Annotated in this window: 64 protein-coding genes, 1 pseudogene and 1 riboswitch (1 of these 66 only partly in view); of the genes and pseudogenes, 22 read left to right on the top strand and 43 right to left on the bottom strand. The window is 37.2% G+C overall.

Going from position 1 to position 57,024, the window contains the following annotated elements; genetic code table 11:
- From AAHB15_RS25330 to AAHB15_RS25320, 3 genes are all read right to left on the bottom strand, one after another.
- Positions 1-525 carry the beginning of an MFS transporter gene (locus AAHB15_RS25330; protein WP_342043591.1) on the bottom strand. Its footprint begins 684 nt before the window's first position, so only the first 525 of its 1,209 coding nucleotides appear in the window; its start codon is at positions 523-525; the stop codon falls past the left edge of the window.
- Between the two features lie 448 nt (positions 526-973).
- Entirely contained in the window at positions 974-1,462 is a 489-nt protein-coding gene (locus tag AAHB15_RS25325) for a GNAT family N-acetyltransferase (RefSeq protein ID WP_144566862.1), read from the bottom strand.
- 208 nt (positions 1,463-1,670) lie between these two features.
- Positions 1,671-2,102, bottom strand: a complete 432-nt coding sequence (locus AAHB15_RS25320; RefSeq protein ID WP_144566863.1) for an RrF2 family transcriptional regulator — start codon at positions 2,100-2,102, stop codon at positions 1,671-1,673.
- A gap of 197 nt (positions 2,103-2,299) precedes the next feature.
- Here AAHB15_RS25320 and AAHB15_RS25315 point away from each other — a divergent pair, with 197 nt between their 5' ends.
- Positions 2,300-3,184, top strand: coding sequence for a sulfite exporter TauE/SafE family protein (locus AAHB15_RS25315; RefSeq protein ID WP_144566864.1), 885 nt, complete (start codon positions 2,300-2,302; stop codon positions 3,182-3,184).
- Between the two features lie 63 nt (positions 3,185-3,247).
- Here the strand turns inward: AAHB15_RS25315 and AAHB15_RS25310 are convergent, their stop codons facing one another.
- Positions 3,248-4,279 (bottom strand): DUF3231 family protein, encoded by a 1,032-nt coding sequence (locus AAHB15_RS25310; protein ID WP_335572280.1) that lies wholly within the window; start codon positions 4,277-4,279, stop codon positions 3,248-3,250.
- 111 nt (positions 4,280-4,390) lie between these two features.
- Entirely contained in the window at positions 4,391-5,545 is a 1,155-nt protein-coding gene (locus AAHB15_RS25305; protein ID WP_335572281.1) for a serine hydrolase domain-containing protein, read from the bottom strand.
- A gap of 137 nt (positions 5,546-5,682) precedes the next feature.
- On the opposite strand from AAHB15_RS25305, the gene AAHB15_RS25300 reads away from it, so the two are divergent.
- A complete protein-coding gene (locus AAHB15_RS25300) occupies positions 5,683-6,111 on the top strand; it encodes a DUF2383 domain-containing protein (RefSeq protein ID WP_342043590.1) in 429 nt (142 codons plus the stop codon).
- A 106-nt stretch (positions 6,112-6,217) separates the two neighbouring features.
- Here AAHB15_RS25300 and AAHB15_RS25295 read toward each other — a convergent pair whose 3' ends face one another.
- From AAHB15_RS25295 to nirB, 5 genes are all read right to left on the bottom strand, one after another.
- Entirely contained in the window at positions 6,218-6,586 is a 369-nt protein-coding gene (locus tag AAHB15_RS25295; RefSeq protein WP_335572283.1) for a Gp49 family protein, read from the bottom strand.
- A gap of 304 nt (positions 6,587-6,890) precedes the next feature.
- Positions 6,891-7,679: a uroporphyrinogen-III C-methyltransferase gene (gene cobA / locus AAHB15_RS25290; protein ID WP_342043589.1), complete on the bottom strand. Its 789-nt coding sequence runs from the start codon at positions 7,677-7,679 to the stop codon at positions 6,891-6,893.
- Between the two features lie 18 nt (positions 7,680-7,697).
- Positions 7,698-8,540: a formate/nitrite transporter family protein gene (locus AAHB15_RS25285; RefSeq protein WP_342043588.1), complete on the bottom strand. Its 843-nt coding sequence runs from the start codon at positions 8,538-8,540 to the stop codon at positions 7,698-7,700.
- Positions 8,541-8,610: 70 nt separating this feature from the next.
- Positions 8,611-8,940, bottom strand: a complete 330-nt coding sequence (nirD, locus tag AAHB15_RS25280; protein ID WP_144566871.1) for a nitrite reductase small subunit NirD — start codon at positions 8,938-8,940, stop codon at positions 8,611-8,613.
- Between the two features lie 17 nt (positions 8,941-8,957).
- On the bottom strand, positions 8,958-11,366 hold the full coding sequence (nirB, locus tag AAHB15_RS25275) for a nitrite reductase large subunit NirB (protein ID WP_342043587.1): 2,409 nt from the start codon (positions 11,364-11,366) through the stop codon (positions 8,958-8,960).
- A gap of 274 nt (positions 11,367-11,640) precedes the next feature.
- On the opposite strand from nirB, the gene AAHB15_RS25270 reads away from it, so the two are divergent.
- Entirely contained in the window at positions 11,641-12,522 is an 882-nt protein-coding gene (locus AAHB15_RS25270; RefSeq protein WP_342043586.1) for an aminoglycoside 6-adenylyltransferase, read from the top strand.
- Positions 12,523-12,714: 192 nt separating this feature from the next.
- Positions 12,715-13,419: a polysaccharide deacetylase family protein gene (locus AAHB15_RS25265; protein WP_335572288.1), complete on the top strand. Its 705-nt coding sequence runs from the start codon at positions 12,715-12,717 to the stop codon at positions 13,417-13,419.
- Between the two features lie 14 nt (positions 13,420-13,433).
- On the opposite strand, the gene pdxR is transcribed toward AAHB15_RS25265, so the two are convergent.
- Complete coding sequence (pdxR, locus tag AAHB15_RS25260) at positions 13,434-14,843, bottom strand: MocR-like pyridoxine biosynthesis transcription factor PdxR (protein WP_335572289.1); 1,410 nt, start codon at positions 14,841-14,843, stop codon at positions 13,434-13,436.
- 114 nt (positions 14,844-14,957) lie between these two features.
- Here pdxR and AAHB15_RS25255 point away from each other — a divergent pair, with 114 nt between their 5' ends.
- A complete protein-coding gene (locus AAHB15_RS25255) occupies positions 14,958-15,359 on the top strand; it encodes a GNAT family N-acetyltransferase (RefSeq protein ID WP_335572290.1) in 402 nt (133 codons plus the stop codon).
- Positions 15,360-15,422: 63 nt separating this feature from the next.
- Here AAHB15_RS25255 and AAHB15_RS25250 read toward each other — a convergent pair whose 3' ends face one another.
- The 4 genes from AAHB15_RS25250 to AAHB15_RS25235 form a co-directional block, all read right to left on the bottom strand.
- Positions 15,423-16,127, bottom strand: a complete 705-nt coding sequence (locus tag AAHB15_RS25250) for an SAM-dependent methyltransferase (protein ID WP_342043585.1) — start codon at positions 16,125-16,127, stop codon at positions 15,423-15,425.
- An 87-nt stretch (positions 16,128-16,214) separates the two neighbouring features.
- Positions 16,215-16,508, bottom strand: a complete 294-nt coding sequence (locus tag AAHB15_RS25245; protein WP_335572292.1) for an antibiotic biosynthesis monooxygenase family protein — start codon at positions 16,506-16,508, stop codon at positions 16,215-16,217.
- Positions 16,509-16,620: 112 nt separating this feature from the next.
- The gene (locus AAHB15_RS25240) at positions 16,621-16,827 is read right to left on the bottom strand and encodes a capping complex subunit for YIEGIA (RefSeq protein ID WP_335572293.1); all 207 of its coding nucleotides are present in this window, start codon (positions 16,825-16,827) and stop codon (positions 16,621-16,623) included.
- Between the two features lie 2 nt (positions 16,828-16,829).
- On the bottom strand, positions 16,830-17,738 hold the full coding sequence (locus AAHB15_RS25235; protein WP_342043584.1) for a YIEGIA family protein: 909 nt from the start codon (positions 17,736-17,738) through the stop codon (positions 16,830-16,832).
- 381 nt (positions 17,739-18,119) lie between these two features.
- On the opposite strand from AAHB15_RS25235, the gene AAHB15_RS25230 reads away from it, so the two are divergent.
- Positions 18,120-18,638, top strand: coding sequence for a DoxX family protein (locus AAHB15_RS25230; RefSeq protein WP_342043583.1), 519 nt, complete (start codon positions 18,120-18,122; stop codon positions 18,636-18,638).
- Positions 18,639-18,697: 59 nt separating this feature from the next.
- Here AAHB15_RS25230 and AAHB15_RS25225 read toward each other — a convergent pair whose 3' ends face one another.
- Positions 18,698-19,198 carry a hypothetical protein gene (locus AAHB15_RS25225; RefSeq protein ID WP_098527173.1) on the bottom strand — a complete coding sequence of 167 codons (501 nt, stop codon included), beginning with the start codon at positions 19,196-19,198 and terminating at the stop codon, positions 18,698-18,700.
- A complete protein-coding gene (locus tag AAHB15_RS25220) occupies positions 19,195-19,728 on the bottom strand; it encodes a hypothetical protein (protein WP_342043582.1) in 534 nt (177 codons plus the stop codon). Before AAHB15_RS25220 ends, AAHB15_RS25225 begins: the two co-directional genes overlap by 4 nt.
- A 90-nt stretch (positions 19,729-19,818) precedes the next feature.
- Between AAHB15_RS25220 and AAHB15_RS25215 the strand changes: the two genes are divergently transcribed.
- Positions 19,819-20,697, top strand: coding sequence for a processed acidic surface protein (locus AAHB15_RS25215; RefSeq protein WP_342043581.1), 879 nt, complete (start codon positions 19,819-19,821; stop codon positions 20,695-20,697).
- A gap of 155 nt (positions 20,698-20,852) precedes the next feature.
- Here the strand turns inward: AAHB15_RS25215 and AAHB15_RS25210 are convergent, their stop codons facing one another.
- Entirely contained in the window at positions 20,853-20,984 is a 132-nt protein-coding gene (locus AAHB15_RS25210; protein WP_255295239.1) for a hypothetical protein, read from the bottom strand.
- A gap of 230 nt (positions 20,985-21,214) precedes the next feature.
- On the opposite strand from AAHB15_RS25210, the gene AAHB15_RS25205 reads away from it, so the two are divergent.
- Together AAHB15_RS25205 and AAHB15_RS25200 are read left to right on the top strand one after the other, a co-directional pair.
- A complete protein-coding gene (locus tag AAHB15_RS25205) occupies positions 21,215-22,606 on the top strand; it encodes an amino acid permease (RefSeq protein WP_342043580.1) in 1,392 nt (463 codons plus the stop codon).
- On the top strand, positions 22,599-22,886 hold the full coding sequence (locus AAHB15_RS25200; RefSeq protein ID WP_342043579.1) for a hypothetical protein: 288 nt from the start codon (positions 22,599-22,601) through the stop codon (positions 22,884-22,886). Before AAHB15_RS25205 ends, AAHB15_RS25200 begins: the two co-directional genes overlap by 8 nt.
- 138 nt (positions 22,887-23,024) lie before the next feature.
- Here the strand turns inward: AAHB15_RS25200 and AAHB15_RS25195 are convergent, their stop codons facing one another.
- From AAHB15_RS25195 to AAHB15_RS25150, 10 genes and pseudogenes are all read right to left on the bottom strand, one after another.
- On the bottom strand, positions 23,025-24,044 hold the full coding sequence (locus AAHB15_RS25195) for a tripartite tricarboxylate transporter substrate binding protein (RefSeq protein ID WP_342043578.1): 1,020 nt from the start codon (positions 24,042-24,044) through the stop codon (positions 23,025-23,027).
- 26 nt (positions 24,045-24,070) lie between these two features.
- The gene (locus AAHB15_RS25190; RefSeq protein ID WP_342043577.1) at positions 24,071-25,585 is read right to left on the bottom strand and encodes a tripartite tricarboxylate transporter permease; all 1,515 of its coding nucleotides are present in this window, start codon (positions 25,583-25,585) and stop codon (positions 24,071-24,073) included.
- Positions 25,586-25,602: 17 nt separating this feature from the next.
- The gene (locus AAHB15_RS25185; RefSeq protein ID WP_342043576.1) at positions 25,603-26,067 is read right to left on the bottom strand and encodes a tripartite tricarboxylate transporter TctB family protein; all 465 of its coding nucleotides are present in this window, start codon (positions 26,065-26,067) and stop codon (positions 25,603-25,605) included.
- Entirely contained in the window at positions 26,058-26,783 is a 726-nt protein-coding gene (locus AAHB15_RS25180) for a FadR/GntR family transcriptional regulator (protein WP_342043575.1), read from the bottom strand. The genes AAHB15_RS25185 and AAHB15_RS25180 overlap by 10 nt, the downstream gene beginning before the upstream one ends.
- A 151-nt stretch (positions 26,784-26,934) precedes the next feature.
- On the bottom strand, positions 26,935-27,882 hold the full coding sequence (locus AAHB15_RS25175) for a hydroxyacid dehydrogenase (protein WP_342043574.1): 948 nt from the start codon (positions 27,880-27,882) through the stop codon (positions 26,935-26,937).
- 13 nt (positions 27,883-27,895) lie between these two features.
- Complete coding sequence (locus tag AAHB15_RS25170; protein ID WP_342043573.1) at positions 27,896-29,050, bottom strand: UxaA family hydrolase; 1,155 nt, start codon at positions 29,048-29,050, stop codon at positions 27,896-27,898.
- 2 nt (positions 29,051-29,052) lie between these two features.
- Positions 29,053-29,334: a UxaA family hydrolase gene (locus AAHB15_RS25165; protein ID WP_342043572.1), complete on the bottom strand. Its 282-nt coding sequence runs from the start codon at positions 29,332-29,334 to the stop codon at positions 29,053-29,055.
- Between the two features lie 300 nt (positions 29,335-29,634).
- Positions 29,635-30,414, bottom strand: a pseudogene (proB, locus tag AAHB15_RS25160) (glutamate 5-kinase); the annotation flags it as partial.
- Positions 30,415-30,424: 10 nt separating this feature from the next.
- The gene (gene proC, locus AAHB15_RS25155) at positions 30,425-31,267 is read right to left on the bottom strand and encodes a pyrroline-5-carboxylate reductase (protein WP_342043571.1); all 843 of its coding nucleotides are present in this window, start codon (positions 31,265-31,267) and stop codon (positions 30,425-30,427) included.
- A gap of 15 nt (positions 31,268-31,282) precedes the next feature.
- The gene (locus AAHB15_RS25150) at positions 31,283-31,492 is read right to left on the bottom strand and encodes a Fur-regulated basic protein FbpA (protein WP_446715898.1); all 210 of its coding nucleotides are present in this window, start codon (positions 31,490-31,492) and stop codon (positions 31,283-31,285) included.
- A gap of 338 nt (positions 31,493-31,830) precedes the next feature.
- Between AAHB15_RS25150 and AAHB15_RS25145 the strand changes: the two genes are divergently transcribed.
- On the top strand, positions 31,831-32,391 hold the full coding sequence (locus AAHB15_RS25145) for a DUF421 domain-containing protein (RefSeq protein ID WP_335572305.1): 561 nt from the start codon (positions 31,831-31,833) through the stop codon (positions 32,389-32,391).
- Between the two features lie 116 nt (positions 32,392-32,507).
- Here AAHB15_RS25145 and AAHB15_RS25140 read toward each other — a convergent pair whose 3' ends face one another.
- On the bottom strand, positions 32,508-33,605 hold the full coding sequence (locus tag AAHB15_RS25140) for a GerAB/ArcD/ProY family transporter (RefSeq protein ID WP_342043570.1): 1,098 nt from the start codon (positions 33,603-33,605) through the stop codon (positions 32,508-32,510).
- Between the two features lie 188 nt (positions 33,606-33,793).
- Here AAHB15_RS25140 and AAHB15_RS25135 point away from each other — a divergent pair, with 188 nt between their 5' ends.
- Positions 33,794-33,940: a hypothetical protein gene (locus tag AAHB15_RS25135; RefSeq protein WP_176541015.1), complete on the top strand. Its 147-nt coding sequence runs from the start codon at positions 33,794-33,796 to the stop codon at positions 33,938-33,940.
- Between the two features lie 203 nt (positions 33,941-34,143).
- Here AAHB15_RS25135 and AAHB15_RS25130 read toward each other — a convergent pair whose 3' ends face one another.
- Entirely contained in the window at positions 34,144-34,650 is a 507-nt protein-coding gene (locus tag AAHB15_RS25130) for a CBO0543 family protein (protein WP_335572307.1), read from the bottom strand.
- Between the two features lie 256 nt (positions 34,651-34,906).
- On the opposite strand from AAHB15_RS25130, the gene AAHB15_RS25125 reads away from it, so the two are divergent.
- Positions 34,907-35,911, top strand: a complete 1,005-nt coding sequence (locus AAHB15_RS25125) for a DUF3231 family protein (protein ID WP_342043569.1) — start codon at positions 34,907-34,909, stop codon at positions 35,909-35,911.
- Positions 35,912-36,008: 97 nt separating this feature from the next.
- Here AAHB15_RS25125 and AAHB15_RS25120 read toward each other — a convergent pair whose 3' ends face one another.
- Both AAHB15_RS25120 and AAHB15_RS25115 read right to left on the bottom strand, forming a co-directional pair.
- Positions 36,009-36,569: a Gmad2 immunoglobulin-like domain-containing protein gene (locus AAHB15_RS25120; RefSeq protein WP_335575751.1), complete on the bottom strand. Its 561-nt coding sequence runs from the start codon at positions 36,567-36,569 to the stop codon at positions 36,009-36,011.
- 137 nt (positions 36,570-36,706) lie between these two features.
- Entirely contained in the window at positions 36,707-37,219 is a 513-nt protein-coding gene (locus AAHB15_RS25115) for a DUF3189 family protein (RefSeq protein WP_335575752.1), read from the bottom strand.
- Between the two features lie 345 nt (positions 37,220-37,564).
- On the opposite strand from AAHB15_RS25115, the gene AAHB15_RS25110 reads away from it, so the two are divergent.
- A complete protein-coding gene (locus AAHB15_RS25110) occupies positions 37,565-37,843 on the top strand; it encodes a hypothetical protein (RefSeq protein WP_342043568.1) in 279 nt (92 codons plus the stop codon).
- A gap of 57 nt (positions 37,844-37,900) precedes the next feature.
- Entirely contained in the window at positions 37,901-38,254 is a 354-nt protein-coding gene (locus tag AAHB15_RS25105) for a hypothetical protein (RefSeq protein ID WP_335575754.1), read from the top strand.
- A gap of 73 nt (positions 38,255-38,327) precedes the next feature.
- On the opposite strand, the gene AAHB15_RS25100 is transcribed toward AAHB15_RS25105, so the two are convergent.
- Entirely contained in the window at positions 38,328-38,549 is a 222-nt protein-coding gene (locus tag AAHB15_RS25100; protein ID WP_144566899.1) for a hypothetical protein, read from the bottom strand.
- Between the two features lie 283 nt (positions 38,550-38,832).
- Between AAHB15_RS25100 and AAHB15_RS25095 the strand changes: the two genes are divergently transcribed.
- Positions 38,833-39,702 carry a cation diffusion facilitator family transporter gene (locus AAHB15_RS25095; RefSeq protein ID WP_335575096.1) on the top strand — a complete coding sequence of 290 codons (870 nt, stop codon included), beginning with the start codon at positions 38,833-38,835 and terminating at the stop codon, positions 39,700-39,702.
- 354 nt (positions 39,703-40,056) lie between these two features.
- Here AAHB15_RS25095 and AAHB15_RS25090 read toward each other — a convergent pair whose 3' ends face one another.
- The 3 genes from AAHB15_RS25090 to AAHB15_RS25080 form a co-directional block, all read right to left on the bottom strand.
- Positions 40,057-40,959 (bottom strand): cupin domain-containing protein, encoded by a 903-nt coding sequence (locus AAHB15_RS25090; RefSeq protein WP_335575097.1) that lies wholly within the window; start codon positions 40,957-40,959, stop codon positions 40,057-40,059.
- 327 nt (positions 40,960-41,286) lie between these two features.
- A complete protein-coding gene (locus AAHB15_RS25085) occupies positions 41,287-43,110 on the bottom strand; it encodes an APC family permease (protein ID WP_335575098.1) in 1,824 nt (607 codons plus the stop codon).
- 204 nt (positions 43,111-43,314) lie between these two features.
- A riboswitch (cyclic di-AMP (ydaO/yuaA leader) is annotated at positions 43,315-43,450 on the bottom strand.
- A gap of 197 nt (positions 43,451-43,647) precedes the next feature.
- Positions 43,648-44,121 (bottom strand): hypothetical protein, encoded by a 474-nt coding sequence (locus AAHB15_RS25080; RefSeq protein WP_335575099.1) that lies wholly within the window; start codon positions 44,119-44,121, stop codon positions 43,648-43,650.
- A 397-nt stretch (positions 44,122-44,518) separates the two neighbouring features.
- On the opposite strand from AAHB15_RS25080, the gene AAHB15_RS25075 reads away from it, so the two are divergent.
- The 3 genes from AAHB15_RS25075 (at position 44,519) to AAHB15_RS25065 (ending at position 46,562) form a co-directional block, all read left to right on the top strand.
- Positions 44,519-44,746: a DUF1858 domain-containing protein gene (locus AAHB15_RS25075; RefSeq protein ID WP_342043567.1), complete on the top strand. Its 228-nt coding sequence runs from the start codon at positions 44,519-44,521 to the stop codon at positions 44,744-44,746.
- 13 nt (positions 44,747-44,759) lie between these two features.
- The gene (locus AAHB15_RS25070) at positions 44,760-45,989 is read left to right on the top strand and encodes a DUF438 domain-containing protein (RefSeq protein WP_335575101.1); all 1,230 of its coding nucleotides are present in this window, start codon (positions 44,760-44,762) and stop codon (positions 45,987-45,989) included.
- 261 nt (positions 45,990-46,250) lie between these two features.
- A complete protein-coding gene (locus AAHB15_RS25065; protein ID WP_098527148.1) occupies positions 46,251-46,562 on the top strand; it encodes a hypothetical protein in 312 nt (103 codons plus the stop codon).
- Positions 46,563-46,894: 332 nt separating this feature from the next.
- On the opposite strand, the gene AAHB15_RS25060 is transcribed toward AAHB15_RS25065, so the two are convergent.
- The 5 genes from AAHB15_RS25060 to AAHB15_RS25040 all read right to left on the bottom strand — a co-directional run bounded on the left by AAHB15_RS25060 (position 46,895) and on the right by AAHB15_RS25040 (position 51,084).
- Entirely contained in the window at positions 46,895-47,563 is a 669-nt protein-coding gene (locus AAHB15_RS25060) for a phosphatase PAP2 family protein (RefSeq protein ID WP_098527147.1), read from the bottom strand.
- Positions 47,564-47,719: 156 nt separating this feature from the next.
- The gene (locus AAHB15_RS25055) at positions 47,720-48,409 is read right to left on the bottom strand and encodes a polysaccharide deacetylase family protein (RefSeq protein WP_342043566.1); all 690 of its coding nucleotides are present in this window, start codon (positions 48,407-48,409) and stop codon (positions 47,720-47,722) included.
- Positions 48,410-48,464: 55 nt separating this feature from the next.
- On the bottom strand, positions 48,465-49,142 hold the full coding sequence (locus AAHB15_RS25050; RefSeq protein ID WP_335575103.1) for a TVP38/TMEM64 family protein: 678 nt from the start codon (positions 49,140-49,142) through the stop codon (positions 48,465-48,467).
- A gap of 19 nt (positions 49,143-49,161) precedes the next feature.
- The gene (locus AAHB15_RS25045; RefSeq protein WP_335575104.1) at positions 49,162-50,337 is read right to left on the bottom strand and encodes an MGDG synthase family glycosyltransferase; all 1,176 of its coding nucleotides are present in this window, start codon (positions 50,335-50,337) and stop codon (positions 49,162-49,164) included.
- Positions 50,338-50,421: 84 nt separating this feature from the next.
- A complete protein-coding gene (locus AAHB15_RS25040) occupies positions 50,422-51,084 on the bottom strand; it encodes a phosphatase PAP2 family protein (RefSeq protein ID WP_342043565.1) in 663 nt (220 codons plus the stop codon).
- A gap of 177 nt (positions 51,085-51,261) precedes the next feature.
- Between AAHB15_RS25040 and AAHB15_RS25035 the strand changes: the two genes are divergently transcribed.
- Both AAHB15_RS25035 and AAHB15_RS25030 read left to right on the top strand, forming a co-directional pair.
- Positions 51,262-51,978, top strand: a complete 717-nt coding sequence (locus tag AAHB15_RS25035) for a response regulator transcription factor (protein WP_098527142.1) — start codon at positions 51,262-51,264, stop codon at positions 51,976-51,978.
- On the top strand, positions 51,968-53,581 hold the full coding sequence (locus AAHB15_RS25030; protein ID WP_335575106.1) for a HAMP domain-containing sensor histidine kinase: 1,614 nt from the start codon (positions 51,968-51,970) through the stop codon (positions 53,579-53,581). The genes AAHB15_RS25035 and AAHB15_RS25030 overlap by 11 nt, the downstream gene beginning before the upstream one ends.
- Before the next feature lie 45 nt (positions 53,582-53,626).
- Here AAHB15_RS25030 and AAHB15_RS25025 read toward each other — a convergent pair whose 3' ends face one another.
- A complete protein-coding gene (locus tag AAHB15_RS25025; protein WP_342043564.1) occupies positions 53,627-54,508 on the bottom strand; it encodes an alkaline phosphatase family protein in 882 nt (293 codons plus the stop codon).
- Positions 54,509-54,624: 116 nt separating this feature from the next.
- Here AAHB15_RS25025 and AAHB15_RS25020 point away from each other — a divergent pair, with 116 nt between their 5' ends.
- Positions 54,625-55,539, top strand: a complete 915-nt coding sequence (locus AAHB15_RS25020; RefSeq protein WP_098527139.1) for a VanW family protein — start codon at positions 54,625-54,627, stop codon at positions 55,537-55,539.
- A 28-nt stretch (positions 55,540-55,567) separates the two neighbouring features.
- On the opposite strand, the gene AAHB15_RS25015 is transcribed toward AAHB15_RS25020, so the two are convergent.
- Positions 55,568-55,864, bottom strand: coding sequence for a ribosomal protein L7/L12 (locus tag AAHB15_RS25015; RefSeq protein WP_342043563.1), 297 nt, complete (start codon positions 55,862-55,864; stop codon positions 55,568-55,570).
- Between the two features lie 269 nt (positions 55,865-56,133).
- Here AAHB15_RS25015 and AAHB15_RS25010 point away from each other — a divergent pair, with 269 nt between their 5' ends.
- Positions 56,134-56,949: a hypothetical protein gene (locus AAHB15_RS25010; protein WP_342043562.1), complete on the top strand. Its 816-nt coding sequence runs from the start codon at positions 56,134-56,136 to the stop codon at positions 56,947-56,949.
- Positions 56,950-57,024 lie beyond the last annotated feature (75 nt).

Raw genomic sequence — 57,024 nt, 5'->3', positions numbered from 1 at the left:
CGATAAACAAACAATGATTCCTGCACTCGCAAATGCCCAGCGATTACCCACTAGGTCCGCAATCCCTCCACCTAGAAGAGGACCAATGATTCCTCCTGATGCTGAAGCAGTGGAGATCATCGATAAGGCATACCCCACTTTGTTTCCAGGTGTATTAGTGCCAATTAAGGCAATGGCCCCTGGAATGAAACCACTTAATAATCCCTGAAGGATCCGCAGTGCTAAAATCTGATAAGGATTTGTCACGAAAGCCATTAAAGTATAAATGACAAACAGGACAAAACCAGCGCGGACAATCATTGGTTTTCTACCGTATTTATCGGCCATCCTTCCCCAAAACGGCGAGGCGAGCGCACCTGCAAAAAATGCGGAACTAAATAATAGCCCTGCCCACATTTCAGTATGTTCGTGGACACCAATTTGCAAAAGAAAAATCGGCAAAAAAGGGATGACCATGGAAAAACTTGCCGCTGTAAAAAAGACCCCAACCCAAAGTACCCATAAATTCCTTTTCCACAATAGCATGCTTATCCATCTCCCAGCGAAGCCAAAAAATTATTTTCATTTTTAATAGTGCCATCTTAACATAAAAATAAATTATTTTCACTCCCGAAATATTCGAACTAAAAAAGAATGAAGATTCAACAAAACTCGATTGTCCGAGACTCTACAAATAATAAAAAAGGGTCATCCGAGTTAACGGACCCCTCTCGATTTATATATTAGCTTTCTGATAACTTTTTTCTATCTGTTGCTTTTGGCGACTGTTCCAGCCACTGATTCTTGACCATAAAGTATGTCCAATCCTTGGCAAACTACTTTTATAAAAGGAAAAAAAATCCCCCCAGCCATTACGAGACCTGATTAATGCAAGGTCTCGTAAATGGACTGAGGGGATACTTCCTTTCTGTCTATCTATTAATTATTCGCACGAGTTTATGAAAAAGTTTCACCGTCTAACAACACTAAAAGCCTATTTTAATGGTTTAACCATGTTATACCATGTAACACCACCGTGTTCAGAGCTTGATACCCCTTGATTAACGTATCCATGTGTCTCATAAAAGCCAACTAAATCCTTTTTGCATGTTAGAGTGACCGTCTCACGATGTTTCTCTTTTGCATCTTTTTCTAAATTAGCCAGTAATGCTCCAGCAATACCTTGATTTTGATATTCAGGAGACACCGCTAACCCTAATACACTTTGATGTCCGCCAGTACGAGGGTTCACTTTGATCTCACTGAATAAATCATCTGTTATGTAAGGTGTCTCAATCACTGGTCCATTGATAAGACCCATAATTACACCTTCTACTTCCGCAACAAAGAAACTATCGGATATAGTCTCAATCCTCTTCTTAAAAGCTTCTTCTGTTGCTGCCTCTTCTTTTAAAAAGCAACGATTTTCTAAAACTACTAAATCAGCTAAATCTTCTTTTTTTACCATTCGTATTTGTGCCATACTGTTTTCCTCCAAAAATTGAACATGAAAACTAGATTAATCCATTTTACCGCTAGTTTTTAATCCAAGACAAGTGGATACTTCCCTTTTTTTACCGTCTGCACGTATTTCTTGGTATTATTAACACCTGCAAAAAGAAATACATAAAAATGGTTCCAAAAAAATATCCCTTCCGTTTAACGTACTGAAAGGGATATCTTTCATGCTTTTAAACTAGTTTATCGAGGGCATATCCGTTTCCATCCAATAAATCCTTTAAAGTCGTACGGTCTAATAGCTTCGCCACTGTATCCCGAACAAGAGCCCATAAAGGTTTTAATTGACAGCCCTCTTCCAATGGACAACTTTCGTAAGAGGTAATACTTACACATCCCATTGGAGCCAGCGGTCCTTCTAAATTCCGAATGACCTCTCCAATAATAATCTCACTGGGGTGTTTACTTAGCTTATAGCCGCCGTTCACTCCTCTTTTGCTTTGTACGTATCCATTTCTTTTCAACTGCAGCAGGAGTTGCTCTAGATAATTAATTGGAACTAACGTTTGATCAGAAATATCACCTATCGAAGTAAGGTTATGTTCATTTTTCCCCAAACAAATCAGTGCCCGTAAGGCATATTCTCCCCGGCTTGAAATTTTCATGCTAACTCTCTCCTTCTATATCTAGGCAATTAACCATTTTTACTCTAAAAAAGAACCCAAAATTTTGTCCTTTCATATCGTAGGTTAGAAACTTGATTGGATTAGTCGACAATTACAAAGAGTCTTATTCATTTAATGTCTCTTTTATTCCTTTTAACTAGTCTATTCAGGAAATATATAAAAAGGAGAGGTTTTTTATGAGGAGGTTAGTCGTACTTGCCCTAATTGGTTTGGCCGCACAGTTGGTTGATGGTTCCTTAGGGATGGCCTATGGAGTTACTTCCACTTCATTACTGCTTATGTTTGGAATCGCCCCAGCTGTTGCCTCAGCCTCAGTTCACATGGCAGAGGTTGTCACCACTGCCGCATCAGGAGTTTCTCACATTCGGTTTGGAAACGTAGATAAAAGCGTTGTCTATAAATTAATTATCCCAGGATCAATTGGTGCCTTTATCGGAGCTTGTTTTCTGGGCAGTATCCCTGGTGATATTGTAAAACCATATGTCTCCTTTTTTCTGTTCATGTTAGGAGTCTATGTCATTTATCGTTTTTTGTTTAAATTTAATCCAACCAGTAAATTGTCTGGAAAAGAATTAGGAAAAAAGCAGTTGATTCCTTTAGGGTTTATCGCCGGATTTTTCGATGCAACAGGCGGAGGCGGCTGGGGTCCAATTGCCACACCTGTCTTGTTAACCAGCAGTAAAATGGAGCCAAGAAAAGTGATTGGTTCGGTCGATACAAGTGAATTTGCGATTGCGATTTCCTCGACATTAGGCTTCCTCTTAACCTTAGGGTGGACTCAAATTAATCTTCAATGGGTGATTGCCTTAATGATTGGCGGCATCATCGCAGCTCCTATCGCTGCCTGGTTAGTCAAGATTATCCCTACAAACCTGTTAGGAACACTAGTTGGCGGAATTATTATCATAACCAATATAAGGACGCTTTTAGGGGCATTAGAAGCTTCACACATAATAAGTCTCTTCACGTATATAATTTTGGCCGTCCTTTGGCTAGCTGCAGTGATTAATGTAAGTCTTAAAATTAAAAGAAATAGCTATCAAAAACAATTAGCTGAGTAAACTAAAAAAGACCCATAATGAGTTTAATCGACTCTGATGGGTCTTTTGTCAATTACCATCTATTCATTTTCCCTCTTCGCCCATACCTTCCTTTTTCCCTTGGGAAAGTGCCCTGCGATCAGATGCCTTCGGGGGTTCTTCTAACCACCCGTTATCAATCATCAGGTTCATTCCATCCTCAGCAAATCTGATTAATTCACTTGAAAGACCAATATATTTTTCCGCTAGATCTCTCCTCGCCGTAACACTTAAAGCTGATCCATAGAAAGCAATCGTTACTTGGGTTGACAAGAGGATTTGATACATAATCCATTTATCTGAAAAAGGGGAGATGGTTGAGTTCGTTACTTGTGATTGCCACGATATCGGATAATTTAGTTTCTCTTCACGAAAAACTCTTTCAAATGTAGAGATGTGCTTATTTGCAATCTCCATCCCTCTTTTAATGTATTGACGAACCTTTTTAGATTCAGCCACCTGACTAAAACCAACCTTTAAAGCAACATGTTGGTGCATCTTATACAAATTAAAGGTTATATCACCGATTTCCATCCCAGTTAATGGACGCCTTGTCCCAAACCAGCCTGTTAAAAAGCTTTGTTGTTTAACAAAGTCAATTTGTTCAGGTGGACTTATGACAGGCGGCCGAGTGTAGATCCCTTTTGCCAGCATCGTGTTGATTGTTTTTTCAAAAAGGATCATTGTTTCAGTATTACAATCCATATGATATTTACGAAGATCAGCTCTGATCGAGTTACCTATTGAAAGAGCATATCCAGTTAGCCCTTGTAATGACATAATGTACATATAATAAAGATAGAAAGGATCTTGAAAAAGACGCGGGGCTTTTGTATGAACATCCTTTTCTGTAAAACCTTTGGGAATAGGATAATTTTCACCCTTAAAAAACTCTTTTGCTCTTTGAACATGTCTTTCAGCAAGCTCAAGAGAGAAGCTATAAATCTCTATAATATCTTTGTCTTCTAAATGCTCTAATGCATACTTGATAAAACAAATAGACATAGAATCAAACATATACTGAGTCCAAAGACTAGTTATTTCCGATGCAGTTAGTTGGATACGAGTTGGGTCCATTACATTCTTCCTTTTACCATTTATAAACCTATCTTTTCCATTTTGTTACAAAACTATTCCGGAATAATGTATAATAGGTAAAATGATGAGAATGCTAAAGATGTCACATCTTTACAGTGCTCCATAAATTACATTACGCAGTCTAGGCTGGGTATAGGTTTCAAAATTTGGCAGCAGCTGATGCATATACACAGCGGAAAGCTGCTCTTTTAGATCAATCATGACCCATGTTCCCGCCATTCCCATCCAGCCAAATTCACCAATCGAACTATTACTTCCTGCCAGTCCCGGATTCATCATCGTTCTTACACCAAGACCATAGCCATAACCTTTTAAGTGCTCCCAGTTGAATGAAGGAACTTGCTCGGGCTGGAGATGATTCATGGCCATTAACTCTACCGTTTTTCTCCCAAGAATACGTTCGCCCTCCAGAGTTCCACCGTTTGCAAGCATATGGGCAAAACGGCTGTAGTCCCTCAAAGTGGACAACAAGCCTCCCCCACCACTTTCATTCAGGGTTCCAGATTGATATTCCGTATCCAGTCTACTATTTTTCTGCAAAGTGCCTGGTTCTTTCCAATCATACAAGCTGCTTAAACGGGCCTTCTTATCCTCAGGAATCTTGAAAAAGGTATCTTCCATTGAAAGCGGTTGAAAAATTTCTTCCCGCAAAAATTGTCCAAATGATTTGCCTGACACCACTTCAATCAATGCTCCTAGCACATCATGACTTAGACTGTATCGCCATTGTGTACCTGGATCAAAGGCTAACGGGATAGTAGCTAAGGCTTTAGATAGCTCTCTAACGGTAAAGGTACCCTTTTTTCGTAAATCATTTATTGCTTTATTGACTTGTCGTTCCGTTTCATTAGATTCTCCTTCGTACGTTAACCCGGAAGTCATTGTGAACAGGTCTTTGACTCGAATAGATTTTGCTGCAGGTGTTGCATAAACTTCCCCACTTTTACCTTCACGGTATACTTGAGGATTTTTAAATTCGGGAAGATATTCCTCGAGCGGATCCTCTAATAAAAATAATCCCCGTTCATAGAGCATTAAGGCTGCTACACAGGTAACCACTTTAGTCATCGAATATATGCGGTATATAGTATCTGGTGTAATAGGTTTCTCGGTATCCAAGTCTGCATAACCAACATAGTCTTCGAATACTTGTTCATTTTGATGATAAACAGAACATGCACATCCCACAGGTCCTTTTTCTACAAAACTTTTTAATAATGGTCGTAAATGCTCAATCGGTTTCATTGTACATCTCCTTTTGGTAATCATTTACTATAATAATAACTTATTTATTTGTATATTAATAGATTTATTAATTACCTTCTTTTTTTAGAATACAATGAACTCACCAATACCATAATAGGAAAAAGGAAGTGACTTTTATGACGAGCGAGACTATTATTGAGGAATTGAACACGTTACTAAGAGGGACCTATATGGGTATACGTTCAATTGAACACTACATTCAAAAAGTGGATGATGATTATGTAAAAAAAGTCTTTCAGTCCATGCAGCAGGAAATCAAGATAGATGCCTTGAAGTTAGCCGAACGAATTCAAGACTTGGGTGGTGTCCCCGCCAATGATGAGGGATTCTCAGGTTCGATGCACAGCTTTATGCATAAACTCACGCTTTCATATGAGACTGATCCTATCTTAGAAGACGCGATACATGGTTTCGAAAAATATGGCGTTCAATATTCAGAGGAGTTAGTTAGAGGTGACTTGGATCCAAAGAGCCGACAGTTAGCAGTAGAAGTGATTGATAACAACCGCAAACATGCTGAGATTTTACGAAATCATTTAATCTAACACTGGAAGACCATCCTAAAAGATGGTCTTCCTATTAAAAATTAGTTCTTAATTTCTTCTTTCTTAACATTAGATTATAAAAAAACTACCAAACCTTATCTAGGTACTATACTAAATACGCACCTAGTGCAACCATGGCCTTTTTCAATGCTTGTTCATAGGCTTTATCCTTGCCAATTACCATACGAAAATCAGCTTTGTCTCGCACCGTTGAACGTCCTTCTACTTCATAACCATTTTCAAAGATTAACAGACATATAGTTGACTTATCGCTCATCCGATGGAACTTTTTCTCAACAATCATTTCTTCGAGCTTCCTCCGTTTATCATCTTTGAGCTCTGCCATTCTGGAGTACTGGATTACAACGTGGTCATAAAAATGGTTGTTTTTGCATTTTACGAAAAGGAGTTTTTCACCAGTTTCTTTCACTTGATTAATCTCTCCACATTTTGGACAAATGCTTTCAATTAACATTCTACCCACTCCCTTTAAATTGAACGCACGCCGTCTTCGATATAATTTAATACATTATCACATATAGTATAGTGTCCATGGATACGGTAAATGACATTTTAATGGAAATTTAATCTATAGTAAGACTGAGTTAAGTTATAGGGATGAACCGCTTCAGTATTCCATTTTTATAAAAATTTCACCTTTACAAATTATTTTTTACTTTCGTTGATCTGGGTAGATCACTTTTAAAAATCATGCCAAACTTATATACAAAAATAGAGGAGAAAATCTATTTCGATTCTCTCCTCTACACAACTACCTATTACATTGCAAGTACTTCTTTACTTGTTACAATATCAGATACCGGATCCTTGCACTGTAACGAAAGCAATCTCTCGCGGAACCGGACCACTTCACCTACCACAATCATGGCTGGGTTCTGCACGCCTTCTTTTTCAACAACGGAACCAATTGAACTCAAGGTTCCTGTAACAGTTCGCTGCTCTTCCCTCGTCCCCTGCTCAATTACCGCAACAGGTGTTTCTTCATCTTTCCCATGGCTAATCAGTTGCTGACAAATATAAGAAAGGTTGCCAATCCCCATATAAATCGCAATCGTATCAACCGCTTTTCCCAAGCTTTCCCAATCAATGTCGGTAGGTTTTCCTTTGGAGCAATGGCCTGTTACAACAGCAAATGAATTGCCATATTCCCGGTGTGTAATCGGAATCCCCGCATACGCTGGGGCCGCAATCCCTGCCGTAATACCGGGAACCACTTCAAACGGAAGACCATTTTCCGCTAAGGCTGCGGCCTCTTCACCACCCCGTCCAAATACAAATGGGTCTCCACCTTTCAAGCGAACAACTGTTTTTCCCTGGCTCGTAAATTGAACTAACAAATCATTAATGATTTCCTGTTTCATGGTATGATTTGTCGGTTGTTTTCCACAAAAGATAATTTCACAATCTCGCTTTGCTTCCCTTAGCAAATCACTATTCACCAGACGATCATAAAGAATGACATCTGCCATTCGGATGCATTTTAGTGCTTTTACCGTAATTAATTCCGGGTCACCAGGACCTGCTCCAACGATATAGGCCTTCCCCATATAACCGCCCCCTTACTATTACCGACTTGCTGCTGATTTCTCTGTTTTTGATACTTCCAAAATCATCTTTGACGCTGTTTTTCTATGTGTTAAGTACAAGGCTAAACCTGTAAATAGAAATCCTCCAACAAGATTTCCAACCGTTACTGGAAGTTGATTCCATAACAGCCAATCAGCTAATGTCACGTGTGCACCAAGCATCATTCCGGCTGGTATAACAAACATATTGACAACCGCGTGTTCAAACCCTTGTGCAAAAAAGATTAAGATTGGCAGCCACATGGCTGCAATTTTTCCGCCGACCGACTTAGTGGTCATGGCCATAACTGCCCCCAGAGTAACCATCCAATTACATAACATTGCTTTTACAAAAACAACAATTAATCCGTCTGTGCCGAGGTTCTTGTAACCCAATGTTTTGGTTTCCGCTACAGCAATGATTTTCGCTGCGACTGGGTTGTTATTTACATGCCCCAGTTGAGTAATAGCAATGATATATAAAAGTGCGTAGATAATGCTTCCTAAAATATGTCCAACAATCACCCATAACCAATTCTTTATCATCTGACCGACAGTAGCCTTTTTCCCCAAGACAGCCACTGGAAGGAGCGCAAAACTTCCGGTTACCAATTCTAGCCCGAGTAGAATGATAATCACAAAGGCGGCTGGAAATAGCACTGCCCCAACAATCCCCATTCCTGTCTGCACTTCAGCTGTAAAGGCTAATGTGGTACCGAATCCAAGCAGAGCACCAGAAAGCGCTCCTCGGATTAATAAATCACTAACAGGTAATTTTGCTTTGGCTTCCCCTGACTGAATCATACTCTCAATTACTTGATTAGGACTAACTAATGACAACATCTTCACTCCTTTCGTAATGCAGAGAGTATTCTCTACTTAACCGAGTGTTACCCCATTTATCCGATAGTATTTACTTCTCTTCATCTACTAAAATAAACACTTGATCTTCAATAACCTCTACGGGGAAGGATTTGACACATCCTATATCAGGTGCTTGAACTTTCCCATCGGTTACGCAAATTTTCCAGTCATGCATTGGACAAAATACAAACTCTCCGCTGACGATACCCTCCGCAAGGACGCCCCCTTTATGAGGGCATCGGTTTTCAATGGCGCGAATGTCTCCATTCTCTAATCGAAAAACGGCAATTTCCGTATTGCCAATAACGGTTGTTTTTCCTAATTTTCTCGGCATATCTTCTGTACTTCCTATAAAAACGCGTCTAATTGTCTCTTCCATAAAATGCAACTCCCCTTCTATTTAACACCTGTTGGAATTTTTACCGTCTCATAAAGGTCTCTTAAAAGTGTTTTATTCTCAATGGCTTCCTTCCATGGGTCTTGAACAATCGAAAGTGCCTCTTCAATACGGAAGTTCAACATTTTAACAGTTTCAGCATCCGAAAGGACTTCCCTTATATGATCTAGTCCAAGTCGGTCCACCCAGGCAGAAGTTCTTTCTAAATAATTAGCTGTTTCACGATAATACTGGAGGTATGCCCCGATCATTTCGACAAGCTCATCATCCGTTTTGAACTTGAATAACAAATCACCTGCACGAAGATGGGTACCGCCATTTCCACCTACATACATTTCCCATGCCCCATCCGTACCAACAACGCCAACGTCTTTAATCCCGCTTTCGGCACAGTTCCTTGGACAAGCGGAGACCGCCATTTTAACTTTATGAGGAGTGTTTAAGCCTTCGAATTTCTTTTCCAATCGGATTCCTAAGCCAATCGAATCTTGTGTACCAAAGCGGCAGTAACTTTCACCAACACAAGTTTTTACAGTTCGAAGTCCTTTCGCATATGCCGATCCAGATGGCATATCAAGTTCTGCCCAAATCTTCGGTAAATCCTCTTTTTTCACGCCGAGTAAATCAATTCGCTGACCACCAGTCACCTTGATGGTGCCAACTTGGTATTTATCGGCAACGTCCGCAATTTTTCGTAAGTCATTAGACGTCGTTACTCCGCCATACATTCTCGGTACAACTGAGTAAGTGCCATCCTTTTGGATATTGGCATGCAGCCTCTCATTTACAAAGCGTGCTTCTTTCTCATCCTGATACTCCGTTGGATAAATCATTCCAAGATAGTAATTTAGAGCCGGCTTACACTTGGAACATCCATCTGTTTTCCAACCTAAGACATTCATAACTTCACGGATATGTGTCAATCGCTTCGCACGAATTTCTTCTACAATTTCATCGCGGGATAATGTTGTACAGCTACAAATCGCTTCTTTTTCATTTGCCTTAAATTGGTCACCTAGTGTACAGGCTAACAAATCGGCCACTAATGATTTACAACCGCCGCATGAACGGGAAGCACTGGTGCAGCCCTTTACTTGGTCGACCGAAGTTAAACCTTGAGTTCGAATCGCTTCAACAATGGTACCTTTGCTGACACCATTACAGCCGCAAATGATTTCTTCATCGGCCATCTCAGCAACAAGACTAACCTCTGACGATTGACTTTTTGAGGTCTCTAAATACTCCTCGATACTTGCACCTTTTTTAATGAGACTTAAGAGTTGATTCCCATCCTTTGTATCGCCAAACAGTACAGCGCCAGCGATTTTCCCATTTTCAATTAGAACTTTTTTATAAACCCCGCTCCAATCATCGTACATTTTATATACCTTTGTATCCTCATCCTCATTGATTTTTCCAGATGAGAATACATCAACACCGGATACTTTTAGCTGAGTTGAAAGGACGGAACCCTGATAACCTTCCTCCTCTATTCCGCAAATCCGCTTTGCTAACACTTGGGCCTGCTGATAAAGGGGTGCTACTAAGCCATAGGCAGTACCGCGATGTTCTGCACATTCCCCGACTGCATAAATATCAGGAGTATCCGTTTCTAAATAATCATTCACGACAATTCCGCGGTTAACCGATAGTCCGGCTTTTTGAGCTAATTCAATATTGGGTTTAATTCCAACCGCCATGACAACTAAATCAGCTTTAATCTTACTGCCATCTTTAAATTTAATGCCTGTTACATGTTTCTTACCGAGGATCTCAGCGGTATGTTTTTCTAGTAGAAAATTCATCCCCTGTTTTTCTAGTTCCTTTTGTAAAAGTTTCCCTGCGGTACGGTCTAATTGTCGTTCCATCAAGTAGTCGAAGATGTGAATGACGTCGACTTCCATCCCTAGATTTAATAATCCACGAGCGGCTTCAAGTCCAAGTAGTCCTCCACCAATAACGGCAGCCTTTTTATATTGTTTTGAATATTCAATCATTTGTTCGCAGTCTTTGATATTCCGGAAGGCTGTAACGCCTTCTTTATCTGCCCCTGGTAAAGGCAGCATGAACGGATTCGATCCGGTTGCAATGATCAATTTGTCATACGGTTCGATTCTTCCTTTATCAGTCATAACCACTTGTCTTTCCTTATCAATGGAAACAACCGTTTCCCCGGTAAAAAGAGTGATTCCGTTGTCCTCATACCACTGATCGTCATTTAATGTGATATCCTTAACGGAAGTACCTCCTTGTAAAACCGTTGATAACTGAATTCGGTTATAGTTTGGATATGGTTCACTTCCAAAAATCGTAATTTCAAAATCTTCCCGGTTAAGTTTCAGCACTTCTTCAATGGCACGGACCCCTGCCATTCCATTTCCTACAAGTATTAGTTTTTGTTTAATCAAGTGTAATTCCCTCCCTAAACTGTTGCATGTGTATTTTATATCACGATGGGAGCTTTAATAACATGAGTTTGGAAGGTTTTCTGCCATACTATTTTTATTGCATTAACTCTCTAAAGCAAGGTGAAATTCAGTCACAATAAGGCTGATAACGATTACATTTTTTGTTAAAATTTTTTTGAGAAAATTGAGACTTTGAACACAGTGTAAAAAAATTAAGAGGAATTATCACTTTAAAAATAGAAATAGTGATTAAGTGGATGACGAGGTGAAAAACATGCGAACGGAAAAAGAAATGTATGAGTTAATGATGTGCATCGCACAAAAAGACGAGCGAATACGAGCCATATATATGAATGGCTCACGGGCCAATCCAAATACTCCAAAGGATATTTTTCAGGATTATGATATTGTCTTTGTGGTGACTGAAACATCTTCTTTCATTAACGAGGTTAACTGGATTGATATTTTTGGAAAATTAATCATGATTCAAGAACCCGATAAAATGGACCAGCTTGCAGGCAAGGAAGTGGACTTTGATAAGTCGTATGGCTATTTAATGCTGTTTCAAGACGGAAATCGGGTCGATTTACACATTGAAACAAAGGAAAGAATGTTAGATAACTATAAGAACGATTCCTTAACGAAACCCCTTTTGGATAAAGACAACATCCTTCCCAGTATCCCTGCCCCTTCAGACAAAGATTATTGGACTAAAAAGCCTAGCGAGCCAGGCTTTCTGAATTACTGTAATGACTTTTGGTGGTGCCTGCAAAACGTGGCAAAAGGAATCTGGCGTGATGAATTACCTTACGCAAAACAGATGTTTGAAATGTATATCAGACCTAGATTAGATAAAATGGCTGCGTGGTGGATAGGTACGAAACATGATTTTCAAGTATCGCCAGGTAAGATGGGAAAGTACTTTAAACAATACTTGCCTGAATCTTATTGGGGAATGTATGAACAGACGTATTCCGATCATGACTATGAGCACTTTTGGGATTCCATCTTTGTCACCTGTATTTTATTTAGAGCTTTAGCGAAAGAAGTAGCGGACCAGTTATTATTCACCTATCAAGATCAAGACGATATCAATATGACTCAATACCTTCAACACATTAGACAGCTGCCAGCGGATGCCAAGAGAATTTTCTAGAAGGAAATCAGCATTTCACAAAAAAGGCACAGCTATTTATCTATAAAAGGTGAACCGAATATTATTGTAGTAAAATCTCCAAATGCTATAAGGATACGAATATTTTTGGTATCTCAATGAAACATCAGTATTATCAATGAGATTCAAACCTTTTTCCTCGATTAAATATTCAGTAATAAGAGAGGCTTATCTATGAAAAAGAAAATAATATTAATTGGAACAGGAGTTTTGTTCGTATTCCTACTATTGTTTGGCACTTATAAATTAATGAATTCAAGAACATTCCAGTTGTTTGGTGGACTAACCAATCAAGTAAACACCAATCAAAAGGTAGTCGCTCTAACCTTTGATGATGGGCCCACCAATAATGTTAAGGAAATTCTACGCTTGTTAGAGCAATATCACGCAAAAGGGACCTTTTTTCTAATCGGTAATGAGATTGAAAAAAATCCGGAAGAAGCAAAAAAGATTGTTAATGCGGGTCATCAACTTGGAAATCATACTTATTCCCATCAGCGAATGGTTTTTAAATCCCTATCTTTCATCAGAGAGGAAATAGAAAAAACAGACCAACTTATTAGAAAAGCAGGCTATAAAGGTGAAATTGATTTCCGGCCTCCCAATGGCAAAAAACTTGTAGGATTACCTTATTACTTATCAGAGAATAATAGGGATACAATCACTTGGAATTTAGAGCCTGACACCTACTACTCTTCTACAACGAATAAAGTCAATTATGTAAAAAAGAATGTAAAGCCTGGCTCGATTATCCTGATCCATCCCATGTACGATCATACGGACGAAGAACTGAAAACTGTCCAGGGGATATTACAATCATTAGCTAAACAAGGATACAAATTCATTACAGTAAATGAGCTTCAAAAATTGAAGCAGTAAAAAAAGCTTGGAATTTAACCTAAGTTCCAAGCCTTTTTCAATAATTGGATACCTTCTTCTATTTCACTCTCCGTTAACCCGCCAAAGCCCAATAGAATCATTGGACTTTTATCTGACATAGCCTGCTGAAAATAAACAGAAGTTGGATAAACTTTCACTTTAAACTCCTTAGCACTTTCAATTAATTGTTTTTCCGACATAGCATTTTGAACACGTAATAATATGTGCAAACCTGAATCATCACCAATAATGGTGGTATGGTCACCCAAATATTTCTTAATGGAACTGATCAATGTATGTTGCCTTTTACGGTAGACCGTTCTCATCTTATTTAGATGTCTCTCCCAATGTCCCTCTTTCATAAATTGCCATAGTGTATGCTGATGCAAACGAGAAACTGTCTGCTTATAAAGGGAAAAGTGATCGTTATACTTTTGAAGTAAGGTTTGTGGTAACACCATATAGTTAATCCGAATCGAGGGAATCAACGATTTTGAAAATGTGCCTAAATAAATCACTTTATCGTTAGGGTCTAATCCTTGCAAAGAGGGAATCGGTTTTCCTTTATAGCGGAATTCTCCGTCATAATCGTCTTCAATAATGTATCTGCCGTTTCCCTCCGCCCATTTTAATAATTCCATTCTTCTCGTAATGGGCATGACCATTCCAATTGGAAATTGGTGAGATGGGGTTACATAGGTTATTTGTGCGTGACTATTGGTTAAATGTTTCATGCTAATTCCGTCATCATCCAGAGGGATGGGTATCAAGGAAACACCTTGGTCCTTAAAGGCCTCCCTTGTTCGATGATAGCCTGGTTCTTCCATTGAAAAAATAGCATCTCTCCCAATAATTATTGTTAATAACCCAATTAAATATTGCGTTCCTGCGCCTACAATAATTTGTTCTGGTACACACCTTACTCCTCTTGATTGATATAAATATTTCGCAATTTCTTCCCGAAGCGGGTATTCCCCTAGGCGCTCACCATTTAAGAAAAATGAACTTTGTTCTTCATAAAGACTTTGAATAGTAAGCCTTCTCCAAGTGGTATAGGGAAAATGTTCTAAGGCAATTCGTCCATGGCTAAAATCGACAAGATACGAATCACTTTCCTGTTTATGAACCTTTTTACTGATGGTTGAGACTTTGTTAGGGGTTATAATCAGATCCTGTTGTATTTCTTTTACAAAGATCCCCTTTCTCGGCATACTCTCGACGTACCCTTCAGCCAATAATTGTTGGTACGCAGTTTCCACCGTATTTTGACTCACTCCAAGATGTTGAGCTAGTTTCCGTTTCGATGGAAGCATGACACCATTTTTAATTTTCCCACTTTGTATTTCTCGTTTTAAATATTGATAGAGTTGCAGATATAACGGTTCTCCACTTTTTTTCTCTAAAAATAAGGTGATTTCAATCATCTATGGCCCCCTCTTACACTAACTGGCATGTTTAAATATATTATAACTGACCCTTTTGGGCATATCAGCTTTTAATTATAATCAAAAATATAAAAGTTGAAGGGATGGAGAAATATGTCAGATATAAACTATAAGTTGAATGCAAAAATCAAAGCTACAGAATTATCAAGTGTGTTTAAACTGTCAGGACTTAAAAGACCTTATGAAGATTTACCGCGACTAGAAAGTATGATTGAGAATTCCGATATCCTCATTACAGCTTGGGATGATGATAAACTTGTAGGAATCGCTAGAGCGATTACAGATTTCAGCTACTGCTGTTATTTATCTGATTTAGCGGTTGATCAGGAGTATCAAAATCGGGGTATTGGCAGGGAATTGGTTCGGTTAGTACAAGAACGGATTGGTGAAGAAGTAACTTTATTGCTGCTGGCCTCCCCAATTGCGATGGAATATTATCCACATATTGGATTTGATAAGGTTAACAATGGATATATTATTCCTAGAAAAAAATAAGTAATTAAAGAAGTGGCATATATTCTGCCACTTCTTTTTCCATTAAGTAATTTGTTTATGTTACTAGCTTTTAATAATCCTTAACATCGAGTTAGCATTTTTTTGAAATTTATAGGGTACCTTCACTTCATCAACAACGCAGCCTTGAATAGTAAGATATTCTATTACTTTATCTAAATGTTCATAACGTTTACCTTCTAGATCCACTAACGGGAATATGCGAATCTCCTCTTTAGTAACTCTCAATAACTCATCTAGCGTTTTTAGATGAAATTTATAATCTAACCGGTCTGCATACATAAATAGAAAATGTGCAGATAATAATAAATCAAATTCTTCATCGTTAAACGGTAAAGAGGGTAATGTTACTGGAACGTAGCTTTCACTGGATTTCTTCATATGGTTTGTACAATCTTTTAGTGCGGATAAACGATGTTTCTTAAGGTCTTCCACATCTTTGAAGTAATTCCAAATATAATTTCTCTTCGATTTTTCCATCTGCTCCATTGCATGTTCAATGTCTTGAAGGCCTTTATTTTTCAAGTCATCAACGGAATAATAATAAGCGATGTCACAAGCTGTTACCTTCAAACCGTTTTTGCTCCCAACTGCTGTAAAAGAACAGGCCCCTGCGGGACAATCCAATAGTTTCTTTCCCTTAAGTTCTTCATTTGAAAGAGAAAACATATCTATATACTCTTCAAATGTGCGTCCGATAAAGACAATTCGTTCCAACTCTAATTTCATATTCTGCTCAGCTCGACTCAACCTAACTCACCTCGTTAAAAGAATAAGGTTGATTTTAACACAAAACTTGGAAATATTAACCTATAAAATTATTAATCTGCACTGAGATTAAAGGCGGATTTGTTCAAAATGTTCAACGGTTGGAAATGGATCATAGAAATGATGTAATAATCTTTTCCATTCTTGATATTCTTTTGACTCCCGAAATCCTACTGTATGATCTTCTAACGTTTCCCACTTAACCAAAAGTAAATACTTGCCCTCAACTTCTAAACAACGCTGTAATTCGTGAGATATGTATCCCTTTATAGAAGAAATAATTTCCGATGCTTGCCTGAATACTCCCTCAAATTCCACTTCCATACCTTCCTTTACTTGAAGCATGGCTGCCTCCAAAATCATGTACTCTCCCCCTAAATAAATTTTTAATCTGCCTATAAGTTAACTTGTCTTACTTATGTATTCATAATAAAGCCTTTATCTTAAATTACAAGATAAAGGCTTTAATCATTTCTTATCCTCTTATAACCAAATAATCGCCTGACGTCATCTTCACCACATCCGCCTTCAGTGCCTTAGCAATGTCAGCTGTCATTGTTTTTTGCTCTTCCTCATCACTAGCCAACAGGGTCAGTTGTTTCCCCCCCAGGATTCGATCCTTATTCATCGTCACAAGTGCGAGGACATCATAATTCACTTTGGTACCAGCTTCGCGTCCCACCGTTATTCCCTCCCCACCATATTCGATTTCATGACAGCAGGACTTTTCTTACTGCTTTCAAGAAGCGGGGTTTTCTTTACTACTTCAATTAACCCATCAATATCATTTATAATCGGCACTAAAGCGATGACCACTCGGCCATCATTAAAATCTCGCCGGGTAAAATGATATCGCTTTACACCTAAGGTTTTTGTCGCTTCAAATAGCGCTGCCTGCCTTTGGCCAAAGTTCTCAAGGGTGACACGAAAATGCTCTTGCTTAGGAAAGATGACCACCGCTCTACCTTCCTCTTGAAACAACTTTGAGGCATTTTCAGTACCTAGCAGATTTGTAACGTAAATTCCGTCCACAAACAGTTCATGATTCTTGACTTCGATTTTTCCTTCTTTTACCTCAGAAATATCACCAATTGTTTTTCCTTTTGAAAAACGTTTCAAGACATAAATAAGAATAAAACCAACGATGGCTCCGGAAATAATATTGATTAAGCTTGATTTACTATCGACAAGTTGAATGGTAATTGCGCAGCCTAAAGCAACAAGCAGGGAAAAATAATTTCTGGACTCAAAGGTTTTTGATATACCATCAATATAAGCGTCACCACGATAGGCAAATTCGGTGTTTTCTAAGTCTTTTAAACTTTCCCTTTCAGATTTTCTAACATCTCTAAATTGCTGGATGGCTAAGGTTAAAAATGTCACGGCAATAAAGTTTTTCGTCATTAATGCGGGGATCGCGACAGCTCCTAAAGCTGCTGCAACAAAACCTAATACTAAATGGATTAAGTAACCATTAGGATAACTTGGATACTGTCGGAAATCTTCTTTAATTGTGATTAAACGTGCCACCGTCCCAATAATTAGAGACGTTACAATCAGAATGACCTGATCCCTTTCTAACGGACCACCCAATGCAAATCCCCCCATTTTGCAATTTTTTATTATTGTTAGGAGATTTTCGAAATAATATTAATAAACACAAAGGAAATTTTTGAGAAAACATTATTTCCATAGTTCTAGAAGCAACTTCTCTAACTATTTATAAAATAAATGAAAACATTGAACAAATCCTTGTAAGAATTTATAAAGTTAATAGATTATTAGGAAACAGGCTGCCCCTCTTTTTTTAGTGTTGGTCTGTCATTGTTTGTATTACAAAAGCTTCGTTCAAATTTCCGTCAAATCATTTTAAACAAATTGTGAATTTATTCACTTATCCATGTTTTATACCTTCAAAAGGTATATATTATAACCATAAAGAACAAAAACAAAAAAAGAAGGGCGGAATCATTTATGTTTAACAAATTTTTAAGAGAAAATAAAATAGCAGCAGTTATCCTAACTGTTTTGCGCTTATATCTTGGTTACTCTTGGATCACAGCAGGAATTGGAAAATTAACTAGCGGCGGATTTGATGCTTCTGGATTCTTAAAAGTAGCGATAGCAAATCCAGTAAAAGGCCCAGACGGTGCAGTCGTATTTGGCTGGTATGTTGACTTCTTAAAGCACATTGCTCTGCCAAACGTTGACATCTTCAACGTCATTGTACCTGTTGGAGAAACTTTAATCGGCTTAGGCTTAATCTTAGGATGCTTAACAACTACTGCCATGTTCTTTGGTCTAGTGATGAACTTCTCTTTCTTCCTAGCAGGAACTGTATCCCATAACCCAAGAGACATTTTCTTAGGCTTCATTATCCTAACAGCAGGCTATAACGCTGGTAGAATTGGTTTAGACCGCTGGGTGGTACCTTTCTTCAGAAAAATCGCTAAAAAAGAAACTGGTGACGTCAAACATAAAGTCAACGCATAACTGCTCTAAATTAAAGAGCTGCCATTGGCAGCTCTTTTTTTATCTGTTTCAATTAAAAATTAACTTTTCACCAGAATTTGTTCTCTTTTCTTAACTTGTTCAATAAAAGCACCTGTAGCAGTTTGTACAACTAAAAAAATCGGGAACGAATAGGCTAAATGATAGCCTTTTTGAAGTGTAATAATATCAAGCGAGGTGAACAGCCACTGAGCAGCTACTCCGATTATGGCCCAAGCCACTGTGTAATAAATAAATGTCTTTTTATGTATGTGAAAGGTTTCATAGAAATAAAAAAAGAAAAATCCAAAAGGTCCAAAGTCTAGATAATAAAAAACATCAGCCACTTCATAATGGTTTGAGTCATTGATTCTATAGTAGTCAAGTAATCCTCCACCGATGGTGAAATCAAATAAAATCCCTATCGTAATTCCCCAAAGTAAACCCAGTTTTCTAATTTGTGGGTTAACTCTTCTATGAAATAGAAAATAGGCTATATAGGCTACTATTAAAATGATCAATAGGGAAATTTCATTTTTATCAAAACTCTCCCACATTCTCATCGGCTAATCTCCTCACTTTGGTTAGATTTCCGAAAAAATTTCAAGGAATAAAAGGCAATAAGTTGAAGGAAAGCAAAGTATATAAAGTCATTGATGATATTCCATTTTACCCGATGAGTAATATCTAAAACAGCTCCCAATTTCACCAACATAACTAGTATTACTATTGAACAAACTGCAATTAATAAGGATTTTCCAATTGAATTTACTCCCTTAATCAAATTGAGAGTAACAACGAGAATAAACGGAATTCCGATGCTTCTGTGAATCATAAAAGCTGTATAATCTAACGGATGCATAGAAAGTGTGACTAGTCTTAACTCTGCAGAAATAATCCACGAGAAATTTATACTTATAATCAGTATCAGCAAATAAACAAATGAATTTTCTATAAATGAAAGCCTCTTTTTCATTAACGTAAAAATAACGGTGATCAGCCAAGACACAAAGAAATATAAAGCAAACCCCATGGGAGCACACACTCCAAATTTTTTACTCATAGTATTTTCTTTCGCAGTAGTTTTATTCATATTTCTTCTTCCTATAGGTAATAATTTTCATTCTTAATATCTTAATTACAGGGAAAAATACTATTGCATCGCAGATAAAGGAGGTAACCAATGATCTATATAAAAGCCTTGTTGGTATGCTTGCTTTCATTCCCCTTCCTGTTTAATTTACCAGCAGCAAAAGCTGCTCCTCCTGAAAACGAAATAAATCAATATTTAACCGAACTCGGGTGGACAAAACAGGAATTACTGGATTATTTAGCCTATTATGAAATCCCTTTAGATGATTTCAGCACAGTGGAAGATTTAAAAATGATCATGGGTACCCCCATTAACTCGAAAAATTTACAGGAGTTATTAACGAATTATGATTTAACAGAAAAAGAACTTAACGATTTGTTGGATCATTTCGGAGACTCCTTGACTGAATATAAGTTTATCGAGGATTTGGATGCATCGCTTGACTTCTATGTGGACCATGATAATTATATGGCCGACGTTGAAACAGAGCTTGCAAGGTTGGGCATTACAGAGGAAGAGACAGAGAAGCTCTTTAATTATTTGTCTCTTGTCGAGGAGAACAACAAGAACCAATTAGACCAGATGACCATTCTGGATTCTCAAATGGAAAAATTTTATGATGTGGCAGATACATCAGAACTTTCCGATGCAGAATTGAATGAGTTGGTAGAAATTTTGAACCAAACCATTAATTTATATGAGGTTAATGTTAAATTTAGCATTAATAACAAAAATGTAACCTTAAATGACCTTCTTAAAATGAAGGAAGCTCCCAGCAATTTATTTGCCAGTATTTACAGCAAATCCGGAGAGCTATTAATTGATTTTACTGTCCCAACCGATTTCTTTGATACAGGATATGTTTTAGACGAAGGCGAAGAAATGCTACATGTCGGCGAGCTTTCAGATGAATACGTTGACCACATGCACAATGAAAAGTATGAGAATGCAGATAAAGATATGAAATAATTCTTGGCCAGGCTCGCTTCCAGCAGGAAGAAGCTTGGCTAGGAATTTTTAATTGGTTGATCTGTTGTTATCCCCATACAAAAGAACGGCCAAAATGACCGTTCTCCCTAATTTTTCATACGATGGAATGTTAATAAATTAAATCACCTAAACTATTAAAACCACAGTCTTTTATGATAATCATATTCTGAAGTATCGATACTTTCTTCCCTTTCAGTTTTCGGAGTACACTTTTCACATGGTTCTTCAGATTGGTTATGTTCACATTGTTCGATTAAAAGTTCCATTGGTTGTATCCCCTCTCCTATTACTTACTATTTATTATAATGGAAGCGTTTACAAATGTCTTGTGGTTTTTACTGGAAATAATAGTTTACGATTACATTCTGTTTACAAAATTATTAGTTTTAAGTTATTGTTGTATAAATACTTTTTGGAACACATAGGGTGATTTAAACCCAAAACCTCTTTCTGTAAACTAGGTTGTTACTTTCGAAAGAGAAATAAGGAGGCAACTATGAATCCTTTTTTAAGGAAAAAGTCAATTGATGAACTACAAAATGAAAGTACTGAGAACTCCGGTCTTAAGCGCGTACTGGGACTCTGGCAGCTTACGGCGATTGGTTTAGGCGGTATAATCGGAGTTGGAATTTTCGTGCTTACCGGGGTAGCTGCTGCTGAGCATGCGGGACCTGCTGTTATTTTATCATTTATGATCGCTGGTCTGGCCAGTGCTGCCGCCGCTTTATGTTATGCAGAGTTTGCCGGCTTAATCCCGGTCGCAGGCAGTGCCTATACGTATAGTTATGCGGTATTAGGAGAAGGAGCTGCCTGGCTGATTGGCTGGGATTTGCTTCTCGAGTATACCTTAGTCATTGCCGTTGTGGCGATAGGCTGGTCAGGGTATATGCAAGAAATCCTGACTCAGATTGGCATTCATTTGCCAGTGTGGGCGCAGGGTGCACCAGGAACAGGTGCTGGTCATAGAATTGACTTGATTTCCATGATCATCAGTTTGGCCATTGCCGGACTACTTACGCTTGGGATGGAATGGGGCGCACGATTTAATAATCTAATGGTTATTATTAAATTAAGTATTGTACTTGTTGTAATCGTGGTTGGTGCATTCTATATAGAGCCCGCTAACTGGCATCCCTTTATGCCGTTTGGGTTCCATGGTGTCATGGGTGGTGCTGCCCTAGTCTTCTTTGCTGTATTCGGCTATGATACACTAACGACCGCGGCAGAGGAATCCAAAAATCCGCAGCGTGACTTACCAAGAGCGGTCGTTTTTTCATTAGGTATTGCACTTTGCTTATATATCGGCATGTCCCTTGTGATTACGGGAATGGCTCACTATGATACTCTTAATAATGCTGCACCCATTGCAAAAGCATTTAGTCATGTTGGCTTGCATTGGATTACGTTTATTATCTCTGTAGCTGCAATCGCCGGTATATTATCTGTATTGTTTTCATTTATGCTCGCTGGATCACGGATATGGTTCTCGATGAGCCGTGACGGGTTGCTGCCAAAATGGTTTGCAAAAGTTCATACGAAGTATAAAACACCTTATCGACCAACATTAATTATTGGTGCAATTTCCGCGCTGGTTTCAGGATTGACTCCGATTAGTGAAGTGGCGGAACTTGTGAACATTGGTACGTTGTCCGCTTTTATCCTTATTTGTTCATCGATTATGGTGTTACGGAAAAAACGTCCAGAACTCGAAAGAAAATTTCGGACTCCATTTGTACCGGTTATCCCTCTGATTGGGATTGGATTTTCAATCTATCTGATTATTAGTCTACCTCCGATTACTTGGATACGCTTTGTTATATGGATGGTAATTGGATTGGTGATATACTTTTTCTATGGAAGACGGAAGAGTAAGTTAACGAATGATTAAGATTAGTGGACTGCTTCGGCAGCTCTACTTTTTTGTATTTTCGCGGAATTATCTTGAAAATAGTGGAATTAGTTGGAATTGCGTGGAATTCTTTCGAAAGTTTGCGGAATTCTTCCAAGTTTTTCGCGGAATTAATTCAAAAACCGGTGGAATCGTGATCGTCTTCTCAAATATCTTCCCTTCATTTAAACAGATGGTCGATACTAGAGTAGTATTTTTAATTTCCATACTTATAAGGAAGGGGTTAGCAACCGACTATGATCTTGTACCAACTATTTAAAAAAATACCGACCACTTTTCGGACTTTACAAATTGATTTTAAAATTTATCGACCGTTTTTAATTTTACTGCCCCCCTCTCTATACCACCACTCAAAAAAATGAAAAGTCAGGCAACAAGCCTGACTTTTCACTGCGCTTTATTTCCGAATCCCTGTTTTTTCAGCCAGTTCAGTATATTTATCAGTTTCGTCTTTAACAGCTTTCGTAAAATCATGTGAGTTTAGATAAGAAGGTTCTAATTTAATTTTCTCTAACTCTTTCATAAACTTCTCGTCTTTTTCCATTTTCGCAATTGCTTGATCCCACTTTTTCACAATATCATCTGGTGTCCCAGCTGCAAATGATAATCCTGTCCACCATTTCACTGTTAATCCTTTAAATCCCTCTTCTTCCACTGTCGGAACATCTGGGAAAAGCGGACTGCGCTCAGACGATTGAACCGCAAGGATTTTAATTTTTCCTGACTCAGCAAGGGAATATAGTTCTCCAACCGTGTGTACAGCCAAAACAACGTGACCGCCAGCTACCTTTGCAGCAGAATCACTAGCACCTTCAGAAGAAACCATGCTTGTTTTCTTATAATCTACACCAATGGAATCCAGCCACTCCGCTACTCCAAAGGCTGAGAAACCTGCTGGACCTACGCTCGCCCATGTTAGTTTTCCTGGATTTTTTTTAACCCAATCGGTAAATTCTTTGAAATTATCCCAAGGAGCATCTGCTTTTACAGCATACGCTAACGTTCCTTCCGCTACCCGGGATACAAATTTATTGTCTTTTGCCGTCAAGGTTGGATTAGAATTACCTGCTTCGTACATTGTTGTTGCCGAGTTATTATTTACTAACACCGTATAGCCATCGGCTTTTGCCTCCTTTAGCGCATATTGTGCTCCAACAATTCCACCTCCGCCCGGCTTGTTCGTTACGATAACCGATTGGCCCCACTCCTTACTCAAATATTCAGCGACTGCTCTAGCAGCTAAATCGACACCGCCTCCGGCTGCAAAGGGTACAACCAATTCGATTTGCCTTGAAGGATAAGAATCGGAGTTTTTACCATTATTCGATGTTGTTTTTGCGTTGTTTGAGGAGCAACCTGCCAAAACCACCGTGAACAATAACAGTACTGTAAATATTCCTGTTAAATACTTTTTCATAAATATTCCTCCAGTCTTTCTGTTAGTTAAAATTCCATTTGTTCTCCAGTTTCTTGGAGAATACGTTTTTTGGTTCGTCTCATTAATATTATGGACACGATAAGCAACAGCCCAGCTAATATTAATAGTGTTAAAGAAATTGGCCTTTGGAAAAAGATCAACAAATTACCCGAGGATATTTCTAATGATTGGATAAAGGAACTTTCCATTTTCGGACCAAGCACTAAGCATAATACAAACGGGATGATGGGCCATTGAAACTTATGAAACAAATATCCCAATATTCCAAAAATAATGGAGACAATCACATCGAACATACTGTTCCGAACAGAATAAGCGCCCAAAACACTAACCATCAAGATCACAGGTCCTAATATTCCAAAGGGCACTTCGGTAAGTTTAGCCCATAAACCTATCAATGGTAGATTTAATACTAGGAGAATAACATTCCCAATGAACATACTAGCAATAACTGTCCACACCAGCTGGCTGTTTTGTTCAAAAAGGACCGGCCCTGGTGTTAATCCGTAGATCATTAATGCTGCCAATAATATTGCAAGAGGCGGGGAAGCGGGAATCCCTAGTGCTAATAAAGGAATAAACCCACCAGAGCTTGTGGCATTGTTGGCCGATTCAGGGCCTGCCACTCCTTCAATCGCACCCTTTCCAAATTTCCCAGGATTTTTGGACACCTTTTTCTCCAGGTCATAAGAAAGGAAAGAAGTGATCGTTGCCGAGACACCCGGTAAAATTCCTAGGAAAAAACCGAGCAGGCTTCCTCTTAAAATTGGTAATACACTCTGTTTCATATCCTTTTTATTGGGGTAGACATTATTTATTTTTGTATGTTTAATGCTAATTCGCTTCTCTTCAAGTCCTTTTAACACTTCTGTTATAGCAAATAGACCGATAATGACACTGATCATCTCAAATCCACCTGTCAATGCACTAAATCCGAAATTAAATCTAGGCAAACCGCTCGAAACCCCAATTCCAACAAGTGAGATTAAAAAACCAAACAAGCCCATAATAATAGATTTCGTCAGTGAATAACCAGTTAAATTGAATAAGATAAATAAGGCAATCAGCATTAAAGTAAAGTACTCAGGTGGACCGAATTTTAATGCTTGATCGGCAAGGATAGGAGCAAATAGCACAAGGCCAAATAATCCAATAATACCCGCGATAAATGAACCGATTGCGGCAATACCGAGGGCGGCTCCCCCTTTCCCCATTTTGGCCAATGGATAACCATCTAAAGTCGTTGGTACGGAAGAGGCTTCCCCAGGTATATTCATTAAAATCGCTGTCGTGGATCCCCCGTACATCGACCCATAATATATTCCTGCCATCATCATAATTCCTTGTGCAGGCTCTAGAATCGTGGTCATTGGCAAGAGAATAGCAATAGCCGATGTGGGACCAAGTCCAGGAAGGACACCAACAATGGTTCCAAGAAGCGAACCCAATAATACAATCAATAGATTGAAAGGGGTCAGGACTTCACTAAGTCCGTGTAAAAGATACATGATTGATTCCATTCTTTAGTTCACCCCTTCTAAAAAGGTAAATTGATACTCGGAAACGGTGTTTTTAGCAAAACAATAAATAATAAGTATAAAACTGTCGTCAAAACAGCTGCCATAATGGTCGAGAACACCCACCGATAATTTCCGATTAGTTTAATGAGGAAGATAAATGCGATAAGAGTACTAAAAAAGTAACCGATATATTCTATGAACAAGCAGTAAATCAATAGGATGCCAATGGATGCCGCCATAATAAATGCGGTCCTTCCTCTAGGCAAAATCGATTCATTCGTCTCTGGGCTTTTTTGTTTAGTGATCAAAATTACTCCTGCAATAACAAGAAGAATACCTAATACCCCTGGAAAAGTATGGTCCCCAGTCAGGATTTTATTACTATATGGATAAAGTCTAATCGATTCAGAGATGGATAAGCATCCTAATACGATGGCTGTTATCCCGCCTATACCGTCAGGTGAAATAAGCTTTATTCGCATGTAATGCCACCTTCCTGTGTTCCGGTTTTTAACGTCATTTCTACACTATCTAAATGTATTTCCATGTACTCCCTTGCTTTTTCTGCATTTCTCATTTTCAGCATTTCTGCAATTTTTAAGTGTTCATTCCATGAATGTTGTACACGTTCTGGGATTTTAGAAGTTTCCTCTCTCATTTTTCTGAGCTGACCGGTTAGGATATTCATAATCCGAAGGGCCAGGTCATTATGAGAAAGTTTAGAAATCATGAGATGGAATTCCTGATCCCTGTTTGACAAGGTCGTTTGTTTTATTGCCCCCACGGCCATCTGTCGGATCGTTTCTTTTACATTCAAATAAAGATCTTCAATTTGTTTATCAGATGCTCTTTGGACTGCCCACACGACTGACTGAGTTTCAATAAGCTTTCTAATCTCAAACAAATCTGCATATTGGTCGTTTCTTATGAAAAAGTGATCAGCAAATGAATGTAAATTATCGTTTTCCTGCGCCACAAAAGCTCCCTGGCCGTGTTTGATTTCAATAAATCCCAATGTTGACAAAATCTTATAAGATTCTCTAATCGTGTTTCTACTAACATTCAGTAACTGGGCGAGATCCCTTTCAGGCGGCAGCTTTTCTCCTGGCTTTAATTCACCTCTTTGGATAAATCCTTTCACTTCTTCCACAATCTTACTTGGGACTGTAGAACGATCAAATTTTAATTGTTCAAACATAATATTCACCTAGAAAATCCACTTTCAATTTGTTGGAGGGGAACTGTAAAATTGTATCCCCTCCAAAATGCTCAATGGCCCAACCTCTTAGAGCTGAATTGCCTTCTTCCTTTATGAAGTTCTCCATTGTAATCACTGCCTTTTTATAACATTACTTGACAACCATCAAGGAATTCCTTCCATTAAGTACTTTTAATACTTCCTCACAGATCATATCCGTGGTTCTTTCCTGTGATTCGATTGTTAACCCAGCAATATGTGGGGTAATAAATATTTGTTTATTGTTTAATAAGAAATGGTTTGGCTCTACAGGTTCTTGTTCCAAAACATCTAAATATGCACCAGCAATCTTGCCTGATTCAACGGCATCAAGTAGAGCATATTCATCTACAATTCCACCGCGAGAAGTATTAACAAGAATTCCTTCCTTCTTCATTAAAGCAAATTCCCTATGGCTAAACATAGAACGCGTTTCTTCAGTCAACGGGGTATGAATACTGATGAAATCTGATTCCTCAAGTAATCGATCAAATGCTACTTTTTCAATTCCGGTCTCCATAAACGGGAAACTCAGGTCATTTAAATAAGGTTCATAACCAATTACTTTTATTCCAAAAGCTATGGCACGTTTAGCAATCCTATGACCAATATCTCCGGTTCCTACTAATCCTAACGTCTTTCCGAATACCTCATTCCCAGTAAAACGTTGGCGATCCCAATTCCCAAGATTAACATCTTCAATCGCTCTTGATATGGTTCGAATTGCATTTAAAATAACGGACATCACATATTCAGCAACCGAAATGGAATTAGCATTTTGGGCGGATACAATTTTAATATTTTGTGCGGAGGCTCTTTTTACATCGATATTATCGAGACCGACCCCCAACCTGCCAATCACCTTTAGCCTTTTTCCCGTTGAAAGCACATCCTGGTCGACTATGGTTTGATTACGAACAATTAACGCATCCGCTTCTTTTATTTTATTAATTAACTTTTCTTTATTTGCCCATAAATCTGGAATCACTTCTACTTGATTCATCTTGCCTAGGCGAGATATACCGTAATAGGGCATACCTTCTGAAATAAGAATATTCATGCTTCACCCCGGATTAGGCACTACGGTATAATTTAGTAAGAACAAATTCTCTATGCCCGAGACTCTCCGCTGCAGTTAGACGTCCGTTAATTGTTCTAATTAACTTCTGTAATAATCGATCCCCTGCCTTTGGAAGGTTATATTCCCGCTTTAACAAACCTGTTACGTCAACATCAATATGCTCTGACATTGTTTCAACCGTAATCGGATTCGCTGAGATTTTGATGACCGGTACGATTGGATTCCCAATAATATTACCCTGGCCAGTTGGAAAGAAGTGTACGACTGCCCCGGCTGCAGCCATTAAGGTAATGCACTCAGCCGCTGCAGAGGAAGTATCCATAAAGTTCAAGCCTGTTTTTGTCGGTGCCACTGCCGGTCCTAATGCATCGACAATCTTTTTGGTACCTGTTTTTTCAATATTACCAAGTGCTTTTTCTTCAATGGTGGTAAGGCCGCCCCTGATATTACCTTCGGTTGGCTGACTTCCTAACAGGTCAACTCCCTTTGATTGAATCTCTTCAATATAATCATTGTAAATTGCTAAAAACTTATCTTTTACCTCAGTGGACTCACAGCGATCGACAATAAAGTGCTCTCCCCCGGTTAGTTCGGATGTTTCGCCAAAGAATACCGTTCCACCATTATCAACTAATCGATCTACTACATTTCCCACCGTTGGGCATGAACCTAACCCTGTCGTTGTGTCGGATTCTCCGCATTTGATGCTTACTAGTATTTCAGATAGTTCAACCGGCTCTCTTTGGATTTCTGAAGCCAATTGAAGGAATTTTTGCGCGGTTCTTGACGCTTTCTCAATGGTAGCGAAATCACCATAACGCTCGATCGAATACCCTGCGACAGGTTTGCCTGTTATCCTAATTCCTTCGACAATGCGTTCTGTCCACATTGGCTCAATTCCTATTACGATCACAGCTGCCACATTTGGATTGGAGCCATTGCCGATCATCGTTTGAAAGAATAAATCCAGATCCGGTCCATATTGCAATCTTCCGTATGCATGCGGAATCGCTAATGTCCCAGGTACGATCCTGGCTACTGCCTCTGCTACGGCATTTGATATGTCATCCACTGGCAGTATGACTACGTGATTTCGTATTCCAACTCTTCCATTTTCCCTGCGATAACCCCAAATTTTATTTTCCATGTTTACCACCTCGCCGTTTTTAGGTTATGTGTATGTACATAACTACCTTCTTTAATTTCCTCAATCGCCACTCCAATTGGAACACGATACTCAATGACTCTACTGTTCACCAAAATATCTTTTAGGGCAATTTTATGTCCTAATGGGATATGATGATGTGATTTTAAAAGAATAGTAGAATCATCCCCCAAGAATACCCCTTGTACTTCTTCACCAGGTGCAATTTCTTCAATTGCCACACCAACGGAATCACCGATATGGTGGACTAAAAATTTGTGTAACAAATTCCTTCATCTCCTTACTTAATTTTTATGGTTGAACGTCCAGTGGTCCAACCAATTAGAAAATAGGAAAACCTCTAACCAGCGAAATCGAAATAAAATGCAGATTTTTTTAATAAAAAAGGCCTTGCACGCTTTCGTAGCGTAGCAAGGCCTACAGTTGTCTGTCCGGCATCATCATTATTCCGATTGGTTAACTATGTTTTAAAATTTACCATGTCCTGAAATTAATGTCAATTAGATTATTAGTAATTTTTAAAATATTTTTTATCTTACATGACCATTCTCCGTCATTATATTTTTCTTAGAGGTAAAATAAGTTCCTTTTGCATTCTGCTCCAAGGCATCTCTTAAAATATTCGGGGTACCCGCTTTCCCTAAAAATGCTGGAATTCCCGCTGCCATGGCAATTTTAAAAGCATCCAATTTGGTCTTCATGCCACCTGTTCCAACAGAACTGCCGGCACTACCAGCGGCAGCCTCTATATTGGGGGTAATTTCGTGGACATGCTCCAACCGCTTGGCTTGGAGCTTTTTACGGGGGTCAGCACTATATAGACCATCTATATCAGATAAAATAATAAGCCTATCCGCCTCGATTAGTGCGGCCATTTTGGCGGAAAGAGTATCATTGTCACCAAATTTAAGGCGATGGACGGTCACCGTATCGTTTTCATTAATAATCGGTACAATCCCGTGATCCAATAAAACATTGATTGTATTTCTGGCGTTGTGATAGCGATCTCCATACGAAAAATCATCTCTGGTGATTAAAATTTGTGAGGCCACATAGCCATGGAAAAGGAAATACTTAGAGTAAACTTCCATCAATAGACTCTGCCCAATCGATGCAGCTGCTTGTTTTTCCGGTAAGGTGTCCGGTCTTTCCTTTAAGCCAAGTTTCCGGTAGCCAGCTGCTACGGCACCTGATGACACCAATAAAACCTCATGGCCTTCATCTTTTAACTGAACAATTTCATCGACTAATTTTTCTAGCTTCCTGCGGCTAATTTCCCCATGTCGGCTCGTAAGTGAGCTGCTCCCAATTTTTATGACAACTCGCTTTTTCGAGTCAATTGTCATCGAATCACTCCTATTTTTCACTAATCATTTCTTGGATTTGCCAGCTTAATTCTTTTGAGCGTTTTTCGGCTCCCTTAATGGCTTGAAAAATAGCTTTGCCGCCGCCATGGACTTTTAAGGCTTCAAGGCCGGCTGCTGTTGTCCCGTTTGGTGAGGTTACCTTTTCCCGCAATTCTGCAGGTGTTTCATTTTGCTGCATCATCATTTTGGCAGCCCCTAAAATGGTCTGGACCCCAATTTGTCTTGCCGTCTTAGCATCAAGCCCGCCTTCTTTTCCTGCCCTTTCAATATGTTCCATTAGGTAATAAACATAGGCGGGGCCACTTCCGGCAATTCCAGTAAAAATATCCATTTTCCCTTCATCCAATCGGTAAATAGTTCCCATGCAAGCTAATAATTCCTCGGCCACCATTACAGAAGCTACGCTTGTATGTTTACCTGATACAAAAGCTGTTGCGGATTCTCCAATCATGGAAGATGTATTGGGCATTACTCGGATGACTTGCTGACCCTCCAACAAGTGATCTTCTATGATTGACGTTGCTATCCCCGCCACGACCGAAATCACTAATTGATGTGGGTGTAACTCATTTTTTATCGACCGTAATGCTTCCACTATGTCCTTTGGCTTCATAGCTAGAATGATGATGTCTACTACCTTCAGATTTAAATCTCCTCTTTTATTTCCTCTTACTCCGTATGACTTCTCTAATTCAGCTAATCTTTTTGAATTATTACGGTTGGTAACAAGAATTTGATTAGGTCGAATTCTTTTAGATCTTAGCATTCCAGAAATCATCGCCTCAGCCATGGAACCAGCACCAATTAATGCAATTCTCTGTTTGTTTAGCATCAAATCTCTCCTTTCTTATTTAATTATTAGTTTTTTATTGTCGGATATGCTTGCGTTATACTCCTGCTCTAATTCGGTTAACGTCCATTCATATAAATGTTTATTATTTTTCTTATATACACCGGATTGAATAAGCTTATTAATGAGGAATTGTCTTTTAGTCTGGACTGCTTTACGTAATAAATTTTCCACTTGAAAGGACCTCCTGTGAAATACTTGTTTCATCTTGATTTGATTTTTTGCTGCATGAAGGAAGGTATGTAACTGGAAGAAAAATTAGAAGTATGAGGTTTGTGGAACCCTTGGCTTAATTACGTTGCGTGGTCTATGCACACTTAAATTGCATTGCTCCCTTCCCATAGATGCCATTATAAAGGAATAATTTTAAGAATTTGTCGATATAACGGTTATTAACTGACTCTTAAAGGAAATGTTATCTTCTCTTAACAAAAGAAAAATGACTGTTTATTTTAAAAAAACAATCATTGAAAAAATGGAGGTTGTGCATTATTAAATAATGTCTGATGATACTGGAAATCCTATATACAAAATGAGGTGGATAAATGAATATAACATTTCTAGGAGAAGCGTTAGGTTTACTTTTTATAAGTACCCTATTACTCAGGATTGCCGGAAAAAAATCTATGGCTAAAATGACGAATTCCGAAGTCATTATAATCTTAGCAATCGGAACAACGATGGGACATGCGATAAAAGAACATAAATTCTGGCAAATTATAATTATTTTAACTTTTTTCATCCTTTACTTAATTTTGATTCAATCTGTTCAGATGAGGTTTAAAAAAATCCAACGATATTTAATCGGGAGTGCCACTGTCGTCATCCGCGATGGAGGAATTGTTGAAGATAACTTAAAAAAGTTACGATTGACAACTGAACAGCTGGAGATGAAACTCCGTCAAAAAGGCATCGCTTATATAGCTAATATAAAAACCGCTACCATTGAATCTGATGGTGGATTAGGCTTTGAACTGATGGAACATGCTCAACCGATTACTCGTAAGGAGATTTCTGATATTTTAAATGAAAAACAGGACGGAAATTCTCAAAACAGCGGAGAACAACAAAAAGACAATTTATTTAATAAAGTTCCCGGAATATAATCGCGTCGTTGTTCAGTCCTGCATATGAACTGCCATTTTTCATTAATACATTATCACGATGATGCTGAAAAAATAAGTTTAACAGTAAAAATGGAGGGATATTTTCCCTCCGCAAATTACTTATCTCTTTTACTAAATCGAAAAAAAGCTATAATCAGCAGAGCAATCGGAATAATAATTTGAAATGGTAAATGTAAAATGAATGAAATATACTTCAATCCTTCGTCAATATGTTCGGAAGAATTAGCGGCAATTGTTAAAGATCCAAATAAGATTATAACCCCTAAAGGAAACACCAGCTTACGATAATCTTCAATCTTGAAGATATCTGCAGCCCCATATACAGCAGAATAAAAAAAGATCGTAATTTTAAAAAAACCAGCTATGATTACATAAAGAATATAGAATACATCTAATCTTTCTAAAAAATTTGAAAAATGGATCCTACTAATGGTAGTTAATAACGGGAAAGTAGAACGTGTGAAAGAATCTACTCCAAGAACAGAAATATTGACTACAGAAGTAATCACAATATTAATACCTGCTAATAGCATCCCACCAAGACACACCCATTTTACTTTTTTTTGATTATTAAAAAACGGTAAAAGCATCGTAAAGGTGACTATTTCTCCAAATGGGAAATAAATCGTCGTTTGCATGGAAGCTTTAATGACAGGCACTACTCCATATTCAAGTATCGGTTTAATGTTTTCTAAATGGATTAAATCAGAAAACATAATCACCAAAAACCCCGCTAATGCAAACAAATAGATAAAGATAAAAAACAACTCAGAAACTCTTGCAATGACCTCTAGTCCCTTATGAATTGCGTAAATGATCGTTAATAACATTAGTGAATTGATGATAAACAATGGAGTATTCGTATAAATGGATGTTACTAAGAGCTCCCCAAAATCACGCAATATTCTTGTTGCCTGATACATAAAATAAATCACATATAAAAATCCAATAAACCTTCCAATCCATTTTCCCACTAGTATTTGAAGATAACTAGTCAGTGGGACATCAGGGAAGAATTTATAGAGACGATAATATACCCAAAAAAGTACTAGACCGACTGCTAATCCAAGCAGTATACTAATCCAAGCGTCCTGTTTGGCTTGTGATCCTGGAGCAAATAGTATGGCACTACCCATTTCAAACAGGACTACTAAGACAAACATTTGATAGGAATTAATTTTTATTTTTTCCATTAATAAACTTCCTTTATATAAAAGCTACACGGACTATTTTTCTTTCATAATAACTTCTTTATTTTCTCCAAAATCACAAATTATTAATTACCTTTGATTTTAAATTTCTTGAAAAATGGACGTCTGAATAATTATTTATTTTCAAGTAATAATATGGGGGTGAAAATTGAAATTAGGGGGGGTATTTGATGAAATCAAATAATAGGCAGCACGATAATCAACAAAGCAGTAACGAAGAAGTTCAACAATCTAATCAGGAACAGGTAAAAGAAATAACTGATGCCCAAAGAGACGGGATCCGCTACGATTACACCGATTCCTCTGATTTTAAGTGAATGCAATTTAAATACCATGTTAGATAACCTGACAAGTTGTTTGAATTAGAAAGTACTTAAATACTATAATAAATTTGCCTAATACCTTTCTTGAAGGAAACTCCAGGGCTTTGCATCCTAGTTTCCTTTCTTTTTTATATTGATTTTGTTACAAATCATACTGCTATCATTCAAACACCATTCTAAGTGAATGGCTTTTTTTGTTATTTAGCAAACTTAAAAGGAATATCAAAGTAAATAATTAAGAAAAGGATAATTGGTAATGAGATAATGTAGGCTTTAAAGGGTCTATACTGATGCAGAGCAATGACGGAGAACATGACAATATCAAAATAAAAAGAATACCAAAATTTCCACCCATTCTGATAAGAGATTCTTCCAAACTCCATTAGGACCCACTCAACGAAAATATACATACCAGACCACACCAATATGTAGAAAAACCGCCTAATCCAGGTTTTAGGAAAGTGAGAAAGAAATAGTAAAATACTAACGGGCATCGTAAAAATTGCATAAACCAGTACAACCATTTCATGTCCATATAAGAAATCAGGATGAAACTTCCATAAAGTGTTTTCTTTAACAATATATTCGTACATTAAGCCGCCAGTTGAAATAAAGTACATACTAGCATGATACTCTCTCCAGTTTTTCCAGTCAGCCCACTTGAACGAAGCCAAAATGGTTAGAATCGCTATAGCAACATGCATTACCTACTACCCTCTCCACTGCTTTTAAAATAGTTTTCCTTTTTTATCAGGATACTATTCTCCCCTTCATCACATTGATTTAATAAAACATATATATTTAGTCCATATTTCATATTGAATAAAAAAATGGGAACATTAGTTAATATTACATAACCATATGGGCTGAGCTTAACTAATGACAAATGTTCGAAAAAATCAATCTTTAACAACTTTCATTAAAAAACGGAAAATATATGATGTCTGGAGGTAAAACGGTTTGGAGAAAAAAAACCCTATAAGTGCCTCGGAAGTAGGAACACTATGGCTTACCTATCAAGAAAAAACAATGATCCTTAGAATCTTGGAATATTTTATGGCGAAGAGTGATGACCAAGAAGCAAGAAATATCATGGGCGGGTTGTGGCAGGAATTACATTTCTTTGTTATTGAAATCGAATCTTTATTTGAAAAGGAAGGAATGGTAATTCCCGTTGGTTTTAGAAATGAAGATGTGAACTTGGAAGCTCCAAAACTATACGATAATGGATTTGACATAATGTTTCTTCGTATCCTAAAAGAAGTAAGTATGGGGTTATATACAATAAATATGAATATGGCTTATCGAAAAGATGTGATGGCAATCTATGAAGGACTCACAACAGTCACTGACAAGATTTATAAACTAGCCACCGTTTATTTACTGAATAAAGGAATTTTGACTCTTCCTCCTAACATGACACTGCCAAAAACAACTGAGTTTGTCAAAAGTGATAAATATATGAAAGGATTTAAGCCATTTGGTGACAAAAGATCGTTAAATGCTATTGAGTTAGGGATTATTCATCACGGAATTGAAACAAATAACATCGGTATGCAGCTGATTACTGGGTTTGCCCAATGTGCTGAAAACAAAAAGGTTAGAAAATATTTTGTTAAGGGGTTAGAGCTGGCAAAAAAACAAATCCAAACATATGAAGAAATTTTATTAGAAGCAAATGTACATTTTTCTGCTACTTCCGGAAGTATTGTAACCACTTCAAAAGTTGCCCCATTTTCTGAAAAACTGATGATGTATTGCATATCCCTGTTAAATGGGTTTGGTCTTGTTGGGGGCAGCTTTGGAGCTATGTTTTGTCTCCGAAACGATATCACCATGAAAATGTCATTATTAGCAAAAGATGTTTTTCTTTATGGCCAAGAGGGACTTGAATTAATGATGAATAATGGATGGTTTGAGGAACCGCCTCAATTGGAAGATAGGCCGCGAATTATTAATAGTTAGTTGAATTCTACATTTTTAATGACATTTTTCAAAATACAAAAAGTACCCGTAGCGGTTAGATTGATATGACAGGTACTTTTTGTGTTTTTATTGAAAATTACTTTGGTTTTGGAATGGGAATTTCTAAAGTATTTTCTTTTGAACCATCTTTTGCTGAGAAAACAAATAATTCAAGTTTAACATCATTTGAAGATACTAACTGTTTTTCAAAAGTGAGTTCAAATTCTCCCCATGCAGGCGCCCCGACTGTTTGGTAATGATTTTGGATTAACATCTTTTCTCCATCATATAGTACATATTGAAATACTCCTTCAAATACCTGTGCTTTCCCTGTCACTACGATTTTATCCTCTGACTCTGTTACGACTACATCTTTAAACACATTGTTTTGATAGACTTTTTTCTCGGGTGCAGGTGCAGGTGAAGTTGGTTGTGCTTGGTCTTGGTCAGTTGTTCCCTCTTCAACCGGCGTTGTTGGTTGACCTTGATCGGTTGTTCCACCTTCAACAGGTGAAGTTGGCTGATCTTGGTTCACGCTTCCATCGTGTGCTTGTGAAGTTGGTGAATCTTGATTGGTTGTTTCATCTTGTTGATGATTACACGCTATTAAACCAAAAATAATAATTACTCCTGCTAACAAATAAGCGATTTTTTTCAAATTAGTATCCCCCTTTTCTTAATTTTATTCACAAGTTCATTGAAGGATAATATTTAATTGTTTTCTTTTAATAAGAAAATATAAAAGAAAAATCCAATGAGAAGTTCATTGGACTACTAAAAAATATGTTGGTACTCCTACTTGTACATTTCATTTTCTAAAATAATCACATTTTCATTAAAAGAGGTCCTGCCAATCTGTTTTGTGTTTTCAACCAATCGATAAATATTATCACAGCATTGCTTAGCACCGATTACTAACAATGGTACACCAATAAAGTCAATTTTCAAACCTCTCGAAAAAAATCCTCCAAGTGACATCGGCAATGGAACGGCTGGCGATGTATGGGAGAAAATTATTTTCTCATTAAAATGATATTTTCCTTGTAGTAATAATGTCAGTTCTTTCATTGCTGGTACAGCCAGTTTGTCCCGTTTGCATCCAATGGTAAAAACGGAGTTGCCATCCTCATCATCCCCATGGTAAAGGAGTTTACCAAAATCCTGTCTCGTAAGTTTATTGAAATATTTTACATTCAATATTTCTTCGGAGGTTAATTTTCTTTCTGATTGAGGTAATTGTTTTAAATGATAAGCGGCAGCCAAAGCGGTCGTATGTGTCCCGGCGTAATCATTATAAATATAAATCATAGGAATCATCCTTTAATCCTTATATATATTTATTATGGGCATTTATACCATTTCTCATTCGGCTGCCAGTGTCTCGTTATATAAGCCAAATCATTATGACATTCTTCAAAAAAATTAACCCTTATTTCCTTGTATCATAAATTCTCAATTTTATTTAAATTTTTAACAGCATAATGGGTGTTTGTCCTCGGTAACTTGTCCATACCATAACACAAATATTGGAATAAGATGTTTGTAAATAAAGGGAAAGGAGTTTAATTTTTAAGAGATATTCCAAACGGTAACTCGAAACTCTTTGGAAAATATTAAATAAATTATAAAATGAAAAGGAGAGAAAATATTAATATGGCAAATTCAGGTAGAAACCGCCGTAATAACACAAATGTGAATGTTGATGTAAATAATGATTTTGAAAATGATATTCGCAATCGTTCAGAATCAGAAGCTGAAGCAGATGTACGGAATACGGACAGAAATACAAATGTTGCTAGAGCAACAATCAATAACTCAGGAAATGCTCGTGTAGATATAACACTAAACAGCAGAAGCAATGCTCGTGTAAGATCTGATCAAGACCAAGATAACGAGCAGGATCAAACTACTAATGTGGATGTAGATTTCTAATTTAATAATGGAGGGTGGGATAAAAATATTCCACCCCTTATTAGGTAGGTGGAAAATATGGAAAGATATAAGGGTAAGAGCAAGTATACCCCTAGTTGGCTAAACTCAAGCCATAATACAAACTCTTCCGAAGCCCGTGCTTTTGAAGAAGAAAATATAAATATAAAAAGCGAAAACATAAACACAATTGGCCATAGCGGTAATTCCGACGTGGATGTACAAGTTGATGTATTTGTTGATACGACTCCTATAGCATTTGCCATCCTTACTTCCTTACTAGCAACTAAACAAATGACTGCTGAAGAGTTTGATGAGGCGCTTAGACGTCTTAAAAAGCTTACTCAGGGAAGCGATTTTAATTTTTCTTCATTTACACCAAATAATGTATCAGATGTAAAATTTTTCACTTGAAACAAAAGAAGAGTGGATGAATTTCCACTCTTTTTTTATAAATTTTTAATTTTACAAAATGGTTATTTCAATACTATAAAGTAAAGGTACGTCCAGTTAATAATCTGAAAAGCGCAATAATTAGCGCTATGCGAATCGCTAATCTTACACGACGTCCTCTTACTCTAGTTACTAGGATAAGGTGATCTGAACCGACATATTCCAAAGTCCCTGTAAAAGTTTCATTATTTGTGATAACTTCTACTTCTTCACCTACAAGCTCAGATGCAAACCGCACAAAGCTTTGATTACTCATTTTAACACCTCCTATCATAATGTATATAATGAAAATTTTTATAGGAATGATTGGACATTTGTGGGACAAGCAAGAAAAAATTTAATGGGCATACATTAATACTATTTTTCTTATAGGAACTTACAAAATGGATTTTTGAATATACATTTTAATTCATCAAAAGTTTCCCCTACGAAACTTTTTTTCAGCCCTATTACTTAGTTAGTATAACGACAAAAGGTTTCTCTAGACCCACTTGATATTTTGTTTCATAATGAAAAAGGATAAAAAGTAGGTGAGAAAAATGGATGAACAGGCATATTTGGATTTAAAACGCGGAGAACGGGGAGCAATAATTAGTATTATTGCTTATATTTGTTTGTCTGCCGTAAAATTAGTTGTTGGATTTATGGCAAATTCTGAGGCGTTAAAAGCGGATGGGTTAAACAATACCACTGATATCATTGCCTCAATCGCTGTACTTGTGGGCTTAAAGTTATCCCAGCGTCCCGCTGATGATGACCATCCATATGGGCACTGGAAAGCTGAAACAATTGCCTCGATGGTGGCTTCATTTATTATGTTGGTTGTTGGAATACAGGTGACATATGAAGCGATTACTAGTATTTTTAATGGAAGAAATGAAAATCCAGATTTGATTTCTGCATGGACAGGCCTCTTTTGTGCGGTGGTTATGTATTTTGTTTATCGTTATAACAAAAAATTGGCCAGTGGAGTACATAGTCAATCTGTTATGGCAGCAGCTAAAGATAATCTGTCAGATGCTTGGGTCAGCGTAGGAACATTCATTGGAATTATTAGTACACAGTTTGGGCTGCCTTGGATGGATCCCTTAACTGCTATAATAGTGGGTTTACTTATTTGTAAAACAGGCTGGGAGATTTTTAGAGATGCTTCTCATAATTTGACTGATGGGTTCGATGAAAAATTAATAGAAATATATAAAGAAACAATTATTAATTCCTATGGTGTAAAAGGTTTAAAAGATATAAAAGCGAGAAATTATGGTAACAACGTAGTGGTGGACATTGTCATATTAGTAAATTCTAATTTAGATATTCGAAGAGCTCATGATATTGCAACCGAGGTGGAGCAGAGATTAATGAATGAACACAACGTTTATGATGTCCATGTCCATGTCGAACCAAATTAAAGATTATAATACGAAAGAGGCAGAAAAATTCTGCCTCTTTCGTACTTCTGATGCATTAGTTATCAGCTCATAATATGTTTTCACTTTTTAAAAAGAAGATTATCCTATGTGTGAGCGATTTAAAATCACATCAAAAAAGAGACTTATCAAAAAGTCCCTTTTTCCGAGGTTTACGATCATTTACTTTGTTTTTTCATCCAATTTTTTCAATGCATCCGTAAGTTGGTCGTTCAACTTACCTAATGCTTCTTGATCCAACGTAGCTGCTTCTGAACCTGCAATGGTTGGGTCAAGATACTTCTCAATTTTCTCGTATAAATCTAATATTATTTTTTCAACTTATTATCTGTAATTTTATTCCTCAGCCATGGCTTCGGATTTTGTTACATGTACGGTACCATGCGGATGCTGCGACGGCGCATAGATTGAGTAAAGTTTTAGCGGGATAGTCCCCGTATTGGTAACATTGTGCCATGTTCCAGCCGGTACCATGATGGCATAGTTGTCATATACTTTTTTCACAAAATCTAATTGATCTTTACGTTTCCCCATTTGAACAACCCCTTGACCTTGTTCAATCCGTAAGAACTGATCAAGGGCAGGGTGAATTTCCAAACCGATATCTTCACCCACCTTGATACTCATCAAAGTAACTTGCAAATGTGGTCCTGTCCATAAAGCTGTACGATAATTATTGTTTTTCTTTGCAGCCTTTTCGATATCGACGACAAAAGGTTCAGGTCCATAATCTTTTAAAACCATTTTATCTTGACCCTTAAATGATTGTAACAATCCCACTCGTTTTGCATGCCCCATCTCGTCTGTAGAAGCACGCAAGAATACATCTCGAACGAGTGGATTTTGTGCTAGTAAATAACTATTATTCTGATATTCTTGATACTTCGATAATTCAGCTTCATAAGCCTTTTTTAAACCTTCTTGATAAGAATGAAAAGGTATTTTTTCAATTTGGTACTCAGGCTGCCTTCCAGTAAGCATGAAATATATATTGGTAAATTGCTGTAAGTGTACTTTTTCATCATCTAAAACATGAAGAATGTCATTTTTTTGCGTTAAATCTGGTGCTATATTGATTAATCGACTATAAAAATCAATTACAGAAGCTTTCCCTTTGATTCCAGCAAGAATCGCTTCACATACCTCTTGATGGTTTCCTTGTTGAGTTCTTGGTATAAAGTTTGAGTTATATGTTTGTGTATTAACGTAGTATGGGTATGCTATAGGGCCCTGATACATTTTCCTCATCCCCTTCACAGTCATTCAAACATATTATATGACTCAGTCGTGATGGAGTTCTTTTAGATGCGCCTAACCCAATCCCCCTCCGCATTCGGACAACCATTTGCCGTTTTCTGATGCCCTTGTCCTAATTAGCTAACGAAGCAGCCATGTTTGAAATATTCTTCTTTCTTTTTTAATTGCCGGAACAAAGACAAATGAACGATATGAATGACGAAAAGAAGTGGATAAGCTAGTTCAGAATTTTTCCTTTTTGTCAATGAAATAGACAGACAAATGAAAAATCCAATGAAATCATCATTGGACTTTAATGGACACTCTATATTAATCATTCAAACGAAATGGAACAGTTGCAACAACGACGTCCTTTCGTGCAAAAAGCGTTGCCCTGATACGAAAAGCTGATTGGTTGTGTAATAAACGATGCCACCACTTGCTTGTAAAAAATTCAGGTAATAACACAGTTACTCTCTTTTTTTCTCCCAAATGATATTCAATACGTCCTACAAATTCAATTAAAGGTTTTATGACGGTACGATAACGGGATACAACAACAACTAATCTTACACCTGGATTCCATTGCGCCCATTTATCCTCCATTTCTTTGGCAGCTTCAGGTGAAAAAGCAACATAAAAAGCAACCACATTCGGCGTAAGAGCTTTTGCATATCCGATTGTAGAGACAACTACCTTATGAATACCGGCAACAGGAATAATGATCACAGTATCAGTTGTTAGAATCGGCTCGGCTAAGTCAACATTTAATTGTTTAGCAACATTTTTATAATGTTTATTAATCTTCGTGATCACCCAAAGTAATATAGGGGTGATGAATACGACGATCCAGGCCCCTTCTTCAAACTTAGTAAGACTGAAGATAATGACAACAAAGAATGTCACAAGAGCTCCTATACCATTAATAATTGCTTTCCGTTTCCATCCTTGTGACTTCTCTTTACGCCACTTAATAACCAGACCTACTTGTGCCATTGTAAAGGATAGGAAAACACCAATTGCATAAAGGGGGATTAAGCTTTCAGTTCTGCCGCCAAAAACAATTAATAAAATACTCGCTAATACTCCAAGCGTGATGATTCCGTGGTTGAAGGCTAAACGGTCTCCTCTATTGCTAAACATTCGAGGCATATTATTGTCCTGTGCCATGATAGAAGCCAATATTGGAAAGCCATTAAAACTTGTATTTGCTGCTAAGGTTAAGATCATCATGGTCGAAATTTGGATAATATAATAAATTACTCCTCGTCCGAATGCGTCCTCTGCAACCATAGATAGAACGGTTTTTGTCCCTGTTGAGTCTGGGTGAATGTCATAGGCTTGGGAAAGGATTGTAACCCCGCCAAAAATAACGGCTAATAACACACCAAGTGTAAGCATAGTCCTTTTGGCGCTTCGCTGGGCTGGGTCTCGGAAGTTTGGTACAGCATTAGAAATAGCCTCAACACCAGTAACAGCAGAACAACCTGATGAAAAAGCCTTTAATAGCACAAACCAAGTTAATCCTGATGGTATGGCTGTTGGAATAGAGACCTGGTGTTCCGCTTGGACATTGTTAGTTAACCAGTCGAATAGCCCTTTTCCAACCAATATCAGCATACAAACTATAAATAAATAAGTAGGTAAGGCGAACACGTTACCAGATTCTGATGTCCCTCTTAGGTTCATCCAAACCATAAACCAAATAAAGATGATTCCAATGGGTACGATATATGGCAACCCAGCAGGAAACGCTGACGTAATCGCTAAAACTCCAGCTGAGATGGAAACCGCAACGGTTAAGGTATAGTCAATCAACAGGGAAACGCCAGCTAATCGCCCCCACATCATACCAAGGTTTTCTTTGGCAACCATATACGCTCCCCCACCTTGCGGATAGGCATCAATCACTTGTCTGTAACTCACAATCAGAATACTAATTAAAAGAATAATAGCCATCGCGATCGGCAGTGAAAAGGAAAAGGCAAACGCACCCACTGTGGCAAGTTCAAGCAAAATCATTTCGGTCCCATAAGCAACTGAGGACAGGGCATCCGATGAAAGAATCGGTAATGCCTTCCATATTGGCATTTTTTCTGCATCTACTTCACTGGATTTTAAAGGTCTGCCAAAAAGAAGTCTTTTAAATGTCATGGTTATTTCCTCCTGAAAGTTGCGGTCTATAAACATTTGATCGTTGTGTTTTTGAGATTTTGATAATTTATTCCCTTTTTGTACTTATATACACCCCCAAACTATCAATCTTTTAAATTCTTAGAAAAAATAAAAAGACCACAATATTAAAGAAGCCTTTTTTGAAAAAAACAAAAAAAGCACCTTTAAAAAAGGTGGTCTCTTGACCTCCTTCGCTTTAGCCGACGAAGTTAGCTGACGGGTAGGATGGCGAAGAAGAAAACATCCCTTCTACAAATGTAGAATTAACCCCAAAAAATTGGGTCCTCCGTTCCCTTATGGGATTTGGCAGTTATTTTATTTTTCTTATGTACAAGATAATACTCCCAATAAGGTAAATTGTAAAGGGATAATGAGGAGATGGAATTTATATTGTCCGAAATAAAAACAACAGCCACCACACTGGATAGATTGGAGCAAAAGAAGAGAAAAAGGGACGATTAAAGCCACAAGTTATTATTTCTTGTGGCTCTTTATTTTTATATTAATATTCTCCTATTATTTGTAACTTCTTATAATATCCGCCACTGTGGTCTTCATAGCACATATCACAGTTTTCTTGTATCGTGCCGCAATAAGTAAGACTCTAATTTGTTCGGAACGCGATAGATTTTTAAAACGGGGCTCTTGTTTCAAAAAGGATCGAACAATGGACCAGCTAGGGGGGAATAACGGAAAATCATCTAGGGGTTGTTTGTTTCGTATACGATGAAGCCACGATACCATTCGAGGGGAATTACTTTTATCAACTATACAAGGTGCATAAATGTTTTTGGTATGTTTTTTTATGGACTCAAATCGATCTTGACCGCTAACAATAATGTAACTGCCATCCTTCTTATTTTTTCTGACAACCAACACAAACATACAATCCCACATTAACCTCTGAAGTTTTTTAATGTGTTCTGTGATTTTCATCGATACATCAGGTTTGATTTTACTAAGAGGAATATACTGTATCGTGAATTTCATACTAAGCCCCCTCCTATTTTATACTTGCACCCTTCTCATTCTCATAAAAATTTGAAATTGGTCGTGGAACAACAATTTTGTAAATGCTGGGGGAATTTTCAAGATTTATTTATTTGTATGAAATAAACGCATGTCACATTCGAATTAAGTACGTATCATGCATTAGAATTTGATAAAAAATACAATTTGGAACATCAACACGTGTAGAAGATTTACAGGGGAATATTCTTCTCTTACTTTCCCTCAATATGTATCAGTTTGCTGAAGAAATTCACATAATTTTAACAACTGCGCTCATTTATTATTTTGTTTGTGATTCCAATCACAATTTTAAATGTATACCTGTGTTATATTCCTATTGAGAAGAGTTATCACCCTCTTTCAAGGAGTGAAAACAATGTCAAAAGTATTGAATATTCAACTACCCGTTTATCAATTATGTACCGAGTACCCCGAAATCATCCTGATTATGAAGGAACTTGGTTTTGAGAATATAACAAATCCTAATATGCTAAAAACGGCCGGACGTGTTATGACATTGCCAAATGGATGCCGTATGAAAGGAATACCATTAGAAAAAGTGATTGAGACCTTTGAAAAGAATGGATTTACAATCAACCAATAGAGGAGAATGAATCATGAGTGAAATCATCAATAACCGTGAAAAAGAAACTATTACCCAATCTGAGCGGCAAGCGGTTTTAAAAGAGATTATTAAAGACCTGCACAACGGCAAAAGTGTCGGGGAAGTAAAGGCTCGTTTTGAAGAAGCTGCAGGTAACATTTCTGTGGCAGAGATTTCTAAATTAGAACAAGCACTGATGGAGGAAGAAGGAATTCCGGTCGCAGAAGTGCAGCGTCTATGCTCAGTTCATACGGCGATTTTTAAAGGTTCTATCGAGGAAATACACCGTTCCGATAAGCCCGAAGAGCATCCTGGGCACCCCATCCATACCTTTAAATTAGAAAATAAAGAGATTGATAGGTTGGTAAACTTTAAACTGCAGCTCCATTTCGAGCGTTTCGAAAAAGCAGACACTGAGGAAAACAAGTTTAAGTTACTAGAAGATTTAAATCTATTACTAGACATCGACAAACATTACAGCAGGAAAGAGAATCTACTCTTCCCTTACCTAGAAAAGTACGGAATCATGGGCCCTACTCAAGTGATGTGGGGAGTGGATGACGGAATCCGAGCCGCCATAAAAGAGGCAAAAGAGAAAATAACCAACTATAACGGAGATAAACAATCCGTAATCGATGCCTTATATTTTGTCATCCGAGAAGTCAGTGAAATGATCTTTAAAGAGGAAAACATCTTATTTCCAATGGCATTGCAAACCTTAACGGAAGACGAATGGGTGAAAATTGCTCATGAGAGTGATGAAATTGGTTTCTGCTTAACCGAACCGGCAGGTGTATGGAAGCCTGAACGAAAACAGATTGAAGAGAATGCGCTAACCGAAGGATATATTCGGTTGGAAACAGGTATTCTATCGCTTAAACAGCTTGAACTTATGCTAAATCACTTGCCTGTTGATATTACCTTTATCGACCAAGATGATGTTGTTCGCTATTTCTCGCACGGTAAAGAAAGAATCTTTGCTCGTACCAAAGCGGTTATTGGCAGAACGGTTCAAAACTGTCATCCACCAAAGAGTGTTCATGTAGTTGAACAATTATTACAAGAATTTAAAGCAGGTATCAAAGATGGTGAAGATTTTTATATTAAATTTAAAGATAAATACGTGTACATCCGTTACTTTGCTGTCAGGGATGAAACAGGTGGATATGTAGGAACGCTTGAATTCACGCAAAATATTAGCACGATTCAGGAAATTCAAAGTGAAAAACGTATTCTGAATTAACTTAAATAAATATTAAATAACAAAAGGAAACTGACTCAAAAAACGGGGAATCGACACCTTTTGAGCCAGTTTTTTTATTTGATCATTAATGTTCATTCTAAGAAAATGATTTAATGGAGAGACCCATCTTTTCATCAAGACTGACCAACTTTCAAAACCGTATTTTTCATATATAGCTTATAGGAATAATGACTTAAGGATGAAAGAAGGATTTACTTTCCTCCTTTAACTTTTAAAATACTAAGAAGGAGGTTGAGTAACATGCTAAAAAAAGTCATCATCCTTGTCATACTTTTAGCAATTTTATTAGTATTAGTTAAATATCAAGCTTCGGCTCCGGTTAACAACACAAGCATAAAAAGCGATGGCACCAACAAGTACACTACCATAGAATACAAAATAACGAAGTTTAAGGATAACCATTACTATGGTAAAAATGATAACGGAACGGAAATCATTTTTTCTGCAAACAAAGTCACTTCAGATGCTAAGATACATATTGATGATGAGGTTATATGTTATTTTAATAAGAATAATTTAGGTAAAGGATTAGTAAAAGTTGAAAAGAAATAATATCACAAGATTCCAGCTTCATTCTTCATACTCCTTGAAAGAATCATCATAACACAGGTCCCATTTTTGTCATACCGGATACATCAATAAATAATTCTGCTTCTCCAATGGCAACTAATACATTGTCTGATTTACAGTGTAAGGCTGAGAGAATTTGAAAGTATTCCTTTTAAATTTAATTCGTATAAAAAAACTTAATAAAAATTGCTTAAGGTTACTTGTAATTTTTACTAGTAACCTCTCATTTTATAGAAGTGATACATAAAACATGGGAAGAAACATAGGCTTATATCCTATTTCCAAGGTAGAATGATATTAAACCAATTTTTATGTCAATCAGAGATAAGAGCTTTTTTATGGGACTTATTATGTCTTTCTTGATAGAATTGGAAAACCCAAATAGCTGTAGCCATCCAGAAACCACTTGCGAAATACCCCCCAACAATATCACTAGGATAATGCACACCTAAATAAATTCGACTGACCCCAATGGCAAGGACCATGAAAGAACTAAATAGTATAAGAAAGATCCTTCCCGATTTTCTTGGAATATGACGCCATAACAAAAACGTTATGATCACATAAACGCTGAAGGCATTCATAGCATGTCCACTGGGAAAGCTGTATCCTCCAATGTCAATTAAGCGATGTAAGTTGGGCCGAATCCGATGAAAAAAATGTTTTAAAAGTCCATTTAGAGCTGCAGACCCAAATATAGAAACGATAAATAAAATTAATTCCATCCGGTGGTGTAATACCTTATAAAGAAAAAACAATATAGCGATACTCAAGACAATCACAAAGGGTGCAGAACCAATAAAGGTGAAAACTTTCATTACATTTGTCAGGGGTGGTGACTCCATTCCTTGAATAGCTCGGATTACCTTGGTGTCAAAGTGAACGATCTTATGATCGCTGATGAATAAGGACATTAAACTAAATCCGATCATACAGACGGCACTAATGACAAATGCAATGGCAAGATGTGATTTTAATTTCATAAGTAATAATCCTCTTTTTTGTATATAATCGATTGAAAAATTGAAATGTGATAACACAATGAACCTCTATACTTTATGATATCAGCTTTTATTAGCTTATCACTATTAATGAAATGAGACAAAAGATGGTTAAACCTACCTTATGTCCTTTTCCTTCTACAACTCATCTATTCTTACACAAGATATCCTACGACTTGATAATTCTTTAAATACTTCCTTTAATGCAGTAATGGTATTGATCGGTGCATCTACATCAGCTCCGACTGTGTCTCCGCAATCATGAAGAAGGACAACATCCCCCTTTTTAATATCCCGTAACAATCTTTTTTCAACTTTTTCACTGCCGCCTCTACTGCGCCAATCTTCTGCCATTACCGACCAATGGATCATCTTATACTTTTTTATTAGTAGAAAATCAAATAAAGTTAATAATCCCCATGGCGGACGATAGTAAATAGGCCGCTCTCCAGTAATTTTCTCAATAATGGAAGCAGTCTTCGTTAAATGCTGACGAACCGTCCGAGGCCACATCACCCAGTTAGATTTGTGCACATAATTATGCATGCCAATTAAGTGTCCATCGGCATGCATTCTATCTATTAACTCTGGGTATTTTTCCGCTTTAGAACCAACGACAAAAAATGTCGCTTTTATATTATTTTTTTTTAACAAATCCAATAGCTGCGGTGTATAAATGGGATTTGGACCATCATCAAATGTAAAAGCAACTTTTTCAGAAGTATCTTTCCTCTTTAAAACCCCGATACCTGCACCAGCGGTAAGCAGAAATGGAACTATCCAATAAAGTGCAAGGAAGAACAACACAAGTAAAATAATATTTAACATTTCCTGTCCTCTCCTCTTCGTTTTTGTCTAGTATGGGTTCATATTCATAAATATTTTATATGGACTTATTCCATTTTTTTTTCATGACAATACTTATGACAGAAGACAGAATAAACAGACCGCCGCCAAACATAAAAGGAATCAATTTCCCATGACGTACCCCTGCAAATAGACAGCTTACAGATATCGTATAAGGCAATATCCCTAAGGAGGTCGTCCATGTAAAGGCTCTTATATTTACTCTCAATATACCTGATACATAGTTGATAAAATGATAAGGAACCAATGGTACAAAGCGAATAATCAAAAGTCCTATATCCCCCTGTTTTTGCAGCCATACTTGTACTTTTTCCAGATAAGGTTTTGCCAATGGTTCAATTATAGGTCGAGCAATCCAATTGGATAGATAATACGCAAGGAGTGCCCCTAAGATTCCGCCAATCCAAGAATAGATCCCACCTGCAACTGGACCATATATTTCAATAAGAAATAGTGAGACGAATTCGCCGGGAGCAGGTATGACATTTACCACCGTTTGAATCAAAATACCAATGATTATCCCAAATAATCCAAGATTACGAACGGATTCAAGCCATATTTTTGCTGCTCCTGAATGAAGAAAATATATATATAATCCTGTGAAAAGTAAGAAAATAATCAAACTTCCCATCGAAAGAAAACGAGCTCCCAGCAACTTTTTACCTTTGTTTGATGCTAATATGATATTTTCCATATTTCACCTTCTTCTTAACTTAGTAACCAAACGTACACACTAGTTCAGCCAAACTGTTGTTGGCTTCTTTGGTTTTCATTATTACTTCTGCTGAGGCAAAAGCTGATTCTTTAGGATGAAACTGTTTTGAATTGTCTCTCATCTGTTGAAGTAGATCTTTATTGTTTAATATTTTCGATAAATGATCGATCAAATCTCGATCAGTTGCAGCCTGAAGCGCCACCCCTGAATGAACTAAAAATTTTGCGTTATCCTGTTCTTGTCCAGGAATCGGTTTATAAAGAAGCATCGGCAATTCCATTGCGATTGCTTCAAAAGTAGTCACTCCTCCTGGCTTAGTGATCATAAGATCGGAAATGGCCATTATTTCATGAACATAATTAATATAACCAGTGAGATGAATGCGATGTTTAGAATCCTTTAGCTTTTCCTGTAATTGCATACGAAGTTTATCATTATGTCCACAAACAATAATTAATTGAATTGGGTTTGGTAATGCATCAATCTCCTGAATGGTGGAATTCCCATCCCCAATCATGCCGCAACCGCCTCCCATCACTAAAATGGTGGGAATATGTGGATCTAAATCGTATTTCTCAATAATTTCCTCTCGTTGAAAGGATTGAGAAAATTGCTGTCGAATCGGGATCCCTGTATGTGCAATCCTATTCTCTTCAACCCCTAATTTAATTAGTGAATCACGGACAATATTCGACCCTACGATATATTGATCAGTGAAAGGATATATCCAGCAGCTATGATCAGTATGATCTGTAATGGTTGTAACAGAAGGAATGTCAGTTAACCCTAAAGATTTTAACTTTGACATGACCGCTGCAGCCAAGGGAAACGTGCTGACTACGACCGTTGGCTGTACTTCTTCAATTAACTTAAGCATGCGGCCGACGCCTGTAGATAAAATGGTCTTCATCACATTGGATAGTTTGTTTACTCTTCGTGTTTTTTGATAGATAAAGCCGTACACCTGAGGGAATTTTTTCACGCCCTGCAGATAAATGAAACGGCTAAACTGATTGGAATAAGGATGGACCCATTCCATAAAATCATAAATTACAGGCTCTAATGCCGGATATCTAATCTGTATTGCGTCTTGTAAAGCTTGGGCTACTTGAATATGACCATCACCATAATTACCGGTAAGAATTAAAACTTTTTCTTTATTTTCTGCTTTCATTGTTCTCCACTCCTTTAAATTGTGTGATTTTATCTATGAGTATCGACTGCCCCACATTACCCTGTGGTTAACTCGCAAAAATGGCTATACTGAAAAAGATTTTTTGGCAACAGGTTTTACGGGCCGTTTCGGCATTACTATCCAACTATGCACAAGTTCTACTATTTTAAATAACCATTCAACCAAAACAATTGCGGCTACTACATCCATAATCACATGTTGTTTAATAAACAATGTGGCAAGAATAATAGAAGTTGAGAAACATACGATGCTCCATTTGATCCATCTGTTTGTAAGCGAACTGTTACGTATCGCTCGGATCATTAAGTAACTGCTCATAACGTGAATACTTGGAAAGCAATTGTAAGGTTGATCAATCTTGTAAACATACTGCAAAATTCTTGAAAGGAAATCCTCACCTGTTATCTCAGGGCGTACGGGACCTACCGTTTGATAAAAATAATAAATGATAAAACAAACTAGTAATCCTAGGTCAAAAACAAGAATCGTTTTGAACGCAAGTGTAGAATCTTTGAAACAGAAATATGTTAAGGTTATTGTTAAATAACCAACCCATGCAACGTATGGAACCACAAACAATTTCACAACTGGAATAGCTTTATCTAAACTCGTAACAAACGTATGAACACCGCGAGAGGGTGTATTTAAATATGGATAAACCAGCATCATCGCTGGTATACTCAGCAAAAAACAAAGCATGCCAACTATTTTCCATTTTCCATTCATTTCCGAACTCCTCCTCGTCTGTTTGTATGTTACAAAAAACTTCTTAAGGAAACCTGCCATTCCTTCTGAAGATTTTCTTAAAAGTAAAAGTAAATCTTAAGAAAAACTTCAGAAATTCTATTGTTTTTTCTTAAGAGGATTAGAGTAAACTTTAGCCATTAGAAAGGAGAGGTTTACATGTCACAAGAAACCATTCTAATTATTGATGATGAAAAAGAAATACGTGATTTAATCGGGATTTATCTTAATAATGAGGGATATAACGTAATGAAAGCAGCAGACGGAATTGAGGGGCTAACAATCCTGGAAGAAAACACTGTTCATTTGGTGGTATTAGACATCATGATGCCTCGTTTAGATGGAATTCAAGCATGTTTAAAAATCAGAGAAAGCAGAAATGTTCCTATTATTATGTTATCAGCCAAATCACAGGATATGGATAAGATTATGGGTTTAACAACAGGAGCGGATGATTATGTTACAAAACCGTTTCAACCTTTGGAATTAGTGGCAAGAATTAAGTCACAGCTCCGTCGTTACCTCCGTTTTAATCAAATGGATGGAAAGCCTCAACCAAATACAGTCCCACAAATGGATGTCTTTTCCATAGATGAGTTAATGATTAACGTTTCTACTCACGAAGTGTCGGTAGAAGGAAGAGAAATAAAACTTACACCAAGAGAATTTGCCATTTTAGAACTTTTGGCTCGCAACCCCGGTGTCGTATTTAGTACAGAAAAAATTTATGAACGGGTATGGAATGAACCCTTTTATGAATCCGAAAATACCGTCATGGTTCACATTCGAAATTTGCGTGAGAAACTTGAGAATAACCCGCGTACACCTCGGTATATTAAAACAGTTTGGGGGGTCGGCTATAAAATTGAACAATAAGAAACAGTTGTCCCTCCTTCCTTCGAGTGACAACTATTTGAATAAACTAGCTCTGTTAGTAAAGACAAGCATACGAATTCAGGTGATATTAGCGTTTGCTTTTTGTATTCTTGTTTCCACGCTTGTCGGTTTAGCAGCAAGCCCCTTCTTTGTTAATGAAGATCGTAGACTTGATTTTACAGAAGGGGTCGTAACGATTGATGAAAGTGCACGAGATTTGGTCAAACAATTTAATCAAATGAATCAAGATATAAACGGACTCGTATTAGATTTAGGAAATGAGGATCCAGCTTTCAAAAAGAAGTTTCTTAAACGTTCTCCTACCTATGCAAAAGGAACCGAGGAATGGGTAACGGTCCCGTACGATAGGAAGTCCGTCTATCAATTAACAAAAACAGAATTAATTCAATATTTAATCAATAAACCTAAAATACAATTCAATCTCAATACACTCATTACCAATTCAGACGGAAAGGTCCTATTCAGGTCCAAAGGAATAAGTGATACACAAATCAACCTTGAAAATGTAATGACAAATGCCCAAAAGACTTTGGTTGGAAAAGATCATGATGAACACCCCACTATTACTAAGCTTTATTCGATAACACTAGATGGTGAAAAGAACTATATCATTGTAAGTGGTGTCCCTAAATCCACGACTGTTTATATAAAAGAAACCGGTGTTACTCCCTATCTTCTAGGGCTAGTTACGTTTATTATTTGTTTTTATCTGATCACCAAAAGGAAAATGAAAGAAATTGAGGAGATTGCATTAGGTTTAATGGAAATAGCGAAAGGAAATTTAAACTATAGAATTCGGGAGAAAAGTAAAGATGAGTTGGGGTCTCTTGCAACCAATATCAATTATATGGCTTTCGAATTAAACGAAATGATCGAAAGGCAAAGACAAACGGAAAAATTAAAGGATGAGCTTATCACCAATGTTTCCCATGATTTACGTACGCCGTTAACGTCGATTATGGGTTATTTGAGACTTGTGAAAGACCATCAATACAAGAGCCAAACACAATTAGATGAATACGTGGATATCGCTTACGGAAAATCTGAACAATTAAAAAAATTAATTGAGGATCTTTTTGATTTTACCCGGTTAAATTATGAGGGTGTACAGCTAAAAAAAGAAAAAGTTAGTCTAAATCAAATGATCAGGCAGCTAATGGACGAACTTGACCCTATCGCTAATGATAACAATGTTAAATTTAGTAACGATCTCCCAAAAGAACAAATAATGATGAAAATTGATCCAAATCAAATGGTCCGGGCGTTAGAAAATGTGTTAACGAACGCAATTAAATATAGTACTCCTCCTGGAAACATTTATGTAAAGATGATAAAAAACAAGCAGTCAGTTCAAATTTCTGTTTCAAATCCGTGTGAAACCTTAACCAAAGAAGAGGTTACAAGATTATTTGATCGTTTTTATCGGGTAGATACCTCACGTTCTTCAAATAAGTCTGGAGCTGGATTAGGATTAGCTATAACCAAAAGTATTATTGAACTGCATCGTGGAACAATACATGTCGATTATAAAAATCAAATGATTGAACTAACAATTGTTTTACCTTTTCACGAGGATCAATAGTTTAAGGGCCATCCAAGTAGATGGCCCTTATTGTTAATGCTTTTTTCACTTCCATATTTCTTTGATAGGTTCACTAGTTTTAGCATTGCCTGCATGGGACAGCCTGTATATATCTTCTATAGTTCTTAATAAGTTATAGTGATTAACATCTGAGTCATATAAACCTTTTTTTACCATCGGTCCCACAAAGAAGGTCGGTATGATATTTTTGTCTGATCCTTCATCTTCATCCCAAGTAACAACCAAAAGGCTATTATGGGTTTTTGCCCATTGGACATACGGATCGATGTGTTCTTTTAACCATTGATCAGCTTCCTTGATAGTACCGTCATGCATGTCATTATCAAGGGTTGGAATGACAAACGAGACCGTAGGTAATTGAGAAAAATCTTTCGGGAAATCTTTCATTGATTGATTAGCCTCTGTAGGAATATTTGAGAAATTAGTCCAAGGATTGTGCTTTCGAGCATATCCGTTTCCAGCCGACTCCCGATCATAGCCGACTGAAGGCAGCCCCTCCGAGTATCCCTTAAAAGTGTATTTCTTTTTAATTAATTCACTTGCAAGGTTGTCAGTAGAGAATTTTGAACGAGGCATTTTATCATTCATTACCCCTTGATTCGATCCTGAAAACAAAGCCAAGTAATTGGGCTGGCTCGGATGTTGGATGGCATGGTAATTGGTAAAATTTGCTCCCTGCTTCATTAATGAATTCATATAGGGTGCGGATGAATTACCTGCAATCTGACTTTTAGAGTGATTTTCTTCCACAACAATCAATATATGGTCAACCTTTGGGAGTGTTGCCTTATTAACCTCCTTGTGAAGGGTATTGTCCGGAAGAGTTTGATTCTTGGGCTCATTTTGATGATTACAAGCACATAATAAAACGATCATCCCTGCAATTAAATGCTTCCATTTATGCATAACGATTTCTCCAACTCCTTCCATTTTAACTTAGAATATTACCATTAATTAATCATCAAGCCACTACATGAAAGGAATATTTCTGCCCATATTAACAAATGGGAGGTTGTCTATATATGAATTTTACTTGGTTACTTGGGCTATTTGTTTTATCTCATCCTGTGAATATGCCAGACCATTTAGCAATCACTAACAATGGGCTGCCTTTATCAGTCAATTATTGTACAGATTTTTCGACGAACATACCTGAATTACCCGTGATTAATACAGAACAATTAAATAAATGTATGGACAATATTGACAAACAAGTAGCTAAAGATCCTAAAAATGCGATGATTGATAAAAGAGGAAATATCTTACCAGAACAAGTAGGATACCGTTTACATCGCCAAATTTTCACAGAAAGAGTTTATTCGCATTATTTTAACAAGGGTACATCTAAATTAGAACTCCCCTTACAAACCATTTATCCTAAAGTTGATAGTGAATTACTTGAAAATATTCGAAATGCAAAAATCGGAAAATATGTAACATCCTTCAACACCTATAATAAAGAAAGAACGAATAATATTTATCTTGCTACAAATGCTATTAATAATTTTGTGGTTTTTCCAGGAGAAACCTTTTCTTTTAATAAAGTGGTGGGAAAAAGAACCACAGAAAAAGGATATTTGCCCGCCACTGTCATCAAAAGAGGAGAATATTCAGAAGATATCGGTGGAGGAATTTGTCAAGTATCATCTACCCTTTTTAACGCTGTGGATAATGCAGGGTTAAACATTATCAAACGTTTTTCACACAGCAGACAAGTTTCTTATATCCCACCTGGACGAGATGCTACCGTTAGTTGGGATGGACCAGATTTTGTTTTTACAAATAAATACAATCAACCCATTCTGATTCAAGCAAAAACAATAGGAAACAACTTAATGGTAGAAGTCTATTCTTCAGATGTTATTAACTTTAATCCTAAAAAAGTTCCCTACCTTCCTTATGATTTGCATAAAAAAGTAGCTCCGTCTAAAAATTAAAGATGTTAAAATCATCCGATCGTTACACCTATTTTATTCTTTCGCTAGTTAAGGAATCCACATATTCTTTGGATTCCTTTAAACCATGCCCTGTGACCATTCGATATCTTTTAATGGCTTTAATCTTTTTACCGTCTGCAATAAGGCTCATTAATTCAGTTTGTACATCCGCTGTAACTTCATCGGGAACTCCAACTTGTTTAGCAATTTTATTTAATGTGTTGTTTACACGTGCAAGCTCACTTCTTAACTGACTAATTGCACTTATGGTGCTCATTAATAAAGCACCTGCTCCTAAAATTCCCCAAATCACTAAATCATCCATATGCTCCCCCTAGCTATTGTACTAATCTCAATATTATTAAATTGTATAAACGAACAGGAATTGATATCCAAACTATTTCCATTATAAAACATTTCACCTATTATAAACAAAGGATCTAAGTAAGGTCACTTAAATTCTCCTGAGTTCAGTTTTTCTTCCCCAACAAATCCTACATTTAGTAGTCCCACATTTACTATGCTATGATATAAGTAAACTGAATTTTTTTCTAAACCGTATGTTTTGCAAAATATTTGAGAGGGGTATTTCTTTTGAAAAAATTTTTTTTAGTACCCTTATTCATTAGTTGTTTATTTATATCTGCCTGTGGTGCAGCCAGAGTCCCAATGAATACGGATAGTAAGCATATGATGAATATGAAGCCAGTTAGCGGTAATGAAACACTCTCAGAATGGTCTGCACCAGATAGTATAACAGCTAACCAGCCAGTAACAATCTCGATCCTTATTAAGGACAAACATAATAAGCCGATTAATGAATTTGAAACAGTCAGCACGAAAAAAATGCATTTAGTGGTGGTTAGTAAGGATCTATCTTACTTTGCCCATATTCACCCCACTTTTAAAGGTAATGGACTATTCGAAATTACAACAAAGTTTCCTGCCAGTGGAGATTATAAGCTCATTGCTGAAATGACACCTGTGGGGGCTAGTGATTACAGTATTGAAGATCACTGGATAACGGTACAAGGCACTCCCCCTGCTTCAGTTCCGATAGAACCTGACCCAACGCTTACCAAAATCATTGATGAAACGAAGGTAACACTTTCTTTTGATGAGAAACCTACTGCAAAAAAAAATCTCGATATGAATTTCACCTTATATAATGCTGCATCAAATAAGCCGATAAAAAATTTAAAACCCTACTTAGGTACGGTAGGACATTCGGTTGCAATTGATAAGGACGTAAAACAGTTCATGCATATTCACCCATTATACCCGAAAGCAAAAGGTCCAAAAGTGGTATTCATGACATACTTCCCAACCAAGGGAGTTTACAAAGTCTGGGGCCAGTTTAACGTCAATGGACATATTCTGACGGTTCCGTTCGTTATTAGCATAAACTAAATAAGAAAAGCGGAAGGGGGGCCCCCCAAAGGGGGTGGGGCGGGCGGCGCGTATGGGGGCGGCGGGGGGGGGGGA

The organism is Bacillus sp. OTU2372 (assembly GCF_038440275.1).
Lineage (GTDB): Bacteria > Bacillota > Bacilli > Bacillales > Cytobacillaceae > Neobacillus > Neobacillus bataviensis_B.
Note: the sequence above shows the minus strand (reverse complement) of the source record. Positions and strands in the feature narration are given on the sequence as shown.

Bases quoted from the DNA above. Each gene is read 5' to 3' on its own strand.
- AAHB15_RS25325 (WP_144566862.1), bottom strand. From the start codon at position 1,462: ATGGCACAAATACGAATGGTAAAAAAAGAAGATTTAGCTGATTTAGTA.
- AAHB15_RS25320 (WP_144566863.1), bottom strand. From the start codon at position 2,102: ATGAAAATTTCAAGCCGGGGAGAATATGCCTTACGGGCACTGATTTGT.
- AAHB15_RS25315 (WP_144566864.1), top strand. From the start codon at position 2,300: ATGAGGAGGTTAGTCGTACTTGCCCTAATTGGTTTGGCCGCACAGTTG.
- AAHB15_RS25310 (WP_335572280.1), bottom strand. From the start codon at position 4,279: ATGGACCCAACTCGTATCCAACTAACTGCATCGGAAATAACTAGTCTT.
- AAHB15_RS25305 (WP_335572281.1), bottom strand. From the start codon at position 5,545: ATGAAACCGATTGAGCATTTACGACCATTATTAAAAAGTTTTGTAGAA.
- AAHB15_RS25300 (WP_342043590.1), top strand. From the start codon at position 5,683: ATGACGAGCGAGACTATTATTGAGGAATTGAACACGTTACTAAGAGGG.
- AAHB15_RS25295 (WP_335572283.1), bottom strand. From the start codon at position 6,586: ATGTTAATTGAAAGCATTTGTCCAAAATGTGGAGAGATTAATCAAGTG.
- cobA (WP_342043589.1), bottom strand. From the start codon at position 7,679: ATGGGGAAGGCCTATATCGTTGGAGCAGGTCCTGGTGACCCGGAATTA.
- AAHB15_RS25285 (WP_342043588.1), bottom strand. From the start codon at position 8,540: ATGTTGTCATTAGTTAGTCCTAATCAAGTAATTGAGAGTATGATTCAG.
- nirD (WP_144566871.1), bottom strand. From the start codon at position 8,940: ATGGAAGAGACAATTAGACGCGTTTTTATAGGAAGTACAGAAGATATG.
- AAHB15_RS25270 (WP_342043586.1), top strand. From the start codon at position 11,641: ATGCGAACGGAAAAAGAAATGTATGAGTTAATGATGTGCATCGCACAA.
- AAHB15_RS25265 (WP_335572288.1), top strand. From the start codon at position 12,715: ATGAAAAAGAAAATAATATTAATTGGAACAGGAGTTTTGTTCGTATTC.
- pdxR (WP_335572289.1), bottom strand. From the start codon at position 14,843: ATGATTGAAATCACCTTATTTTTAGAGAAAAAAAGTGGAGAACCGTTA.
- AAHB15_RS25255 (WP_335572290.1), top strand. From the start codon at position 14,958: ATGTCAGATATAAACTATAAGTTGAATGCAAAAATCAAAGCTACAGAA.
- AAHB15_RS25245 (WP_335572292.1), bottom strand. From the start codon at position 16,508: ATGATTTTGGAGGCAGCCATGCTTCAAGTAAAGGAAGGTATGGAAGTG.
- AAHB15_RS25230 (WP_342043583.1), top strand. From the start codon at position 18,120: ATGTTTAACAAATTTTTAAGAGAAAATAAAATAGCAGCAGTTATCCTA.
- AAHB15_RS25225 (WP_098527173.1), bottom strand. From the start codon at position 19,198: ATGAGAATGTGGGAGAGTTTTGATAAAAATGAAATTTCCCTATTGATC.
- AAHB15_RS25220 (WP_342043582.1), bottom strand. From the start codon at position 19,728: ATGAATAAAACTACTGCGAAAGAAAATACTATGAGTAAAAAATTTGGA.
- AAHB15_RS25215 (WP_342043581.1), top strand. From the start codon at position 19,819: ATGATCTATATAAAAGCCTTGTTGGTATGCTTGCTTTCATTCCCCTTC.
- AAHB15_RS25210 (WP_255295239.1), bottom strand. From the start codon at position 20,984: ATGGAACTTTTAATCGAACAATGTGAACATAACCAATCTGAAGAACCA.
- AAHB15_RS25205 (WP_342043580.1), top strand. From the start codon at position 21,215: ATGAATCCTTTTTTAAGGAAAAAGTCAATTGATGAACTACAAAATGAA.
- AAHB15_RS25200 (WP_342043579.1), top strand. From the start codon at position 22,599: ATGATTAAGATTAGTGGACTGCTTCGGCAGCTCTACTTTTTTGTATTT.
- AAHB15_RS25195 (WP_342043578.1), bottom strand. From the start codon at position 24,044: ATGAAAAAGTATTTAACAGGAATATTTACAGTACTGTTATTGTTCACG.
- AAHB15_RS25190 (WP_342043577.1), bottom strand. From the start codon at position 25,585: ATGGAATCAATCATGTATCTTTTACACGGACTTAGTGAAGTCCTGACC.
- AAHB15_RS25185 (WP_342043576.1), bottom strand. From the start codon at position 26,067: ATGCGAATAAAGCTTATTTCACCTGACGGTATAGGCGGGATAACAGCC.
- AAHB15_RS25180 (WP_342043575.1), bottom strand. From the start codon at position 26,783: ATGTTTGAACAATTAAAATTTGATCGTTCTACAGTCCCAAGTAAGATT.
- AAHB15_RS25175 (WP_342043574.1), bottom strand. From the start codon at position 27,882: ATGAATATTCTTATTTCAGAAGGTATGCCCTATTACGGTATATCTCGC.
- AAHB15_RS25170 (WP_342043573.1), bottom strand. From the start codon at position 29,050: ATGGAAAATAAAATTTGGGGTTATCGCAGGGAAAATGGAAGAGTTGGA.
- proC (WP_342043571.1), bottom strand. From the start codon at position 31,267: ATGCTAAACAAACAGAGAATTGCATTAATTGGTGCTGGTTCCATGGCT.
- AAHB15_RS25150 (WP_446715898.1), bottom strand. From the start codon at position 31,492: ATGAAACAAGTATTTCACAGGAGGTCCTTTCAAGTGGAAAATTTATTA.
- AAHB15_RS25145 (WP_335572305.1), top strand. From the start codon at position 31,831: ATGAATATAACATTTCTAGGAGAAGCGTTAGGTTTACTTTTTATAAGT.
- AAHB15_RS25140 (WP_342043570.1), bottom strand. From the start codon at position 33,605: ATGGAAAAAATAAAAATTAATTCCTATCAAATGTTTGTCTTAGTAGTC.
- AAHB15_RS25135 (WP_176541015.1), top strand. From the start codon at position 33,794: ATGAAATCAAATAATAGGCAGCACGATAATCAACAAAGCAGTAACGAA.
- AAHB15_RS25130 (WP_335572307.1), bottom strand. From the start codon at position 34,650: ATGCATGTTGCTATAGCGATTCTAACCATTTTGGCTTCGTTCAAGTGG.
- AAHB15_RS25115 (WP_335575752.1), bottom strand. From the start codon at position 37,219: ATGATTTATATTTATAATGATTACGCCGGGACACATACGACCGCTTTG.
- AAHB15_RS25110 (WP_342043568.1), top strand. From the start codon at position 37,565: ATGGCAAATTCAGGTAGAAACCGCCGTAATAACACAAATGTGAATGTT.
- AAHB15_RS25105 (WP_335575754.1), top strand. From the start codon at position 37,901: ATGGAAAGATATAAGGGTAAGAGCAAGTATACCCCTAGTTGGCTAAAC.
- AAHB15_RS25100 (WP_144566899.1), bottom strand. From the start codon at position 38,549: ATGAGTAATCAAAGCTTTGTGCGGTTTGCATCTGAGCTTGTAGGTGAA.
- AAHB15_RS25095 (WP_335575096.1), top strand. From the start codon at position 38,833: ATGGATGAACAGGCATATTTGGATTTAAAACGCGGAGAACGGGGAGCA.
- AAHB15_RS25090 (WP_335575097.1), bottom strand. From the start codon at position 40,959: ATGTATCAGGGCCCTATAGCATACCCATACTACGTTAATACACAAACA.
- AAHB15_RS25085 (WP_335575098.1), bottom strand. From the start codon at position 43,110: ATGACATTTAAAAGACTTCTTTTTGGCAGACCTTTAAAATCCAGTGAA.
- AAHB15_RS25080 (WP_335575099.1), bottom strand. From the start codon at position 44,121: ATGAAATTCACGATACAGTATATTCCTCTTAGTAAAATCAAACCTGAT.
- AAHB15_RS25075 (WP_342043567.1), top strand. From the start codon at position 44,519: ATGTCAAAAGTATTGAATATTCAACTACCCGTTTATCAATTATGTACC.
- AAHB15_RS25070 (WP_335575101.1), top strand. From the start codon at position 44,760: ATGAGTGAAATCATCAATAACCGTGAAAAAGAAACTATTACCCAATCT.
- AAHB15_RS25065 (WP_098527148.1), top strand. From the start codon at position 46,251: ATGCTAAAAAAAGTCATCATCCTTGTCATACTTTTAGCAATTTTATTA.
- AAHB15_RS25060 (WP_098527147.1), bottom strand. From the start codon at position 47,563: ATGAAATTAAAATCACATCTTGCCATTGCATTTGTCATTAGTGCCGTC.
- AAHB15_RS25055 (WP_342043566.1), bottom strand. From the start codon at position 48,409: ATGTTAAATATTATTTTACTTGTGTTGTTCTTCCTTGCACTTTATTGG.
- AAHB15_RS25050 (WP_335575103.1), bottom strand. From the start codon at position 49,142: ATGGAAAATATCATATTAGCATCAAACAAAGGTAAAAAGTTGCTGGGA.
- AAHB15_RS25045 (WP_335575104.1), bottom strand. From the start codon at position 50,337: ATGAAAGCAGAAAATAAAGAAAAAGTTTTAATTCTTACCGGTAATTAT.
- AAHB15_RS25040 (WP_342043565.1), bottom strand. From the start codon at position 51,084: ATGAATGGAAAATGGAAAATAGTTGGCATGCTTTGTTTTTTGCTGAGT.
- AAHB15_RS25035 (WP_098527142.1), top strand. From the start codon at position 51,262: ATGTCACAAGAAACCATTCTAATTATTGATGATGAAAAAGAAATACGT.
- AAHB15_RS25025 (WP_342043564.1), bottom strand. From the start codon at position 54,508: ATGCATAAATGGAAGCATTTAATTGCAGGGATGATCGTTTTATTATGT.
- AAHB15_RS25020 (WP_098527139.1), top strand. From the start codon at position 54,625: ATGAATTTTACTTGGTTACTTGGGCTATTTGTTTTATCTCATCCTGTG.
- AAHB15_RS25015 (WP_342043563.1), bottom strand. From the start codon at position 55,864: ATGGATGATTTAGTGATTTGGGGAATTTTAGGAGCAGGTGCTTTATTA.